Raw genomic sequence first — 44,732 nt, forward strand, 5'->3', positions numbered from 1 at the left:
AGAAGAGGACTCGAACCTCCACGATGTTACTCGCTAGTACCTGAAACTAGTGCGTCTACCAATTCCGCCATCTGGGCCCACAGAACTGCCGAAGCAGTTATGTTTTGAATTTCAGGAAAGAAGGAGATCATATCAAAAATAATGTCACTTCCAGCGGCTTGCTGGATGAATTCGAAGGAACCGTTCAAGGGCATCGTGACGGGCATGGCTTCGTTCAGCGCGATGACGGCGAGGCAGACATCTACCTGCCCCCGAACGAGATGCGCGCGGTGCTGCACAAGGACCGCGTCAAGGCGCGCGTTGTGCGCCAGGACCGCCGCGGCCGTCCCGAGGGGCGCGTGGTGGAGATCGTCGAGCGTCCCGAGCAGCCCATCATCGGCCGCCTGCTGCACGAAGGCGGCATCTGGCTTGTTGCGCCGGAAGACAAGCGCTACGGACAGGACGTCCTGATTCCCAAGGGCGCCACCGGTCCCGCAAAGGTGGGGCAGGTGGTGGTCGTGCAACTCACCGAGCCGCCGGCGTTGTTCGGCCAGCCGGTGGGCCGCGTGAAGGAAGTGCTGGGCGAGATCGACGACCCCGGCATGGAGATCGAGATCGCCGTGCGCAAGTACGGCGTGCCGCATGAATTTTCCGCAGAGTGCCTGGCCGAGGCCAAGGCGCTGCCAGAGAGGGTTCGTCCCGCCGACAAGAAGGGGCGCGTGGACCTCACCGACATTCCGCTCGTCACCATCGACGGTGAAGACGCGCGCGACTTCGACGACGCCGTGTACTGCGAGCCTGCGAAGGTGGGCCGTGGCAAGGGCTGGCGCTTGCTGGTTGCGATCGCCGACGTCAGCGCCTACGTGCAGACGGGTTCGGGCATCGACATCGACGCCTACGACCGCGCCACCAGCGTCTACTTCCCGCGCCGCGTCATTCCGATGCTGCCCGAGAAGTTGTCGAACGGCCTGTGCTCGCTGAACCCCGAGGTCGAGCGCCTGTGCATGGTGTGCGACATGCTCGTGGCCGCAGACGGCGAGATCTACGCTTACCAGTTCTATCCGGCCGTGATGTTCAGCCATGCGCGCTTCACGTACACCGAAGTGGCGGCCATCCTCGGCAACACACGCGGCCCCGAAGCTGCCAAGCGCAAGGACCGCGTCAAGGATCTGCTGAACCTCGCCGATGTCTACAAGGCGCTGCTCAAGCAACGCGGCAAGCGCGGCGCGGTCGACTTCGAAACCACCGAGACGCAGATCATCTGCGACGACGCCGGGCGCATCGAAAAGATCGTTCCGCGCACGCGCAACGAAGCGCACCGCCTGATCGAGGAAGCGATGCTCGCGGCCAACGTCTGCAGCGCCGACTTCATCGCCGAAGGCAAGCACCCGGGCCTGTACCGCGTGCACGAAGGCCCGACGCCCGAGAAGAAGGAAATCCTGCGTGGCTACCTGAAGGCGATGGGCGTGGGCCTGAGCATCACCGACGACCCCAGGCCGGGCGAGTTCCAGGCGATTGCCGAGGCCACGAAAGAGCGCCCCGATGCGCAGCAGATCCACACCATGCTGCTGCGCTCGATGCAGCAGGCGATCTATACGCCGATCAACAGCGGCCACTTCGGCCTGGCCTACGAGGCTTACACGCATTTCACGAGCCCGATCCGGCGCTATCCGGATTTGCTGGTGCATCGTGTGATCAAGGCGATCCTCGGCAAGACGCGCTACCAGCTGCCGATGCTACCCACGCCCGGCGAAGCGCACGCCAAACTGGCCAAGCGGCTTGCGTCGCGCGTGAAGGCGCCGACCAACAAGCCGCAGAAGGCCACTGTGGCGCCAAGCAAGGAAGTGCTCGCATGGGAGGCCGCGGGCCTGCATTGCAGCGCCAACGAGCGCCGAGCCGACGAAGCCAGCCGTGACGTCGAGGCGTGGCTCAAGTGCAAGTACATGCGCGAGCACCTCGGCGAGGAATACGGCGGTGTGGTCACGGCCGCCACGACTTTCGGCATCTTCGTCACGCTCGATGCGATGTACGTCGAGGGCCTGGTGCACATCACCGAGCTTGGCGGCGAGTACTTCAAGTTCGACGAGATGCGCCAGGAATTGCGCGGCGAGCGCACCGGTATCCGCTACGCCATCGGCACGCGGGTGCGGGTGCAGGTGAGCCGCGTCGACCTCGACGGCCGCAAGATCGACTTCCGCCTCGTGCGCGAAGGCGAAGAACTGGCGACCCGTGCCATGAAGGACAAGGGCGTGGCATCGGGCGTGCCGGTCAAGGCCTCGGCCAAGCGCAGCACGCGCCACAAGGCTGAAGCCGGCAACGCCGAGCCGCGCGCGGAGCGCGGTTCCTCGCCTGCGGCAGGACCGCAGTCGGCAATGCAGGCCTTCAAGTCGGCGGTCAAGAAGGCCGCCAACAAGATGAAGGGGCGCAAGCCGCGCCGATGAAGCCCAGGCCGCACGAACCATCGACCAACCCAAGAAGAGAAAGAGACACACAGCATGAGCGCTGAAGACAACAAGGGCCGCATCGCCATCGTCACGGGGGCGGGCTCCGGCATCGGCCGCGCAGCCGCACTGGCGCTGTTGGGCGACGGCTGGAGCGTGGCGCTGGCGGGGCGCCGCCTGGAGCCGCTGGAACAGGTGGCGCAAGAATCGGGTGCCGGCGCGCGCGCCTTCGCGGTGCCGACCGACGTGGCCAATGCGGACTCGGTGCAAGCCCTGTTCGCGGCCACGGTCGAGCGCTTCGGCCGTGTCGACCTGCTGTTCAACAACGCCGGCGTGGGCAACCCGCCGGGCCCGTTCGAGGACTGGACGCCCGCGCAGTGGCAGGGTGTTGTCGACATCAACCTGACGGGCATGTTCTTCTGCATCCAGCAGGCGTTCCGCACGATGAAGGCGCAAACGCCGCAGGGGGGCCGCATCATCAACAACGGCTCCATCTCGGCCACCGCGCCGCGGCCGAACTCGGCTGCCTATACGGCGACCAAGCATGCGGTCGAAGGGCTGACGAAAACTGCGTCGCTCGATGGCCGCAAGTACGACATCGCGGTGGGGCAGGTCGACGTCGGCAATGCCATGACCGAACTGGCCGCACGCATGGCCAAGGGCGTGCCGCAAGCCAACGGCGAACTTGCGATCGAGCCGCTGATTGACGTCAAGATCGTGGGCCAGTCGGTGCTCTACATGGCAAACCTGCCGCTGGAAGCCAACGTGCTGTTCCACACCATCATGGCGACGAAGATGCCCTTCGTCGGGCGCGGCTAAGCGCCGTCAGGCGGACGCACGGCGGGCCAGCGTGCCGGCCGTGAGCGGGGCGGCATCGGCCGGCCAGGTATCGGCGATGTGGCCGTGCTGCCAGACGGCTTCGTGCGCCGCCTCGAAGGCTGGCTGGCGCATGGCCAGTGCCGCGCCGATCATGCCGGCCAGCACGTCGCCGGTGCCGGCCGTCGCGAGGCGCGCATTGCCGGTCAGGTTGATGATGGGTGGTGCGCCGCGGGCATCGGCAACCACAGTGCCTGAACCCTTGAGCACTGTCACGACACCGAAGCGCGCGGCGAGTTGGCGGGCCGCGGCCAGCCTGTCGGCCTGGACCTCGCCGACCGGGCAGCTCAGCAGGCGCGCCGCCTCCAGCGGATGCGGCGTGATCACGGTGGGTGCTCCGCCTTTTCCTCGCAATACCAATTGGGCTTGCAGCGCGCCATCGGCCGCGATGGCATTGAGCGCGTCGGCATCGAGTACCAGTGCGGCCGCCGTCGAGAGCGCGCGCGGCAGCAGTTCGACCACGGCCTTTGCGCCGCCGCATCCGCACACTGCTGTCATGCCTGACAGGTCGAGCGTTCGGGCGTCGCGCAGCATCAGTTCGGGTTGCGCGATGTCGACGGGGGCCGCGCTCGGATCGAGCAGCCCGACGAATACGCGCCCCGCACCGCTGTGCAAAGCCGCCGACCCGGCCAGCAGCGCGGCTCCTGCCATGCCGAGCGCGCCACCGATCACCGCGACATCGCCAAAACTGCCCTTGTGCGACGCATGTGCGCGCCGCCGAGCTTCGGGCGCCCCGGCGATCCGGGCCGCGGGTTGATCCTTGAATGCGCCGCAACCCAGATCGTCGAACCACACGGCGCCTGCCGCATCGCGGCCCTGGGCGGTGAACAGGCCGGGCTTCAGCGTGAGGAAGGTGACGCAGCTGCGCGTCGATGTCTGGGTAGGTTCGATGCCGTGGGTTAGCGTGCCCGTGTCGGCATTCAGGCCCGATGGCACGTCGACGCTGAGCACCGGCCGGGCACTTGCATGCATATTCGCCAGCCATTCGGCCATCGTGCCTTCGGGTGGCCGAGTCGATCCAATGCCGAGCAGCGCGTCGATGACCAGTTCATAGGCCGAAGGCGGTGTCGATGCGAATGTCACGCCTGCGTCGCGGGCGCGCTGCAGCGATGCCTTGGCGTCCGGCGGCAAGCGGCTTTCATCCCCCAGGAAGGTGACGACCGGAAAGAAGCCCCTGTGCCGCAACTGCGCAGCGGCCTCGAAGCCATCGCCGCCGTTGTTGCCTGGCCCGCAGGCCACCCAGATCGTCCGTGCATGCGGCGCGATCGCCATTGCCAGCCGTGCGACTGCGAGGCCGGCACGCTGCATCAGCGCGTGCGCGGGCAGGGCGGCCGCCGCAGCCTGTTCGATGCGGCGCGTGGCGGCGATGTCGAACAGCTCGGCAATGGTGGCGGACGTGATGCGTTGCATCGGCGCATTGTGCCGTCGCGTCGTCTCCTTATCATCCGGGGATGAATCTCAAGAGCGTCGGCTGGGTGCTCGTCCTGCTTTGCGCGGCGCTCGTCTTCTTCGTGGCTGCGACGATGTCGTGGATTGCAGGGCTGGGATGGGTCCTGGGCCTGCTGTGCTGCGTGTGGGGCGTCTTTCTGCTGGCCGATTTGAAGCGATGGGTGGCTTTGCGGGACCTGGCATGGGCCGCCAATGTCGGCTTCGGCATCAGCGTGGTCCGCTGGTTTGACGTGCCGTCCGAAACCGTTTCCGGTCTGGCGCGCCTCGCGCTGCTGAGCGCTGATGCGCTGTGCCTGGGCTTCTTTGTGCTGGTCGGCCCCGGTTTGCTGGGATGGACTGCGCAGAAACTCCGGCCGCCGCCGGAGCCCGCGTTGCCCGTCGAGCAGCCGGCCAGCGCCGAGCGCCTGCGCCGGTGGGGTCCTAAAGACTGAGCCGTTCGACGCCCAGGCCTTCGAGGTCGACGCCAGGGTCTTGTCCGGCGATCAGGTCGCCCAGCACGCGCGCGCTGCCGCATGACAGCGCCCAGCCGCTCGAGCCGTGGCCGAGATTGAGCCACACGCCGGGGATGCCGCTTGCGCCCAGCACGGGCGGGCCGTCGGGCAGCATCGGCCGCGCGCCTTTCCATTGCTGTACGCCGGACTGCAGCGTGGCCGCGCCCGGGAACCAGTCGTGCAGCACCTTGTAGAGCGTCTGCACGGCAGCCGGATTCATCGTGTCGAGCGAGCCGCCGATCTCGGCTCCGCCAGCCACGCGCACGCGCTGGCCCAGACGGGAGATGGCAACCTTGTAGCGCTCGTCCATCACCGCGCTGCGCGGTGCATTGAGCGGTTCGCGGATCGGCGCACTGATCGAATGGCCGTAGACCGGCGCCATCGGGATGCGCAGCCCCAGCGGCCGCAGCAGCGACGCCGACGCCAGGCCGGCGCACATCACGACCGCGTCGTAGCGCACCGGGTCCGAGCCGCTCGCCAAAGACAGCGAAGTGGGCGCCGCGCGGCTCAGGGGGGCAATGTCGCAGTTGAAGTGAAACTGGGCGCCGAGCGACTCGGCCTCCCACTTGAGGAGCAGTGCGAACTGCCGGCAGTTGGCCACTTCATCGTCGGGCAGGTGGATGGCGCCCGCCAGCGGGGCCTCGGGGTTGAGGGCCGGCTCGATCAGCCGGGCCTCGTCTGCATCGATTTCCTTGAAAACGCTGCCGGCCGCGCGCAGTACGTCGAGCCCGGGCTGCACCAGCTTCTTTTCGCGCTTGGAACGCAGCAGCACCAGGTAGCCGTCGCTGCGTTCGTAGCTGAGCTCGCGCGCCTCGGTCACTTCGTGCAGGCGGTTGCGGCTGTAGAAGGCCAGGCGCTGCATGCGTGCGCGATTGGCGAGGTAGGTTTCGAGCTTGCAGGCCTTTTGCCAGCGCGACAGCCATCCTATGTCGCGCGAAGCCAGCGGCCATCGCAGCTTGACGGCGCCGTGCGAGGACAGCAGCGAACGCAGCACCTTGCCGCGCATGCCGGGGGCGGCCCATGGCGTGACGTACCCGGGAGCGACCACGCCGGCGTTGGCGAAGCTGGCTTCTTCTGCGGCGGCGCCCCTGCGCTCGAACACGGTCACTTCATGGCCGTCGGAAACCAGTTCCCAGGCGGTGGTGACGCCGACGATGCCGGCGCCCACGATCGCGATTTTCATTGAATTTTCTGGATAAGAGAGATGGTTGGCGCCCGTGAGTTGGGCAGCGTCGGTTGTTATTTTTGCAGCGAGCGCTCGGCCTGGAGCGCAACTGCGAGCACGGCGTCGTCGTGCAGCGCGGCGTGCCACAGCATCAGGCCGACCGGCAGTTCGCCGTCGACGTGGCAGGGCAGCGAGATGGCGCAGCCGTCGAGCATGTTGACGATCGATGGATTGCGCAGCAGCAGTGTATTGACGCGGAAGAATTCGTCGTCGCGCTCGGCGCCCGGCGCCACGCTGGAGATGGACGGCGCGGTGATCGGCACGGTCGGCGACAGGACGGCGTCGAACGGGGCGAGTGCGGTTTCGACGCGGGCGATCCAGTCGCGGCGGGCATGCATCAGGTCGATGTATTCGTGCGCCTTCATCGTGGCACCGCGCAGGATGCGCTGGACCACGCGCGGATCGTAGCCTGCGCCGCTGCGCTCCAGCAGCAGGCGGTGCCAGGCGTAAGACTCGGCTGCCGAGAAGCCGCCGGTGGCGTTGATGGTGGTCAACTCGGCCAGTTCGGGCAGTTCGATCTCGATGATGCGGGCGCCGGCGGCCCGCAACGTCTTCAGCGAGCGCTCGAAAGCGGCGGCCACGGCGGGTTCGATACTGTCGAAGAACACGTTCTTCACTACCGCCAGCCTGTAGGTGGCCAGCGGGGCGTTGCCGGCGGTCACGCGCCGCGCGGCGAGGATTTCGTGCACCGTGATGGCGTCGCGCACCGACCGCGTCATGGCGCAAACCGTGTCCAGGGTGGTCGAGAGCGGCAGTGCGCCTTCCGCAGGTGTCCGTCGGGCCGTGTTCTTGAAGCCGACGATGCCGTTCAGCGCCGCCGGGATGCGGATCGAGCCGCCGGTGTCGGAGCCCAGCCCGATGAACGCAGCGCCGCTGGCCACCGACACTGCCGCGCCGGACGACGAGCCGCCCGGGATGCGGGGCGTGGCGGCGTCGCACGCGTTGGCCGGCGTGCCGTGGTGCGGATTGACGCCGACGCCCGAGAAGGCGAACTCCGTCATGTTGGTGCGGCCGGTCAGCACGCCGCCTGCGGCGCGCAGCCGCGCCACGGCAAGGGCGTCGGCCTTGGCAGCGGGCGCATGGGCCAGCACTGCGGAGCCGGCGGGCGTTGGCTGGCCTTCGACATCGAACAGGTCCTTCGCGGTGAAGGCCAGTCCGGAAAGGCGGCTATCGGGGGTCGACGCGGCGGCAGTCTGGCGGGCCTCGTCGAACATGGTGCGGGTGAAGACGTGCGCGCAGGCCGGGGACAGGGCGATGCCGATGGCGCGCTCCATTTCGGTGCGGGCGTCGGAGCCACCTGCCAGAAGGGTAAAGCGAGTGGCGTGAAGGTCGTTCATGGAGGCTGCGGATGCCGTGAGGCGGCTCGGTTTCGAGGGAGAAGGGGCGGCGGCCGTGCTATACTCTTTGGGTTTCGCTGGCAAAGCGACGGCTTTCGTTGCATCCAGCCAGACACATCCGCAAACCGGCCCAATCAAGGTGTTGTGACTCCGTTCAAAAGAGCACAAAACGGGCTGGATTTTAGACCCAACCTTTGGAGTAATTTCAATGTCTACCACCATGCGCGAAATGCTGGAAGCAGGTGTCCATTTCGGTCACCAAACCCGCTTCTGGAACCCCAAGATGGCCCCGTTCATCTTCGGCCATCGCAACAAGATCCACATCATCAACCTGGAAAAGTCGCTCCCGATGTTCCAGGACGCGATGAAGTACGCCAAGCAGCTCACCGCCAACCGCGGCACGATCCTGATGGTCGGCACGAAGCGCCAGGCCCGTGAAATCGTGGCTGCCGAGGCTCGCCGCGCCGGCGTGCCTTTCGTCGACACCCGCTGGCTCGGCGGCATGCTGACCAACTTCAAGACGGTCAAGACCTCGATCAAGCGCCTGAAGGACATGAAGGCCCAGCAGGAAGCCGGTCTCGACTCGCTGAGCAAGAAGGAGCAACTGACCTTCTCGCGCGAAATCGAGAAGCTCGAAAAGGACATCGGCGGCATCCAGGACATGACCGCGCTGCCCGACGCCATCTTCGTGATCGATGTGGGCTTCCACAAGATCGCCGTGGCCGAAGCCAAGAAGCTCGGCATTCCGCTGATCGGCGTGGTGGACTCCAACCACTCGCCCGAAGGCATCGACTATGTGATCCCTGGCAACGACGACTCGTCGAAGGCTGTCACGCTGTACGCCCGCGGCATCGCCGACGCGATCATCGAAGGCCGCAACAGCGCCACCGGTGACGTGGTCAAGGCCATCGCCGAAGGCAGCGACGAATTCGTCGAAGTCGAAGAGGGCGCTTCGGCCTGATTGGCGCGCTCGCGAGCCTGAAGAAGGGGCTTTGGTGCCCCTTTTTTTTAACCTGATTTTTGGATTTACGGAGATACAACAATGGCTGCAATCACCGCAAGCATGGTCGGCGAACTGCGCGCAAAGACCGACGCGCCGATGATGGAATGCAAGAAGGCCCTGACCGAGGCCGACGGCAACATGGAAAAGGCCGAAGAGCTGCTGCGCATCAAGCTCGGCAACAAGGCTGGCAAGGCATCGGGCCGCATCACTGCCGAAGGCGTGGTCACGGCATTCGTCGATGGCGCTGCCGGCGGCATGATCGAAATCAACTGCGAAACCGACTTCGTCACCAAGAACGACAGCTTCCTGGCCATGGCCAACGCTGCCGCGATGCTGGTCGCCAAGAACAACCCGGCCGACATCGCTGCGCTGGGCGCGCTGCCTTACGAGCAGGACGGCTTCGGCCCGACGCTCGAGGATGTGCGCAAGGGCCTGATTGGCAAGATCGGCGAGAACATGAGCTTTCGCCGCTTCAAGCACTTTGCCGGCAACGGCAAGCTGGCTTCGTACCTGCACGGCACGCGCATCGGCGTGATGGTCGAGTTCGAGGGCGACGATACGTCGGCCAAGGACGTGGCGATGCACATTGCCGCCATGAAGCCGGTCGCCATCCAGGCGTCGGACGTGCCTGTCGAGCTGATCGAAAAAGAGCGCGCTGTGGCTGCCGGCAAGGCTGCCGAAGACCGCAAGGTGGCCGAGGCCGAAGGCAAGAAGCCGCAGCCCGACGACATCGTTGCCAAGCGCATCGAAGGCGGCGTGCAGAAGTACCTGAAGGAAGTCTCGCTGCACAACCAGCCGTTCGTGAAGAACGACAAGCAGACCGTCGAGCAGATGCTCAAGGCCGCCGACACCTCGATCAAGGGCTTTACCTTGTACGTGGTCGGCGAAGGCATTGAGAAGAAAGTTGACGACTTCGCTGCGGAAGTTGCCGCGCAGGTCGCAGCAGCCAAGGCCGCTGCCTAAGCCTTTCGGGCTCCAGCGACGGTGCGCCACGCGTGCCGTCGCTTTTTCATCGCCACGTTTTACACTCGTCCCCGCCAAATCAAAGGAAATTGCCCATGTCTGATGCCCGCCCAGCCCACAAGCGAATCTTGTTGAAGCTGTCGGGAGAGGCATTGATGGGCGATGACGCCTTCGGCATCAACCGCGCCACCATCGTGCGCATGGTGCAGGAAGTGGCCGAGGTCGTGAACATGGGCGTCCAGGTGGCGGTCGTGATCGGGGGCGGCAACATCTTCCGCGGCGTCGCGGGTGGCTCGGTCGGCATGGACCGCGCCACGGCCGACTACATGGGCATGCTGGCCACCGTGATGAACTCGCTGGCGCTGGCCGACGCAATGGACAAGCAGGGGCTCGTAGCCCGCGTGATGTCCGCCATTGCCATCGAGCAGGTGGTCGAGCCCTATGTGCGCCCCAAGGCCCTGCAGTACCTCGAAGAGGGCAAGGTCGTGGTGTTCGCGGCCGGCACGGGCAATCCGTTCTTCACCACCGATACGGCCGCCGCGCTGCGCGGCGCCGAGATCGGCGCCGAGCTCGTGCTCAAGGCGACCAAGGTCGACGGCGTCTATACCGCCGACCCCAAGACCAACCCCGATGCAACGCGCTACGCCACGCTGACTTTCGACGAGGCGATCGCAAAAAATCTCGGCATCATGGACGCCACGGCCTTCGCGCTGTGCCGCGACCAGAAGCTGCCGATCAAGGTGTTCTCGATCCTCAAGAACGGTGCGCTCAAGCGCGTCGTGATGGGCGAGGACGAGGGCACGCTGGTGCATGCCTAGGAGTATTTGAGATGACCATTGCAGACATCCGCAGTGCGACCGACGCGAAGATGAATCAGTCGCTCGCCGCATTCCAGAACAACCTCACCAAGATCCGAACGGGCCGCGCCAATTCGGCGCTGCTCGACTCGATCCACGTCGAGTACTACGGTTCGCAGGTGCCGCTGAGCCAGGTGGCCAACGTGTCGGTGCTCGACTCGCGCACCATCAGCGTCCAGCCCTGGGAAAAGGGCATGGGCGCCAAGATCGAGAAGGCCATCCGCGAAAGCGACCTGGGCCTGAATCCCGCCTCGATGGGCGACCTGATCCGCGTGCCGCTGCCCGCCATGAGCGAAGAGCGCCGCAAGGAAATGACCAAGCTGGTCCGCAACGAAGGCGAAACCGCCAAGATCGCCACGCGCAACCTGCGCCGTGACGCGAACGAGTCGGTCAAGAAGCTGGTCAAGGACAAGCTGGCCTCCGAAGACGACCAGAAGCGTGCCGAAGCCGAGATCCAGAAGGTTACCGACCGCCACATCGCGGAAATCGACCGCCTGGTCGCGGCCAAGGAAGCGGAGATCATGGCCGTTTGAGGCTCGCCATGGCCTCGTCAGCGCCGCGCATTCCCCACCACGTTGCCATCGTCATGGACGGCAACGGCCGTTGGGCGACGCGACGTTTCCTGCCTCGCGTCGCGGGGCACAAACAGGGCGTCGAAGCGCTGCGGCGCTGTGTCAAGGCCTGCGCCGATCGCGGCGTGGGCGTGCTCACGGTGTTTGCGTTCTCCTCCGAGAACTGGAATCGGCCCGTCGAGGAAGTCTCCGGGCTTATGGAGCTGATGGTCGGGGCGCTCGCCCGCGAGGTGCCCAAGCTCAGCAGCGACGGTGTGCGGCTGCATTTCGTCGGCGAGCGGGGCGGCCTGTCGCCGAAGATGGTGAAGGGCCTGGTCGACGCCGAGGTTGCCACGGCACACAACACGCGCATGGTGCTCAACGTCTGCTTCAACTACGGCGGCCGCTGGGACATCGCGCAGGCCGCCGCCAGATTGGTGGCGCAGGGCGAAGCGATCACCGAGATCAGCCTCGACCGCGCCATGGCCCTGGCCCACGTGCCCGACCCCGACCTGTTCATCCGAACGGGCGGCGAGCAGCGGTTGTCCAATTTCCTGCTCTGGCAGAGTGCCTACGCCGAGCTCTTCTTCAGCGACAAGCTGTGGCCCGAATTCGACGAGGCCGCGCTGGACGAGGCGATTGCCGCGTTCCAGGGCCGCGAGCGCCGCTTCGGCCAGACCTCGGCACAGGTTTCGACGGCTGCGGCCTGAAGACCCCACAACCTCACGCATGCTCAAACAACGCATCCTCACGGCGATCGTGCTGCTCGCGATCCTGCTGCCGGCGCTGTTCTACCGAAACTACATTCCTTTTGCCTGCGTCATGCTGGTCTTGATCGGCGCGGCCGCTTGGGAATGGGGGCGCCTGAACGGATACGGCCAGCGGCTGTCGGTATTCCTCGGCTTCGAGATGGTGGTGCTGTGTGCGTTGTCCTGGTGGCTGGGGTTGCTGGAGCGGCCGCTGGTGCTGGTGTGGACCCTGGCCAGCGCAGCCTGGGTGCTGGGCGGTGCGGCCCTGCTGCGCGTGGCGGTGCCGGGCTGGCCCCGCATTCCGCGTGGGCTGCGGCTGGTCGGCGGCCTGCTTGCGCTCTGGGTGGCGTGGCTTGCCGCGGTGCAGGCGCGCATGATCGGCATCAACTTCCTGCTGTCGATCCTGGTGCTGGTATGGGTGGCCGACGTGTTCGCCTATTTCGCCGGCCGTGCCTTCGGCCTCAGGTTCACGCGCAACAAGCTCGCGCCCGCGATCAGTCCCGGCAAGAGCTGGGAAGGTGTCTGGGGCGGCATGATCGGCGTGGTGGTACTGGCCTTTGCCTGGGCCTGGGCCGACAAGGCAACCGGCGCCGCCGTGGCCAGCCTCTACACCCGTCTCAACGAGCGTGGCTGGTGGCTCCTGCTGCTCGCCGCGTTGTTCCTCTCGGCCATGAGCGTCGTGGGCGACCTCGTCGAATCTCTCATCAAGCGCAGTGCCGGCGCCAAGGACAGCAGCCGGCTGTTGCCCGGCCACGGTGGTGTTCTCGACCGCGTGGATGCCCTCTTGCCGGCGCTTCCCATTGCCATGATGCTGGCTTTCCTGTGAACTCACTCAGAAGACAACGCGTCACGGTGCTCGGCTCGACCGGCTCGGTCGGCGTAAGCACGCTCGACGTCATTTCGCGCCACCCCGAGCGCTTTGAGGTGTTCGCGCTTTCGGCTGCCACCAAGGTCGACGAGTTGCTGGCGCAGTGCGCCCAGTTCTTGCCGCGGTTCGCGGTGATGGCCAGCGCGCCGCATGCCGCGATGCTGGCTGAAAAGCTGAAGCAGAACAGCCTGAAGACGGTTGTCCTGATGGGTGGCGATGCTCTCGAAACGATAGCGTCCCACGACGAAACGGATGCCGTCATGGCCGCCATCGTCGGTGCCGCGGGCCTGGGCCCGTGCCTGGCCGCCGCGCGCGCCGGCAAGCGCCTGCTGCTGGCCAACAAGGAGGCGCTGGTCGTCGGCGGCGAGCTCTTCATGCGTACCGTGCGCGAGGGCGGCGCCACGCTGCTGCCTATCGACAGCGAGCATTCGGCCATCTTCCAGTCGCTGCCCGAAGATCCATCCACCTGGGCACGGCGCATCGACAAGATCATCCTGACCGCCTCGGGCGGTCCGTTCCGTACGCGTGCTCCGGAAACCCTGGGCACGGTAACGCCCGAGCAGGCCTGTGCCCATCCGAACTGGGTCATGGGCCGCAAGATTTCGGTCGACTCGGCCACCATGATGAACAAGGCGCTCGAGGTGATCGAGGCGCGTCACCTGTTCGGCGTCTCGCCCGAGCAGATCGAGGTCGTCATCCATCCGCAGAGCGTGGTGCACTCGATGGTGCAGTTCACCGATGCATCGGTCATCGCACAGCTCGGTACACCCGACATGCGGGTGCCGATCGCGGTGGGTCTGGCCTGGCCCGAACGCATCGAGAGCGGCGCCGCGCGGCTCGACTTCCGCCAGATGGCCTCGCTGACCTTCGATGCACCCGATGCGGCGCTCTTTCCAGGGCTGGGCTTGGCATGGCACGCGCTGCGGGCCGCACCGGGCACGACGGCGGTGCTCAACGCTGCCAACGAGGTTGCGGTGGAAGCTTTCCTGAGCCGCCGCCTTCGGTTCGATTGCATTCATGCGGTCAACATGGAAACTTTGGAAGCAGTCTCTCCCTCCAAGCCGGCATCGCTGGCCGACCTGCTGGCGATCGATGCCAGCGCCCGTGCGGCGGCCAATGCCGCTGCGCTGCGCTTCGCAGCCTGACGTACCCCCTCAAGAGACCAAGGATCCCGATGCTGCTCACAGTCATAGCCTTCGTGGTCGCGCTCGGTGTCCTGATCGCGGTGCACGAATACGGGCACTACCGCGTGGCCGTTGCCTGTGGCGTCAAGGTCGAGCGCTTCTCCGTCGGATTCGGCAAGGCGCTGTTTCGCTGGCAACCGAAGCGCCAGCATCCGGGACAGCAGACCGAATTCGTCATCGGCGCCTTTCCATTGGGCGGCTACGTCAAGATGCTCGACGAGCGCGAAGGGCCGGTTGCGCCCGAAGAGCGTCATCGCGCCTTCAACACCCAGCCGCTGCGTTCGCGAGCGGCCATCGTTGCGGCGGGGCCTATTGCCAATCTGCTGCTGGCCGTCGTGCTTTACACCGCGGTCAACTGGATCGGCGTGCAGGAGCCGGTCGCCAGGCTTGCGCGGCCGGTGGCGGCTTCTCTGGCCGAGGCAGCGGGCCTGCGCGGTGGCGAACAGATCACCCGGGCGGGCTTCGATGGCGACCTTTCGCCGGTGCAGTCCTTCGAGGACCTGCGATGGCGCATGACGCGCGGCGCGCTGGACGGACACGACCTGACGCTCGAAGTGGCGGGCGAGGGCGGCCGGCCGGCGCGGCAACTGGTGCTGCCGCTGAGCCGCATGGAGGCCAAGGACGCTGATCCTCAAATGTTCCGCAAGATCGGCGTGCTGGCACCTCTGACCAGGCCCGAGATCGGTGAAGTCATGGCAGGTGGCGCGGCCGAGAGTGCCGGTCTTCGCAACGGCGACGTGGTGCGTGCCATCGGCGGCACGGCCATCGTCGACGGGCAGCAGCTGCGTGAAGCGATCCGGGCGTCGGTCGATGGCGGCGAGCCGCGCACGCAGGCCTGGCAGGTCGAGCGCGGTGGCAGGTCGCTCACGATCGACGTGAAACCCGAGGTGCGGGAAGAGGGCAGCAACAAGGTCGGTCGCATCGGCGCGTACGTCGGTGCACCGCCCGAAATGGTGACGGTGCGCCAGGGGCCGATCGACGGTGTCTGGCGCGGCGTGGTGCGCACCTGGGAGGTCTCCGCGCTGACCGTGCGCATGATGGGCAAGATGGTCATCGGCGAGGTTTCGCTCAAGAACCTGAGCGGTCCGCTCACGATCGCCGACTACGCGGGCAAGTCCGCAAGCCTCGGCTTCACTCAGTATCTGATCTTCCTGGCGCTCATCAGCGTGAGCCTCGGGGTCCTCAATCTCATGCCGCTGCCGGTCCTCGATGGTGGACACCTGATGTATTATCTTTGGGAGGGCCTGACCGGCAAGAGCGTCTCCGACGCCTGGATGGAACGGCTTCAGCGCGGGGGTGTGGCCCTGCTGCTGGTCATGATGTCGGTCGCACTCTTCAACGACGTCACGCGGCTCTTTGGTTAACTTTCAGCCGGCCCTTTCCGTGCCGGTTCAATTCACAGATGAACAAAAACTTCAGTCGCTTTCGCCTGCGTAGCGTTGCCGCGGTGGTCGCCAGTGCGCTCGCCGCCACGGCAGCTTGGGCCGTCGAGCCTTTCACGGTGCGCGACATTCGCGTCGAAGGCCTGCAACGCGTCGAAGCCGGCACGATCTTCGCATCGCTGCCGCTGCGCGTGGGCGATACCTACAGCGACGAGCGCGGCTCAGCCGCCATTCGCGCGCTGTTCGATCTGGGGTTGTTCAAGGATGTGCGCATCGACGTGAACGGCAACGTGCTGGTGGTGATCGTCGAAGAACGTCCGACCATTGCAGACGTCGATTTCGTTGGTGCGAAGGAGTTCGACAAGGCGGCTCTGCAGAAGGCGCTGCGCGAAGTCGGTCTGGCTGATGGCCGTCCCTACGACAAGGCGCTGGCTGACCGTGCCGAGCAGGAACTCAAGCGCCAGTACGTGAGCAAGAGCCTCTACAACGCGCAGGTCGTGACCACCGTCACGCCCATCGAGCGCAACCGCGTCAACCTGACCTTCACCGTGACCGAAGGCGATTCGGCCCGCATCCGCGAAGTGCACGTGGTGGGCAACAAGGCCTTCAGCGAATCGACGCTGCTGAGCCTGTTCGACCAGGACAGCGGCGGCTTCATGAGCTGGTACACCAAGTCGAACCAGTACTCGCGTGCCAAGCTCAATGCCGACCTCGAAACCCTGCGCTCGTACTACATCACGCGCGGCTATCTGGAGTTCCGCATCGACTCGACCCAGGTCGCCATCTCGCCGGACCGCAAGGACCTGACGGTGACCGTGAACATCACCGAAGGCGAGAAGTTCGTGGTGTCGAGCGTCAAGCTCGACGGCAACTATCTCGGCCGCGACGAGGAGTTCAAGTCGCTCATTACCATCAAGCCGGGCGAGCCCTACAACGGCGAGCAGGTCACCGAGACCACCAAGGCCTTCAACGACTATTTCGGCACCTTCGGCTACGCGTTCGCACGCGTGCAGGCGCGCCCCGAGATCGACCGTGTCAACAACCGGGTCGCGCTCACGCTGCAGGCCGAACCTTCGCGCCGTGTGTACGTGCGGCGCGTGTCGGTGGGCGGCAACAACAAGACCCGCGACGAAGTCATTCGCCGCGAGTTCCGCCAGTACGAGGCCTCCTGGTACGACGGCGACAAGATCAAGCTCTCGCGCGACCGCGTGGACCGCCTGGGGTTCTTCACCGAGGTGAATGTCGATACGCAGGAAGTGCCCGGCTCGCCTGATCAGGTGGACCTGACAGTCAACGTGGCCGAAAAGCCCACTGGCAGCCTGCAGCTCGGCGCCGGCTACTCAAGCGCCGAGAAGGTCGCACTGACCTTCGGTATTTCGCAGGAAAACGTGTTCGGCTCGGGCAACTTCCTGGGCGTGCAGGTCAACACCAGCAAGTACAACCGCACGTTGTCGCTGACGACGACCGACCCGTACTTCACGCCTGACGGCATCTCGCGCACGATCAGCGTGTATCACACGACGACACGGCCGTATTCGACGACCATCGACGGCGACTACAAGCTGGTCAACCAGGGCGCTTCCATCCGCTTTGGTGTTCCGTTCAGCGAGGTCGATACGGTCTTCTTCGGCATCGGCCTGGAGCGGTATGCGTTCGATCCGAACAAGACGACGGCACTCGCGGGCTTGACCACGCCGCGTTCCTACCTCGACTACTTCCAGTGCCATCTCAACACGAGCCCTGTGAGCAACGGTCCGCTGCTGCCGCCGACACCGGCCGGCTGGCTCGTTACGGGCTGCTCGCAGGACAGCGTCTGGGGCGTGCCGCTGAGCGTAGGCTGGGGCCGGGACAACCGCGACAGCGCGCTGATTCCGACCACCGGGCGGCTGCAGCGTGCCAACCTCGAACTGGGGGTGGCGGGCGACATGAAATACGTCAAGACGAACTACCAGTACCAGCAGTTCTTCGCGATCAACAAGCAGTACACCTTCTCGATCAACGGCGAAGTCGGCTATGCCAAGGCGCTGGGCGGCAAGGTCTATCCGATCTTCAAGAACTTCTACGCGGGTGGTCTCGGCTCCATTCGCGGCTTCGAGCAAAACTCGCTGGGTCCACGCGACGTGCCGCTGTTGGGCCAGAGCGAAGGTGCTGCTTTGGGCGGCACCAAGAAGGCCATCTTCAACGCGGAGCTGAGCACGCCGTTCCCGGGGGCCGGCAACGACCGCACGCTGCGCCTGTACGGCTTCTTCGACGTCGGCAATGTGTTCGGCTCGCGTGCCGCCGGACTGACCGACGAGCAATGGAAGGCCGAGAAGAAGCTGCGCGCTTCCGTCGGCCTGGGCATCAGCTGGATCTCGCCGCTGGGCCCGCTGCGCCTCGCCTACGCCTTCCCCATCAAGTCCCAGAAGGAAGTAGGGGTCCCGCTGACGCCCGGCTACATCCCGAAGGATAGAATTCAGCGCCTCCAATTCCAGATCGGAACGTCTTTCTAAATGAAGCATTTGATTCGCGCCGCGGCAGGCGTGTTGTTGATTCCCGCTCTCGCGTTCGCTGCGGTGCCCGCCCAGGCGCAGGAAACCTTTCGCATCGGTTTCGTGAACCCGGACCGCGTGCTGCGCGAGGCGCAGCCGGCCAAGACTGCCCAGGCAAAACTCGAAGCCGAATTCCTGAAGCGCGAGAAGGATCTGACTTCGCAGGGCGACGCCCTGAAAGCGGCCTCGGAGAAGTTCGAGCGCGAGGCACCCACCCTGTCGGAAAGCCAGCGGGCAGCGCGCCAGCGCGGGCTGGTTGACCAGGACCGCGACTTTCAGCGCAAGCGGCGCGAGTTCCAGGAAGACCTGAACTCGCGCAAGAATGAAGAGCTCCAGCAGGTCTACGAGCGCGCCAACCGCGTGGTGAAGCAGGTGGCCGAGGCCGAGAAGTACGACGCCATCCTGCAGGAGGCGATCTACATCAATCCGAAGCACGACATCACCGACAAGGTGATCAAGGCGCTGAACGCGTCGGTCAGCTCTTCTGCGCCTGCGGCCGGCAAGTAACGCCGGGAGCCGGCGTGTCACTGCAGCTCGGAGCCATCGTTGACGCCCTTGGGGGCGAACTTCATGGCGATGCGGCGCTGTCCATCGAGCGGTTGGCGCCGCTGCAGAATGCGCAGCCCGATGCGCTCAGTTTCCTGAGCCATCCCAAATACCAGCAGGAATTGGCGGCTTCGAAGGCCGCTTGCGTGATCGTGTCGCCGGCCATGCGCGAGGCGGCTGCGGCGCGTGGCGCTTTCATCCTCACGCCCGATCCGTACTTCTACTTTGCCCGCCTGACACAGCTCTGGAAGGCGCACCACGCGCGTCCGGAAGCCGATCGCATCCATCCCAGCGCAGTGATCCATGCTGAGGCGCAAGTCGATGCCACTGCGCGCATCGGCGCGCTGTGCGTGGTGGAGCGGGGCGCGCGCATCGGTGCGGGCACTGTGCTGAAGTCCCGGGTGACGGTCAGCGAAGACTGCACCATCGGCGAGCGCTGCCTGCTGCACCCGGGCGTGGTCATCGGCGCCGACGGCTTCGGCCTGGCGCCGCACGAGGGGCGCTGGATCAAGATCGAACAGTTGGGTGCGGTGCGCATCGGCAACGACGTCGAGATCGGCGCCAACACCTGCATCGACCGCGGCGCGCTCGACGACACAGTGATCGACGACGGCGTGAAGCTCGACAACCTGATCCAGATCGGCCACAACGTGCGCGTCGGCAAGAATACCGCCATGGCGGGCTGTGTCGGCGTGGCTGGCAGCGCCACCATCGGTGCCAACTGCACCTTCGGCGGCGGCGCCATCGTGCTGGGCCATCTGACGGTGGCCGACGGCGTCCACGTGTCCGCCGCAACCGTGGTTACCCGTTCGATCCACAAGGCCGGCCAATACACCGGCATGTTTCCCATCGATGACAATGCGAGCTGGGAAAAGAATGCGGCAACGCTCAAGCAGTTGCACAGCCTGCGCGAACGACTGAAGGCGCTGGAGAAGGCTCCCTCGAAAAAATGACGACGATGCAGGAACAGAAAATCATGACAAAGCCAGCGATAGCGCTCGATATCCATCAAATCCTCAAGCTGCTGCCCCACCGCTACCCGTTCCTGCTGGTGGACCGCGTACTGGACATGGAAAAGGGCAAGCGCATCACGGCGCTGAAGAACGTGACAATGAACGAGCCGTTCTTCAACGGCCATTTCCCGCACCGTCCGGTGATGCCGGGCGTGCTGATGCTCGAAGCCATGGCCCAGGCCGCGGCCCTGCTGTCGTTCCACTCGCTCGACATCGTGCCGGACGACAACACCGTCTATTACTTTGCCGCCATCGACGGCGCACGCTTCAAGCGGCCCGTGGAGCCCGGTGACCAGTTGACGCTCGAAGTCGAGATCGAGCGCATGAAGGCCGGCATTTCCAAGTTCAAGGGCCGGGCCCTGGTGGGCAGCGAACTCGCCTGCGAGGCGACGCTGATGTGCGCCATGCGCCAGATCAACTGATCCGGCCGCAGTCGTTTCCACAAGGCATGACCCAGGTTCATTCGACCGCACTCGTCGACCCCCAGGCCGAACTCCACGCCTCGGTGTCGGTCGGTCCCTATACCGTGATCGGTCCGCACGTGCGGGTGGGCGCGGGCACTACCATCGGCGCGCATTGCGTGATCGAGGGGCGCACGACCATCGGGCGCGACAACAGGATCTTCCAGTTCTCGTCGCTCGGCGCCATTCCCCAGGACAAGAAGTACGCGGGCGAACCGACCGAGCTCGTTATCGGCGACCGCAACGTCATTCGCGAGTTCTGCACGTTCAATCTCGGCGTGCCGGGGGCGGGCGGCGTGACGCGCGTGGGCGACGACAACTGGATCATGGCGTACACGCACATCGCGCATGACTGCCAGGTCGACAACCACACCACGCTGGCCAACAACACCACGCTGGCCGGGCACGTTCACCTCGCAGACTGGGTGACGGTCGGCGGGCTCACCGGCATTCACCAGTTCGTCTCGGTGGGAGCGCATGCCATGCTCGGCTTCGCAAGCGCGGTGTCGCAGGACGTGCCGCCTTTCATGCTGGTCGACGGCAATCCACTGGCAGTGCGCGGCTTCAACATCGTCGGCCTGCGGCGGCGCGACTTCTCTGCCCAGCGGCTTGCAGCGGTGAAGCAGATGCATCGCCTGCTATACCGCCAGGGCAAGACGCTCGAAGAAGCGCGCATGGCCATTGCCGCGCTCGCGACGGAAATGCCGGAAGCCGCAGGTGACGTCGCGCTGATGGAGTCCTTCCTCGCCAACTCGACGCGCGGCATCGCGCGCTGACGTGACCGCGATGCAGAAGGACGGACAGCGACGCTTCGCGCTGGTCGCGGGCGAAGCCTCCGGCGATCTGCTCGCGGGTTTGCTGCTCGATGGCCTCCAGGCCCGTTGGCCGGATCTCCAGACCGTCGGCATCGGCGGCCCCCGCATGCTGGCCCACGGCTTCCAGAGCTGGTGGCCGCAAGAAAAGCTCGCGGTGCGCGGCTACGTCGAGGTGCTGCGGCACTATGCCGAGATCGCCGGCATCCGCCGCCGGCTGAAGACCCGTTTGCTGAGCGAACGGCCCGAGCTGTTCATCGGCGTCGATGCGCCCGATTTCAATCTCGATCTCGAAGCCGGGCTGCGCAGCCAGGGCATCAAGACCGTGCATTTCATCTGCCCTTCGATCTGGGCCTGGCGGCCGAAGCGCATCGAGAAGGTCCGGGCTGCGGCCGACCATGTGCTGTGCATCTTCCCGTTCGAGCCCGAACTGCTCGAAAAGCAGGGTGTTGCCGCGAGCTACGTGGGGCATCCGATTGCCAACGTGATCCCGATGACGCCCGACCGCGCCGCGGCCCGCACCGCGATCGGGTTGGCGTCCGACGCTCAGGTCGTCGCCTTGTTGCCGGGCAGCCGCCGCTCCGAGATACGCTACCTGGCGGACCGATTCTTCGCCGCCGCCGCGCTGATGCAGAAGGCCCGGCCGGCGCTCCAGTTCGTGGCGCCCATCCTTCCGGGGCTGCGCTCCGAGGTCGAGGCCTTGCTCCAGGCCACCGGCATGACGGGCCGGGTGAAGCTGCTCGACGGCCAGTCGCACGCCGCACTGGCCGCCTGCGACGCCACGCTGATCGCCAGCGGCACCGCCACGCTCGAGGCGGCGCTGTTCAAGCGGCCGATGGTCATCGCCTACAACATGAACGCGCTCTCGTGGCGCCTGATGCAGCGCAAGCAGTTGCAACCGTGGGTCGGCTTGCCCAACATCCTGTGCCGCGAGTTCGTGGTGCCCGAACTGCTGCAGGAAGCCGCCACGCCCGAGGCGCTGGCCCAGGCCACGCTCGCCTGGCTCGACGAGCCCGAAAAGACGCGGGCCCTGCAACAAAGATTTTCCGAGCTGCACGTGCAATTGCAGCGCGATACGCCGACACTTTGCGCCGATGCGATCCAGAAAGTTCTTGAAAGCTGAGCAAGCCCGTTTGGTGTGGGACGCGCCGGGCCTGCTCGCAGGCGTGGACGAGGCCGGTCGCGGGCCGCTAGCGGGCCCCGTGGTGGCCGCGGCGGTGATCCTCGACGACACCCGGCCGATCCGCGGACTGGCCGATTCCAAGACCCTCACACCTTTGCAGCGCGAGCGCCTGCACGACCAGATCCTGGCCAAGGCCCTTTGCTGCTCCATCGCCCAGGCGAGCGTCGAGGAAATCGATACGCACAACATCCTGCAGGCCACGATGCTTGCGATGCGGCGCGCGGTCGAGGGCTTGCGCCTGAAGCCGGCCAAGGTGCTGGTCGACGGCAACCGCCTGCCCACGCTGGACGTGCTGGCCGAAGCCGTGGTCAAGGGCGATGCGCTGGTCAAGGCGATTTCGGCTGCGTCCATCCTGGCCAAGGTCCATCGCGACCGTCTCTGCGAGCAATTGCACGTCGAATTTCCGAACTACGGCTTTGCCGGCCACAAGGGCTACGGCACGCCGGAGCACCTGGAAGCGCTGCAGCGCCACGGCGCCTGTGTGCATCACCGCAGGTCGTTCAGCCCGGTTGCCGCCGCGCTGGCTCGGACGGCAGCGGGTACCGCGCAGGTCGTCGAGACTGAGTCTGCCGCGCCCACGGTGTTCGCGGCAACGGTCGAGACCGTGCACCTCGACCTGCGCGCTGCGCCCTGACTCTCATGACCATCGATCCCGGCGCGAGCCTCATCAGTTCGCGCGACAACCCACTCCTCAAGGACCTGCGCAAACTGGCCCAGGACCCGGGCGCCTATCGCAAGCTGCGCCGCATCTGGCTCGAAGGTGACCATCTGTGCCGGGCGGCGCTGGCGCGCGGCGTGAAGCCGGCGATTGCGGTGTTTTCGGAGTCTTTCTGGCCTACAGCCCCTGCCGAATGGGTAAGTAGTGCTATTAAAACCGTAGTAGTCAGCGACGATCTACTGCGCGGCGCCAGCGGCCTGGAGTCGCCTGCGCCGATGGGCTTCGTGCTCGACCTGCCAGCGCGGCCGGAGCTGATCCCCGATGCGCCCAGCGTGGTGCTCGACCGTCTGCAGGACGCCGGCAACGCCGGCTCCATCCTTCGCAGCGCAGCCGCTTTCGGCTTCACCCAGGTGATCGCGCTCAAGGGTACGGCGGCCCTGTGGGCGCCGAAGGTGCTGCGTGCAGGCATGGGTGCGCATTTTGGCCTGCGGCTGATCGAAGGCGTGGATGCCGACGTGCTCGACGGCCTGAAAGTGCCGTTGGTGGCGACCAGCTCGCATCACGGCGAGTGGCTTCACAAGGCTGAGCTGCCGCATCCCTGCGCCTGGCTGATGGGCCATGAAGGGCAGGGCGTGTCGCCCGCGCTCGAGGCGCGCGCCACGCACCATATCCGCATCGCCCAGCCAGGCGGCGAGGAGTCGCTCAACGTCGCGGCAGCTGCCGCGATCTGCCTGCATGCTAGCGGAGCAGCCCTGCAGGCCAAATAACACACCCAGTCCGGGCTACAATCGGGGGCTTACTCGCAAATCAGCGTCGCCCGGCCGCCTTTAACGCCAAAATCCCCTGAAGCAGCAGTCCGCAGGCAACGCGCCTGGGGCTCCGGGCGACCGTAACCATCCGGAGAACCCAGTGCTTTTGTCTCTCAAGGGAAGTTTCCCGCCCGCCATCCTGGCGCTCGCAGACGGCACGGTCTTTCAAGGCAATTCGATCGGAGCCACCGGCTCCACGACCGGTGAAGTGGTGTTCAACACCGCCATGACCGGTTACCAGGAAATCCTCACCGACCCGAGCTACTGCCAGCAGATCGTGACCCTCACGTATCCGCACATTGGCAACTACGGCGTCAACGGTGAAGACATCGAAGCCGACAAGATCCATGCCGCGGGCCTGATCATCAAGGACCTGCCCCTCGTCGCCTCCAACTTCCGCAAGACCGCCACGCTGACCGAGTACCTCGTGTCCGGCAACACGGTGGCCATTGCGAACATCGACACCCGCAAGCTCACGCGACACCTGCGCACCCACGGCGCGCAGAACGGCTGCATCCTGGGCCTGGCCGCGGGCGAGACCGTGACGCAGGCGCTGATCGACAAGGCCATCGCCGCAGCCAAGGCCGCGCCGAGCATGTCGGGCCTCGACCTCGCCAAGGTGGTGTCGGTCACGCAGACCTACGAATGGACTGAAACCGAGTGGAAGCTCGGCGCGGGCTACGGCGTGCAGATCACGCCGAAGTTCCACGTCGTCGCCTTCGACTACGGCGTCAAGAAGAACATCCTGCGCATGATCGCGCAGCGCGGCGCGCGCATCACCGTGGTGCCGGCACAGACGCCCGCGGCCGACGTGCTCAAGCTCAAGCCCGATGGCATCTTCCTGGCCAACGGCCCCGGTGACCCGGAGCCTTGCGACTACGCCATCAGCGCCGTCAAGGAACTGATCGAGACCGGCATCCCGACCTTCGGCATCTGCCTGGGCCACCAGATCATGGCGCTGGCCTCGGGCGCCAAGACCTTCAAGATGAAGTTCGGCCACCACGGCGCGAACCATCCGGTGAAGGACCTGGACAACGGCCGCGTGAGCATCACCAGCCAGAACCACGGCTTCGCGGTCGACGAGAAGTCGCTGCCGGCCACCCTGCGTCCCACCCACATCAGCCTGTTCGACAACACGCTGCAGGGCCTGGCGCGCACCGACAAGCCTGCGTTCTGCTTCCAGGGCCACCCTGAAGCCTCGCCCGGCCCGCACGATATCGGCTACCTGTTCGATCGCTTCACGGCACTCATGGAAAAGCACAAGACGGAGAGCAAGAATGCCTAAGCGCACAGACCTCAAATCGATCCTCATCATCGGCGCCGGCCCGATCATCATCGGCCAGGCCTGCGAGTTCGACTACTCCGGCGTGCAAGCCTGCAAGGCGCTGCGCGAAGAGGGCTACAAGGTCATCCTGATCAACAGCAACCCCGCGACGATCATGACCGACCCGGCCACGGCCGACGTCACCTACATCGAGCCCATCACCTGGCAGACGGTCGAGAAAATCATCGCCAAGGAACGCCCCGACGCGATCCTGCCGACCATGGGCGGCCAGACCGCGCTGAACTGCGCGCTCGACCTCTGGCGCAACGGCGTGCTCGACAAGTACACGGGCGCGGCCACCAACAAGCCAGTCGAACTCATCGGCGCCACGCCCGAAGCCATCGACAAGGCCGAGGACCGTCTGAAGTTCAAGGACGCGATGACCAAGATCGGTCTCGGTTCGGCGCGCTCGGGCATCGCCCACACGATGGACGAAGCCTGGGCCGTGCAGAAGACGCTCGGCTTCCCGACCGTGATCCGCCCCAGCTTCACGCTCGGCGGCACGGGCGGCGGCATCGCCTACAACCCCGACGAATTCGAGACCATCTGCAAGCGCGGCATCGAAGCCTCGCCGACCAACGAGCTGCTGATCGAAGAATCGCTGCTCGGCTGGAAAGAGTACGAGATGGAAGTCGTGCGCGACAAGGCCGACAACTGCATCATCGTCTGCTCGATCGAAAACCTCGACCCGATGGGCGTGCACACCGGCGACTCGATCACCGTGGCACCGGCGCAGACGCTGTCCGACAAGGAATACCAGATCCTGCGCAACGCCTCGCTGGCCGTGCTGCGCGAGATCGGCGTCGACACCGGCGGTTCGAACGTGCAGTTCTCCATCAACCCGAAGGACGGCCGCATGGTCGTCATCGAGATGAACCCGCGCGTCTCGCGCTCCTCGGCGCTGGCCTCCAAGGCCACGGGCTTCCCGATCGCCAAGGTCGCGGCCAAGCTGGCCGTGGGCTACACGCTCGACGAGCTGCGCAACGAAATTACCGGCGGCGCCACGCCCGCGTCGTTCGAACCGTCGATCGACTACGTGGTCACCAAGATCCCGCGTTTCGCCTTCGAGAAATTCCCGCAGGCCGACTCGCGCCTGACGACGCAGATGAAGTCGGTGGGCGAGGTGATGGCCATGGGCCGCACCTTCCAGGAGTCGTTCCAGAAGGCGCTGCGCGGCCTCGAAGTGGGCGTCGACGGCCTGAACGAGAAGACGCAGGACCGCGAAGTGCTCGAAAAGGAACTGGGCGAGCCCGGTCCCGAGCGCATCTGGTACGTGGGCGATGCCTTCGCCATGGGCCTGAGCGTGGACGAAGTGTTCGCGCTGACCAAGATCGACCCGTGGTTCCTGGTGCAGATCGAGGAGATCGTGAAGATCGAACTCGAACTGGAAACCAAGTCGCTCGACGACATCGACAAGGACACGCTGCTCGCGCTGAAGAAGAAGGGCTTCTCCGACCGCCGCCTCGCCAAGCAGTTGAAGACCACCGACACGGCCATCCGCGAGAAGCGCCGCGCCCTGGGCGTGCGCCCGGTCTACAAGCGCGTGGACACCTGCGCCGCCGAGTTCGCGACCAACACCGCCTACATGTACTCGACCTACGAGGACGAGTGCGAAGCCGATCCGACCGACAAGAAGAAAATCATGGTGCTCGGCGGCGGTCCCAACCGCATCGGCCAGGGCATCGAGTTCGATTACTGCTGCGTGCACGCTGCGCTCGCCATGCGCGAGGACGGCTACGAGACCATCATGGTCAACTGCAACCCGGAGACCGTGTCGACCGACTACGACACGTCCGACCGCCTGTACTTCGAGCCGCTGACGCTCGAAGACGTGCTCGAGATCGTCGACCGCGAAAAGCCGCTCGGCGTGATCGTGCAGTACGGCGGCCAGACGCCGCTGAAGCTCGCGCTCGACCTCGAAGCCAATGGCGTGCCGATCATCGGCACCTCGCCCGACATGATCGACGCGGCCGAAGACCGCGAGCGCTTCCAGAAGCTGCTGCACGAGCTGGGCCTGCGCCAGCCGCCGAACGCCACCGCGCGCACCGAACCCGAGGCGCTCGAGAAGGCCGCGGCCCTCGGCTATCCGCTGGTGGTGCGTCCGAGCTACGTGCTCGGCGGCCGCGCGATGGAAATCGTGCACGAGCAGCGCGACCTCGAGCGCTACATGCGCGAAGCGGTCAAGGTCAGCAACGACTCGCCGGTGCTGCTCGACCGCTTCCTGAACGACGCTGTCGAGTGCGATGTCGACTGCATCCGCGACGCCGAAGGCGCCACGCTGATCGGTGGCGTGATGGAGCACATCGAACAGGCCGGTGTGCATTCGGGCGACTCTGCCTGTTCGCTGCCGCCCTATAGCCTGAGTGCAGAAACCATCGCTGAACTGAAGCGCCAGAGCGCCGCGATGGCCAAGGCTCTGAACGTGGTCGGCCTGATGAACGTGCAGTTTGCGATCCAGCAGAAGGATGGCAAAGACGTCATCTACGTACTGGAAGTGAACCCGCGCGCTTCTCGCACCGTGCCCTACGTGAGCAAGGCCACCGGCATCCAGCTCGCCAAGGTGGCGGCACGCTGCATGGCTGGCCAGTCGCTCAAGTCGCAGGGTGTGACGAAGGAAGTCACGCCGCCGTACTTCAGCGTGAAGGAAGCCGTGTTCCCCTTCGTCAAGTTCCCGGGCGTGGACACCATCCTCGGCCCAGAGATGAAGTCGACCGGCGAAGTGATGGGCGTGGGCAAGACCTTCGGCGAAGCCTTCGTGAAGTCTCAGCTCGGCGCGGGCACACACCTGCCGAAGTCGGGCAAGGTCTTCATCTCGGTGAAGAACAACGACAAGGCTCGTGCCGTGGAAGTGGCGCGCGGACTCGTCAAGCTGGGCTTCGAGATCATCGCCACCAAGGGCACGGCTGCCGCCATCGGCGCCGCCGGCATCGAATGTGCGACGGTGAACAAGGTGACCGAAGGCCGCCCGCACATCGTGGACATGATCAAGAACAACGAGATTGCGCTGGTCATCAACACGGTGGAAGAGCGCCGCAATGCGATCACCGATTCGCGGCAAATCCGCACTTCGGCGCTGCTGGCGCGCGTGACCACGTTCACCACGATCTTCGGCGCCGAAGCCGCGGTGGAAGGCATGGGCTTCATGGACGAGCTGGGCGTGATCTCGGTGCAGGAGATGCACGCGCAGCTGGCTGCCGCCTGAGCGCCGTCATGGAAACGCAGCTCGTCGAACTGGGCCTGAGCGACTGGAACGCGGCCACGCCGAACGAGGCGTGGATCGCGGAGCTGGAAGCGGGCAAGGTGCTGTATTTCCCGCGCCTGGGCTTCGAGCTGCTGCCCGAAGAGCGCAGCCTGCTCACGCCGAGCCTGCTGTCGCCAGATGTGCGCAACATCAGCCTCGGTGCCGATGGCAAGCTCAAGGGCGCTGTCGGCGACGAGGCGGTGCAGCGCAAGGCCGCGGCGATGGTGGGGCGCTTCCGGGCGCAGGCCACGCAGCTCATTCATGGGCTGCTGCCGCATTACACGCCAGCCTTGCGGCTGGCGCCCACGAGCTACCGGCCGGCGCAGGTCGAGACGCGCGTGCAGTCGTGGCGCGCGGACGATCGGCGTTTGCACGTCGATGCGTTCCCGTCGCGTCCCAACTACGGCGAGCGCATCCTGCGTGTGTTCACCAATGTCAATCCTGAAGGCGCACCGCGCGTGTGGCGGGTGGGCGAGCCTTTCGAGAACATCGCGAAGCGCTTCCTGCCGCGCGCCAAGCCGTATGTGCACTGGCAAGCCAGGCTGCTGCAGGCGCTGCACGTGACCAAGTCGTTCCGCAGCGAGTACGACCACCTGATGCTGCAGCTGCACGACGGCATGAAATCGGACATGGCGTACCAGGAAAACTCGCCGCAGGAAAAGGCCGAGTTCCCGCCGGGCTCGGTGTGGGTGTGCTTCTCCGACCAGACCTCGCACGCCGTGATGGCGGGCCAGTACATGCTCGAGCAGACCCTTCATCTGGCCGCTTCGAAGCAATACAATCCCGACTCGAGCCCGCTCGCCATCCTGAGCCGGCTGACCGGACGCAATCTCGTCTGACCTGTCCCCCCAATCGACCGCCGAACGGCATCGTTCGGCGGTTTCGCTTTATGGAGAACCAAACATGGCCACCATTCCAATTACCAAGCGCGGTGCCGAAAAGCTGCGCGCCGAACTTCACCAGCTCAAGACGGTGGACCGTCCCTGGGTCATCAACGCCATCTCCGAAGCGCGTGCCCAGGGCGACCTGAGCGAGAACGCCGAATACGAAGTCGCCAAGGACCGCCAGGGCTTCATCGAAGGCCGCATCCAGGAGGTCGAAGGCAAGCTGTCGGCCGCGCAGATCATCGATCCCAGCGAGCTCGATGCCGGTGGCAAGGTGGTGTTCGGCTCCACCGTGGAGCTCGAAGAGGAAGAGACCGGCGACGCGGTGAAGTACCAGATCGTTGGTGAAGACGAAGCCGACCTGAAGCTCGGCTTGATCAACATTTCCAGCCCGATCGCGCGTGCGCTGATCGGCAAGGAAGAAGGCGACACCGCCGAAGTGCAGGCGCCCGGCGGACTCAAGCGCTACGAGATCGTGGCCGTTCGCTACCTCTGATTCTTCGACCCGTGAAAGACCGCATTGCGCTGATGCTGGCCGCCTTCTGGTGGGGCAGCCTCACCACGATCGGCTTCCTGGTGGTGCCGATGCTGTTCGCGAAGCTGGGCAATCCATCGGTGGCGGGCAACTTCGCCGGCCAGTTGTTCGAGGCGCAGAGCTGGGTCGCAATTGCCTGCGGACTGATCCTGCTGATCCATTTCAGGTCCAAGGCCGACGAGCGCATGGACGGGCCGGCGATGACGGCGATCTTCTTCATCCTGGGGGCGCTGTTGCTGGCGCTGCTTCAGCAGTACGCCGTGGCGCCGCGCATCCTGGCGCGCGAGAACCTCAAGTTGTGGCACGCCGTGGGCACCGGCATGTACTTCGTGCAGTGGCTGTGTACCGGCGTGCTGCTATGGCGCATGGGCGCCCGCAAGCCGGGCTGAAGTGCAGAGGCGGCAATTGCCGCCTCGTGCCTCTCACTCTTTCCAATACTTGGCGACCCAGCCCGCAGGCCGGATGTACCGGAAGGCCCGGTTGCGGCGGCCTGCCAGCGCATCCGGCGGGTTGCACTCGCCATGGAACACCATGATGCGCGCGCCCTCGGGCACGAAGGGCTCTTCCCAGTAGTTGGTTGGCCAGGTCGGGATGCCGTGGTACTTGAAGCTCGGGCACCAGGCGTCAGGCCAGTAGGCCAGCTTGCCCTGCTTGTGGAGCACGTCGGAGAGGTAGGCCTGCTCGTTGCGGTACTCGGCCTGGACCTTGTCCATGTTGGCGCGGAAATACGCCAGCACGTCGGCATGGGCGCCCAACTCGAAACGGTAGACCGACGAATTGCCGGTGACTCGCTCGCGTCGCCAGGGGCGGGCGTAGTCGTGAATGATCAGGAATTCGCCAGGCTGTTCGAAGAAGGCGTCCAGGCTGCCGACGACCACCACGTCGAGGTCGAGGAAGAGAGCGGTGCCGCGCAGGCCGTGCAGGTCCTGCTCGAAGGTCGTGAGCTTCTTCCAGGCGCCATCGCGCTGGCCCGGGGCCAGGTGCAGATTGAGGGGCGGGATCGGCAGGCACGTCACCTCGGGGTGGATGCCGTTGCCGTCGTCGGTCAGGCACACGAACTTGAAGTCGCCGCGGAGGTTGCGGCGCACCATCGCGTAGAGCCGGTTGACGTATTCGGGGCCGTATTTCGTGCCCCATTTCATGCAGAGGATGTGGCGCTGGGCGCCTTGCGCTGCCACCAAGCTCAGTCCGCCTGGTTGCGCTTCTTGGCCGACAGCGGCCGCTTTGCCTTGGCGCGCTTGATGGTGCCGCCGGGGGTGAGGCGCTGATTGCCGAGCACGCGCAGGGTCTTGATTTCGGGGCGCTGGCCGCCGCGCTTGCTGTACTTGACGATCTTGACGTCGCGCGGGCCGGGCATGCGGTCTTCATCGACCACGCGTTCCTTTTCGGGCTTCGGGCGCCACAGCACCAGCAGCTTGCCGATGTGCTGGATCGGGGCCGCGCCGAGTTCGTCGGACAGCTCTCGCAGCATGGCGTCGCGGGCGAGGCGGTCGTCGGAAAAGACCCGGACCTTGATCAGGCCATGGGCCTTGAGCGCCGCATCGGCCTCTTTTTTTACGGCAGGGGTGAGCCCGTCTCCACCGACCATGACGATCGGATCCAGGTGGTGAGCTTCGGCGCGGTGCACCTTGCGCTCGGCAGGGGTAAGTTGAATGGCGGGCATCCCCGTATTATCGACGCGTACACGAAGACCTTCATGAGCACCAAAGCCAAAAGCAAAAAAGTCAACAAGGCGTGGCTGCACGACCATATCAACGACCCCTACGTGAAACTCGCCACCAAGGAGGGTTATCGCGCACGCGCCGCCTACAAGCTCAAGGAGATCGACGAGTCGCTCGGGCTCGTCAAGCCGGGGCAGCTGGTGGTGGACCTCGGTTCTACCCCGGGCGCCTGGAGCCAGTACCTGCGCCGGCGCATGTCGCCCGGCGGGGCGGCGGCCGGCGAGCTCAACGGCACCATCGTTTCGCTCGACATCCTGCCGATGGAGCCCATCGAGGGCGTGACCTTCCTGCAGGGGGATTTCCGCGAAGACGCGCTGCTGCAACAGTTGCTGGGCGTGCTGGCGGGCCGAAAGGCCGACCTGGTGGTGTCGGACATGGCGCCCAACCTGTCAGGCATCCATTCGGCCGACGCCGCCCGCGTGGCTCACCTGATCGAGCTTGCGATCGACTTCGCCCAGCACCATCTGAAGCCTGAAGGAGCGCTGGTGGCCAAGCTGTTCCACGGCAGCGGCTACGACGACCTGGTGAAGCTTTTCAAGGCGAATTTCCGCATCGTCAAGCCGTTCAAGCCCAAGGCATCGCGGGACAAATCGGCTGAAACCTTCCTGGTCGGCGTGGGCCTCAAGGCCTCGGATACGCCTTGATACCTTGCTGCGCAGGGGCGCGTCCGGGGCACAAACCCATGCCAGCCTATCGCCGCATTAGGGAAATGCCCGCTTTTCGCAGCTTGAAAAGCCTAAAATGGGTCGCAATTGCGTACCCACAGCGCGTTTTTCATCTGTCTGTCACGCGCTTTAGCCTGGAGCTTCGTTTGAACAATCAGTGGTTTTCCAAAGTTGCCGTATGGCTCGTCATTGCCATGGTGTTGTTCACTGTGTTCAAGCAGTTCGACACCCGCGGCGGCGTCGGTTCGGGGACAGTCAGCTATTCCGAGTTCCTGGACCAGGTCCGGAACAACCAGGTCAAGAGCGCCATCATTCCTGAAGGCGCCGCCGGCGGTGAAATCGTCGCCGTCACCAACGACGATCGCAAGATCCGCACGACCGCCACGGTGCTCGACCGCGGGCTCGTGGGCGATCTGATCGACCACAACGTCAAGTTCGACGTCAAGCCGCGCGAAGAGGGCTCGCTCCTCATGACGCTGCTGGTCAGCTGGGGGCCGATGCTGCTGCTGATCGGCGTCTGGATCTACTTCATGCGACAGATGCAGGGCGGCGGCAAGGGCGGGGCGTTCAGCTTCGGCAAGAGCAAGGCCCGCATGATGGACGAGAACAACAACACGGTCACTTTTGCCGACGTCGCGGGCTGCGACGAGGCCAAGGAAGAGGTCCGTGAAGTGGTCGACTTCCTGAAAGACCCGCAGCGCTTCCAGAAGCTCGGCGGCCGCATTCCGCGTGGTCTGCTGCTGGTCGGTCCCCCAGGCACCGGCAAGACGCTGCTGGCCAAGTCGATCGCCGGTGAAGCCAAGGTGCCTTTCTTCTCGATCTCGGGTTCCGACTTCGTTGAAATGTTCGTCGGCGTCGGCGCCGCCCGTGTCCGCGACATGTTCGAGAACGCCAAGAAGAACGCGCCCTGCATCATCTTCATCGACGAAATCGATGCGGTGGGCCGTCAGCGCGGCGCCGGTCTCGGCGGCGGCAACGACGAGCGGGAGCAAACCCTCAACCAGATGCTGGTCGAGATGGACGGTTTCGAAACCAACCTCGGCGTGATCGTGGTGGCTGCCACCAACCGCCCCGACATCCTGGACGCCGCTTTGCTGCGTCCCGGCCGCTTCGACCGCCAGGTCTACGTCACGCTGCCCGACATCCGCGGCCGCGAGCAGATCCTCGGCGTGCACATGCGCAAGGTCCCGCTGGGCCAGGACGTGAACCCGAGCGTGATCGCCCGCGGCACGCCCGGCATGTCGGGTGCCGACCTGGCCAACCTCTGCAACGAAGCCGCCCTGATGGCCGCACGCCGCAATGCGCGCGTGGTCGAGATGCAGGACTTCGAGAAGGCCAAGGACAAGATCTTCATGGGCCCCGAGCGCAAGAGCATGGTCATGCCCGAGGAAGAGCGCCGCAACACGGCCTACCACGAGTCCGGCCACGCCCTCATCGGCAAGCTGCTGCCCAAGTGCGACCCGGTCCACAAGGTCACGATCATTCCGCGCGGCCGTGCCCTCGGCGTGACCATGAGCCTGCCTTCGCAGGACCGCTACAGCTACGATCGCGAATACATGCTCAACCAGATCAGCATGCTGTTCGGCGGCCGCATCGCCGAGGAAGTGTTCATGCACCAGATGACCACGGGCGCCAGCAACGACTTCGAGCGCGCGACCTCCATTGCCCGCGACATGGTCACGCGCTACGGCATGACCGATGCGCTGGGCCCGATGGTCTACGCCGAGAACGAAGGCGAAGTGTTTCTGGGCCGCTCGGTCACGAAGACCACGAACATGAGCGAACAGACCATGGAAAAGGTCGACAGCGAGGTGCGCCGCATCATCGACGAGCAGTACGCACTGGCGCGTCGCCTGATCGAAGAGAACAGCGACAAGATGCACGCCATGGCCAAGGCGCTGCTCGAATGGGAAACCATCGACAGCGAACAGCTCGACGACATCATGGCCGGCCGTGCGCCGCGCCCGCCCAAGGATTGGACGCCGCGCATCCCGCCTTCGGGCAGTGGCGGCAGCGGCGGCACGCCGGCGGTCAATCCCGACCCGGCGCCCACTGCGGCTTGAAGTGGACTTGGCAGCAAGCAACAACGGGGCCTCTGGCCCCGTTTTCCATGGAGAGGTCTGGCAGACCTCACGCTTTCGCATCGACCTCGCGCAGCCGCGCGTGATGGGCATCGTCAACGTCACGCCCGACTCCTTCTCCGATGGCGGTGCCCACGCTTCCACCGGCAGCGCGCTGAAGCACTGCGAGCAGCTGCTGAAGGAGGGCGCCGACATCCTCGACATCGGCGGTGAATCGACCCGCCCAGGGAGCCCTGCGGTGCCGCTCGAGGCCGAGCTGGCACGCGTGCTGCCCGTGGTGCGCGAGGCAGTGAAGCTGAACGCGCCGATCTCCATCGACACCTACAAGCCCGAGGTCATGCGTGCCGTGCTCGATCTGGGCGCTGACATCGTCAACGACATCTGGGCGCTGCGCCAGCCGGGCGCGCGCGAAGCCGTCTCGGCGCACCCTTCGTGCGGCATCTGCCTGATGCACATGCATCGGGACCCGCAGACCATGCAGGCCGTGCCCATGGCGGGCGACGTGATCCCGGCAGTGCTGTCTTTCCTCGGGGAGCAGGCGCAACTTCTTCGTGCGGCGGGAGTCGATTCTTCGCGCATCATGCTCGACCCCGGCGTTGGGTTCGGCAAGACCGTGATGCAGAATTTCGCCTTGCTGGCGCGCCAGCGCGAGTTGCTCGCCGGCGGTTACCCGCTGCTGCTGGGCTGGTCGCGCAAGTCGTCCATCGGCGCCGTCACGGGCATCGAGGCGGCGGGCGAGCGCATGGTACCCAGCGTCGCCGCGGCGGTGCTGGCCGTGGACCGCGGCGCGGCCGTGGTGCGCGTGCATGACGTGCGCGACACAGTGGCCGCCCTCGCCGTGTGGCGAGCAATGAAGGCGGCACAAGAACCACAACAAAGAAAAGAGGAAACCACATGACCCGCAAATATTTCGGCACCGACGGCATCCGCGGCACTGTCGGCCAGGCGCCCATCACGCCCGATTTCGTGCTGCGCCTCGCACATGCCGTGGGCCGCGTGCTCAAGAGAACCCAGGCGCGTCCCACGGTGCTGATCGGCAAGGACACGCGCATCTCGGGCTACATGCTTGAGTCGGCGCTCGAGTCGGGTTTCAATTCGGCGGGCGTCGATGTGGTGCTGCTCGGCCCGTTGCCGACGCCCGGCGTGGCGTACCTCACGCGCGCCCAGCGCGCGAGCCTGGGCGTGGTGATCAGCGCGAGCCACAACGCCTACCCCGATAACGGCATCAAGTTCTTCAGCGCGCAGGGCACCAAGCTCGACGACGCCTGGGAACTGGCTGTCGAGGCGGCATTGGAGGAAGCGCCGGTATGGGCAGCCTCCGCCGACCTGGGCAAGGCTCGCCGCCTCAACGACGCGCCGGGGCGCTACATCGAGTTCTGCAAGAGCACCTTCGCCAACGACCTGACCCTGCGCGACATGAAGCTGGTCGTCGACGCGGCGCACGGCGCGGCGTATCAGGTCGCGCCCAACGTGTTCCACGAACTGGGTGCGGAGGTCAGCAGCATCGGCGTTTCGCCCGACGGGCTCAACATCAACAAGGGCTTCGGCGCCACGCATCCACAGGCCTTGGTGACCGCGGTGACGACGCAGCAGGCCGACTATGGCATCGCCCTCGACGGCGACGCCGACCGCCTGCAGCTGGTGGATGCCAGCGGGCGCCTGTTCAATGGCGACGAGCTGCTCTACCTCATGGTGGCCGAGCGCATCGCGCGCGGCGAGAAGCCGGCGGGCGTGGTCGGCACGCTCATGACCAACAAGGCCGTCGAAGTGGCGCTGCGCGGGCAGGGCATCGAGTTCGTGCGTGCCAAGGTCGGCGACCGCTACGTGCTCGAAGAGCTGGACAAGCGCGGCTGGCTGCTGGGCGGCGAAGGTTCCGGCCATCTGCTGGCGCTCGATCGCCACACCACGGGCGATGGCATCGTGAGCGCACTGCAGGTGCTGCAGGCCTGCGTGCGCAGCGGCAAGACAGTGGCGCAGCTGCTCGAAGGCGTCACGCTGTTCCCGCAGACGCTGATCAACGTGCGCCTGTCTCCGGACCAGGACTGGAAGTCCAACAAGGCGCTCGCGAGCGAAACCCAGCGCATCGAGGCGGAACTTGGCGATAGCGGCCGCGTGCTGATCCGTGCGAGCGGCACCGAGCCGCTGGTGCGGGTGATGGTCGAGGCGCGCGATGCGGCACAAGCCGACTCGTACGCCCAGCGCCTGGCGGCCACGCTGGGCTGACCGGCGCGCATCGCATGTCGACGCCTGGCCACGCCGCGATCGCGACCCTGATCGCCGACTATCGCAATCCCGCGCACGCCGAGGCTGTCGTGTCCCTGCTGGACAGCTATGCCCGCGATCCGGCTGGTGGCGGCACGCCGCTCGACGCGGCCGTGCGCGAAGCCTTGCCTGCGGCGCTGGCAGCGCGCCCGCAGGCCTTCAGCGTGCTGGCCTACGACGGTGAGCGGGCCGTGGGCCTCATCAACTGCATCGAAGGCTTCTCGACCTTTGCCTGCAAGCCGCTGGTGAACGTGCACGATGTGGTCGTGCTGGCCGGCCATCGCGGGCAGCGCGTGGCGCAGAAGATGTTCGCTCAGGTGGAGCAGGAAGCGCGCAGGCGCGGCGCCTGCAAGCTCACGCTCGAAGTGCTGTCGGGCAACGCGCCCGCGCTGCGCGCCTATGAACGCGACGGGTTCGTGAGCTATCAGCTCGATCCGGCGTTCGGCAGGGCCGTCTTCCTGCAGAAGAAGCTCTGAAAAGAAAAAGGGCCGAGGCGTACCTGTCGCCGTCGGCCCTTATCCCAACCCTCTCCCCCCGGGGAAGAGGGGGCAAGTCAGATCAGAAACGTGTTACCGGCATTTCGGCATCGCCCGCCTTGGTCGGGGCGTACTTGCCCAGCTCCCACTTGGCGATTGCATTGCGGTGCACTTCGTCCGGGCCGTCCGCAAAGCGCAGCGTGCGCGCACCGGCATAGGCGGCCGCAAGCGGGAAGTCGTCGCACATGCCGCCGCCGCCGTGGACCTGCATGGCCCAGTCGATCACCTGGCAGGCCATCGACGGCGCGACCACCTTGATCATGGCGATCTCGTTCTTGGCGACCTTGTTGCCGGCCACGTCCATCAGCCAGGCGGCCTTCAGCGTGAGCAAGCGAGCCATGTCGATCTTGCAACGGGCTTCGGCGATGCGTTCCTGCGTCACGGTCTGCGAGGCTACGGTCTTGCCGAAGGCCACGCGCGACGAGGCGCGCTTGCACATCAGTTCGAGCGCGCGCTCGGCCAGGCCGATCAGGCGCATGCAGTGGTGGATGCGTCCAGGGCCGAGGCGGCCCTGGGCGATTTCGAAGCCACGGCCTTCGCCGAGCAGAATGTTGTTGACGGGCACGCGCACGTTCTCGAAGTACATCTCGACGTGGCCGTGCGGCGCATCGTCGTAGCCCATCACGTTCAGCGGGCGCACGATGCGGATGCCCTTGGCATCGGCCGGCACGATGACCATGCTCTGCTGCGAGTGGCGCGGCGCATCGGGGTCGCTCTTGCCCATGGTGATGAAGACGGCGCAGCGCGGGTCGGCCGCACCCGAAATCCACCATTTGTGACCGTTGATCACGTATTCGTCGCCCTGGCGTTCGATGCGCGTGGCGATGTTGGTGGCATCGCTCGATGCCACTTCGGGCTCGGTCATCGCGAAGGCCGAGCGAATCTGACCTTCGAGCAGCGGCTTGAGCCAGCGGGCCTTGATTTCTTCCGAGCCGTAGCGCGCGATGGTCTCCATGTTGCCGGTGTCGGGCGCCGAGCAGTTGAAGGCTTCGCTCGCCCATGGCACCGCGCCCATGATCTCGGCCAGCGGGGCGTATTCCTGGTTGGTCAGCCCCGCGCCCTCATAGCCCGAGGCGGCGGCGCTGTCGACCGGCAGGAACAGGTTCCACAGGCCCTGGGCCTTTGCCTTTTCCTTGAGCTTCTCGACGGTCTTGAGAGCCGACCAGCGCTTGCCGGCGACCGTGTTGGCGGCCAGTTCGGCGTGGTACTCGGCTTCGGCCGGATAGATGTGGTCGTCCATGAATGCCTGGACGCGTTTCTGCAGGTCTTTGGTCTTGGCCGAGTATTCGAAATCCATCTTCGTCTCCTGGTGGGTGTGGGGCGGCTTATGCCTTTTGGGCAAACTGCCAGGCCATTTCGGCCATGGGGCGGGCGCCGCGGGCCGAAGCCACGGCTTGCTCGCTCGACGCGGTGCCGGCCTCGACCCGCTTGGCAATGCCTTGCAGGATCGCGGCCATGCGGAACAGGTTGTAGGCCTGGTAGAAATTCCAGTCGGGCGCCAGCGCCTCGGGTGTGCTGATGCGGGTGCGTTCGCAATAACGGCGGATGTATTCGCTCTCGGTGGGAATCCCCAGCGCGGCGACGTCCACACCGCCGATGCCGCGGCCCGTGGCGGGCGGCATGTGCCAGGACATGCAGTGGTAGCTGAAGTCCGCCAGCGGGTGGCCCAGCGTGGAGAGTTCCCAGTCGAGCACCGCGATGATCCGCGGCTCGGTGGCGTGGAACATCACGTTGTCGAGGCGATAGTCGCCATGGACGATCGACACCTTGCTCTCGTCGCGCGCGCTCGCCGGCATGTGGGCGGGCAGCCAGTCGATCAGGCGCTCCATGGCCTCGATGGGCTGGGAGAGTTCGCCTGCGCTGTCGGCCGAGGCCTTGTACTGCTTGCTCCAGCGGCCGATCTGGCGCTCGAAGTAGTTGCCGGGCTTGCCGTAGTCGGCCAGGCCGCGGGCGGTGAAGTCGACCGTGTGCAGCGCCGCGATGACGCGGTTCATCTCGTCGTAGTGGGCCGCGCGTTCGGCATTGCTGAAGCCGGGCAGCGACTGGTCCCACAGCACGCGGCCCTGCATGAACTCCATGACGTAGAAGGCGCGGCCGATGATGGCCTCGTCTTCGCACAGGCAGTACATGCGTGGCACGGGTACATCGGTGCCGGCCAGGCCGCTCATCACCTTGAACTCGCGCTCCACCGCGTGGGCCGAGGGCAGCAGCTTGGCGACCGGACCCGGCTTGGCGCGCATCACATAGCTTTGCGACGGCGTGACGAGCTTGTAGGTCGGGTTCGACTGGCCGCCCTTGAACATCTCGACCGCGAGCGGACCCTTGAACCCCTCGAGGTTCTTCTCGAGCCAGGCCGCGAGCGCGTCGACGTCGAAAGCGTGCTGTTGCGAGACGGCACGGGTGCCGATGAAGTTGGAGAAGTCCTGGCTCATGTCTGCGTCTGGCTTTTCAGTTCTCGGCTTCGGAAATGCGCCTCAAGGCTGCGCGGTCCAGCACGACCAGGCCGCCCTGTTCGATGCGGATGCTGCCCTCGCGCTCCATGGTCTTGAGTTCCTGGTTGACCCGCTGGCGCGATGCGCCCAGCAGCTGCGCCAGCTCTTCCTGCGCCAGCTGCAGGCCGATGCGCATCTGGTTGCCGTCTTCCAGGTTCGGCACGCCGTAGCTGCGCACGAGGTGAATGAGCTGCTTGGCCAGCCGTGCCCGCAGGGGCAGGGTGTTGAGGTCTTCCACCAGCCCGAACAGCGTGCGGATGCGGCGTGCCTGCAGCCGCATCAGCGCCTCGTACAACTCCACGTGCGAGGCCAGGATCTTCTGGAAGTCGGCGCGCGCCACGCACAGGATCGTGGTGTCGCCGTGCGAGTAGGAATCGTGCGTGCGCCGGTCCCCGTCGAACATCGCCACGTCGCCGAACCAGATGCCCGGCTCCACGTAGGTCAGCGTCACCTGCTTGCCGGAGACGGCCGTCGAACTCACGCGCACCGCGCCCTTGGCACAGGCGATCCAGTGTTCGGGAGGATCGCCGCGGGCAGCGATCAGGTCGCCGTCCTTGTAGCGTTTGACGAAGGCGCATCGGAGGATGTCGTGCCGTAGCGATGGAGATAGGGAAGAAAACCAGCGACCACTATTGATCGCTTCACGTTCTTCGATGGTAAGAATGGGGTCGTCCATTGGTCTGTCCTCTCGGCGACTGGAATGCTGGTGGGTGTCACGGGAGCGACGCCGTTTGGCGCTACTCGTACTGCGGCGGCTTCTTTTCGAGGAACGCGGCGATGCCGATGCCTGCGTTCGCATGGTGCAGGTTGCGCACGAAGTGGTCGCGCTCCTGCGAGAGCTGCGTGGCCAGCGTGGCGCCTCGCGCCTCGCTGAGCAGTTCCTTGATGCTGGCCAGCGAGTTCGGCGCGCGTGCATTGAGCTTCGCGGCCAGCGCCAGCGCACCTGCGAGCGCCTGGCCGTTTTCCGTGAGTTCGTTGACCAGGCCGAGCGCATGCAGACGCGGTGCGCCGATGCGCTCGCCGTTCATGAGCCATTCGCTCGCCAGCTGGCGCGGCAACTGCTGTCCCAGGTGCCAGCTCAGGCCGCCGTCGGGCGACAGCGCCACGTTGCTGTACGAGGCCGCGAAGACGGCGTCGCGCGCGGACACTACGAAGTCGCAGGCCAGCGCGAGCGAGAAGCCCGCGCCGGCAGCCGCGCCCTCGACGGCGGCGATGACCGGCTTGGGGAAGGTGCGGATCGAATCGATCCAGTTGTGCAGGCCCTCGATGCTCTCGGCCTGCACCGAGCGGTCGAGCTGCCGGTTGGCCAGCAGCCGCTGCAGCGAGCCGCCGGCGCAGAACCATGCACCTTCGCCCACGATGACGACACTGCGGATCTCGGCGCTGTTCTCGGCGCCGTTGAGCGCCTCGATGCCCGCGGCATAGATTTCCGGACCCAGTGCGTTGCGCTGGGTGGGGTTTGCGATCGTCAGCACCATGGTGCTGCCTTCGCTTGTGCTCTTGAGTTCGGCGGTCATGTCTGTCTATTCTTCTTCGTGCAGCAGGCTCAGGCCCAACGCGCCGCGGCGGCGCAGCCACGGGCTCGGGCGATAGCGCGGATCGCCGTACACCGTCTGCAGGTTGAACAGCACTTCGAGCATGTTGGTCGGACCGTAGAGATTGCCCATGGCGAGCGGGCCGCGCGGATAGCCGAGTCCCAGCTGCACCGCGGTCTCGAGGTCGGCCGGCGTGCACACGCGCTGCTGGCACATGTCGGTGGCGATGTTGACGATGGTGCCGATCACGCGTTGCGTGACGAAGCCGCCGCTGTCGCGGATCACGCTCACGGCCTTGCCATCGCGCGCGAAGAGGGCGTGCGCGGCATCGCGGACGTCGCGGCGCGTCGCAGGGTTGGTGGCGAGTACGCGGCGCTTGGTAGCGTCGTCGTCGATGAGCATGTCGATGCCGACAGTGCGCGTGGCGTCCAGGCGCTCGACCGCTGCGACCGTGGTCACGTCGAAGCCCAGCGGCGCCACCAGGATCAGCGAATGCGGCGCGGCCGCGGCGCCGCTGTCGATCTGCGCGCCCAGCGTGTTCACGAGGCGCAGCAGCTCGGCGCGGCGTGCTGCGCGCGGAGACACCCAGACCGAAGGCGTGCCCTCGACCACCGGCGCAGGGGCCTCGGGCGCCTGCTGCATCACGCCGTCGGTGTAGCGGTAGAAGCCTTCGTTGGTCTTGCGGCCCAGGGCACCCGCAGCCAGCCGCTGCGCGGTGATCACGCTCGGTCGAAAGCGCGGCTCCTCGAAATACTGGTGGTAGATCGACTCCATCACTGGATGCGACACGTCGAGAGCCGTCAGGTCCAGCAGCTCGAACGGGCCCAGGCGAAAGCCCGCCTGGTCCTTGAGGATGCGGTCGATGGTCGCAAAGTCGGTCACTCCTTCGCCGACGATGCGCAGCGCCTCGGTGCCATAGCCGCGGCCCGCGTGGTTGACGATGAAGCCCGGCGTGTCCTGTGCCTGCACGGCGCTGTGGCCCATCTGCACCGCGTAGCCGGCCAGTTGCTTGCAGACTTCGGGCGCGGTCTTGAAGCCCGCGACCACCTCGACCACCTTCATCAACGGCACGGGGTTGAAGAAGTGGAAGCCCGCGAAGCGCTCCGGGTACTTGAGGCCGGCGGCGATGGCCGTCACCGAGAGCGACGAGGTGTTGGTGACCAGCGTGGCGGCCTCGCTCACCGAGCCTTCGAGCTCGCGGAACAGCTTGCGTTTGACTTCGAGGTCTTCGATGACCGCTTCGATCACCAGGTCGCAGCCGGCCAGAGCCTGGATGCCGTCGATCGCCTTGACGCGGGCGATCTGGGCATCGCGCGTGGCGGCGTCGATCTTGTTCTTCTCGTGCAGCTTGTTCCATTGCGCAACGAGGGCCTCGCGGCCGCGCTCGGCGGCGCCTGCGAAACTGTCGAGCAGCAGCACTTCGCTGCCTGCCTGGGCGGCGATCTGTGCGATGCCGCGACCCATGGCGCCTGCGCCGATGACGCCGATTCGGGTGTAGTTCACTGTCATTTGCTGGAGATTGATGCTGTCGAAGACTCTGATTTTGCAGCCCCGTGCGGGTGGGGCGTGACGGGTTTAACGCGGGGGCGCGCTTTCAGGCCGCGCGGCGGCTGCGATCGATGGTCACGCTGAGCGATATGGCGACCAGCAGCAGGCCAAAACCGACCCAGCTCATCCATGCCCCGGCATCGTTGGCAAGCAGCCAGCCGCCGACCGCGGCGCCCACGGCCTGCCCGGTATAGATGCCGGAGCTGTTGAGCGCCACGGAGCCTGGTGCGAGGGCCGGCGCCAGACCCACCAGACGGGCCTGCTGGGCCGAGTTGGCGGAGAAGCAGCCCAACCCCCACGGAACGAGCACGACAGCCAGCCAGGCGAGGGTGGAGGCCAGCGGCCACAGCAGCAGGCTCGAGGCGATCAGCACGGTGGTAATCAGCACCATGCGGCCGGCGCCCACACGGTCGATGAAGCGGCTGACCACCATGTTGCCGACCAGCCCGCAGGCGCCGAACAGCGCCCACATCACGCTCAGCGTGGTGGCGTCCGCGCCGAAGCCCTGCTTGAGGACCGGGCCGAAATAACTGAACAGCACGAACTGGCCGGCCCCCTGCAGCGCCGTGACCGAAACGATGCCCATCAGCACCGGGCTGCGCAGCACGCGCGACCATGCTTCGGCGGTCAGAGCGGCGGGGCGGACGCCGTTCGGCAAGGTGAGCCAGACCGCTGTCGCGCTTGCGACACTGAGCGCCGCAATGGCCAGGAAGGCCATGCGCCAGCCCAGGTGGCCGCCGATCAGCGCGCCGATGGGCAGGCCCAGCACCGAGGCCATGGACCAGCCCAGGAAGACGAAAGTGACGGCGCGTCCGCGCTGCTCCGGCGGCACCAGCATGCCGGCGCAGGCCGCGGCCTGGGGCGTGAAGATGGCTGGAGCGACCACCGTGAGCATGCGCACCGGCAGCAGGGCGCCGAAGCTCGGCATCAGCGCGCAGAGGATGTGGCCCGCGGCGTACCAGAGCAGGCTGAGCGCCAGCAATTGGCGGCGGTCCCAGCCCGCGACCGCCGCAGCCAGCAGCGGTGCGCCGACGCACATCACTGCCGCTGCGGCCGTGATCAGCTGGCCCGCGGTGGCGGCCGTGACCGAAAGGGAGGTGCTGATTTCATTGAGCGTGCCGGGCACCACCATCACGCCCGTGCCGATCACGAAATTGCCGGCGAGCAGCGCCCAGAGCGCACCCTGGGGCGCCGGCCGGTTCACCGGCGAACCTGCAGCGCGCCGGGATTCACGATGTTCGTCGGGTTGCCGTTGATGTAGCTCACCACGTTGTCGAACGCCTGACCGAAGTAGCTCTCGTAGCTCTCCTGCTCGACGTAGCCGATGTGCGGCGTACAGATGCAGTTCTCGAGCCGCAGCAGCGCATGGCCTTGCAGCGGCGGCTCGCTCTCGAACACGTCGATGGCGGCCAGCCCGGGGCGGCCGCGGTTGAGTGCGGCGAGCAGGGCGTCGGCTTCGACCAGTTCGGCGCGCGAAGTGTTGACGAACAGCGCCGTCGGCTTCATGCGCGAGAGATCTTCCAGCGTGATGAGGCCGTTGGTCTCTTCGTTGAGCCGCAGATGCACCGACAGCACGTCGGCCGCGGCAAAGAACTCGTGGCGGTTCTGTGCGACCTGGAAGCCGTCGGAGCGGGCCTTGGCGCAACTGGCTTCACGGCCCCAGATCACGACCTGCATCCCGAAAGCCTGTCCATAGCGCGCCACCAGTTGGCCTATGCGGCCATAACCCCAGATGCACAGCGTCTTGCCCTTGAGCACCGAGCCGATCCCGAAGTTGGGCGGCATCGAGGCCGACTTGAGCCCCGACTGCTGCCACGCGCCGTGCTTGAGGTTGCTGATGTACTGCGGCAGCCGGCGCATGGCGGCCATGATGAGCGCCCAGGTGAGCTCGGCGGGCGCCTGCGGCGAGCCCGAGCCCTCCGCAACCGCGACGCCACGTTCCGTGCAGGCAGTAACGTCGATGTGCCCGGCGACACGCCCCGTCTGCGAGATGAGCTTGAGCTTCGGCAGCTTTTCGATCAGCTGGCGCGAGATCTGGGTGCGCTCGCGGATCAGCACGATCACGTCGGCATCCTTGAGGCGAACCGAAAGCTGCCCGATACCCTTCACCGTATTGGTATAGACCTTGGCCGCGTACGCGTCCAGCTTGGCGGCGCAGCGCAGTTTGCGCACGGCGTCCTGGTAATCGTCGAGGATCACAATGTTCATGGCGTGCCATTGTGCCTCGCAGCATTGGAATGTCGTGCCAGTGAACGTTTGGATACCCACCCCACAGCCGCTCGCAGGGGTGTTCTGGCTCAGTGAAGGCGGGTCGAACGAGGGGCCGCGGCCGCGGTCTCGGCGGTTTCGAGTGCGGCCAGCCGGTCGAGTTCGGCGCAGACATCGGCCATGCGGCCCGAGATCACGACGCGGTTGCTGCGCTGCTGGCCCATGCCGTCGACCACGCGAACCACGCGCAACGGACGCGCCGGCGGCGGTGCAACACCCGCAGCAGCCCCCCCCCCGCCGGCGCGGGGGGGGGCGGGCGGGGGGCCCCCCCC

General features: G+C 66.0%; 41 protein-coding genes and 1 pseudogene. 29 read left to right on the forward strand and 13 right to left on the reverse strand.

Annotated elements, in window-relative coordinates; genetic code table 11:
* The first annotated feature begins 158 nt into the window (after positions 1-158).
* Together rnr and ACCD11_RS24315 are read left to right on the forward strand one after the other, a co-directional pair.
* Complete coding sequence (gene rnr / locus ACCD11_RS24310) at positions 159-2,420, forward strand: ribonuclease R (protein WP_413315772.1); 2,262 nt, start codon at positions 159-161, stop codon at positions 2,418-2,420.
* Positions 2,421-2,474: 54 nt separating this feature from the next.
* Entirely contained in the window at positions 2,475-3,239 is a 765-nt protein-coding gene (locus tag ACCD11_RS24315) for an SDR family oxidoreductase (protein ID WP_007837002.1), read from the forward strand.
* Between the two features lie 6 nt (positions 3,240-3,245).
* Here the strand turns inward: ACCD11_RS24315 and ACCD11_RS24320 are convergent, their stop codons facing one another.
* The gene (locus ACCD11_RS24320; protein ID WP_413315773.1) at positions 3,246-4,706 is read right to left on the reverse strand and encodes an NAD(P)H-hydrate dehydratase; all 1,461 of its coding nucleotides are present in this window, start codon (positions 4,704-4,706) and stop codon (positions 3,246-3,248) included.
* A 41-nt stretch (positions 4,707-4,747) separates the two neighbouring features.
* On the opposite strand from ACCD11_RS24320, the gene ACCD11_RS24325 reads away from it, so the two are divergent.
* Positions 4,748-5,176, forward strand: a complete 429-nt coding sequence (locus tag ACCD11_RS24325) for a hypothetical protein (RefSeq protein WP_413315774.1) — start codon at positions 4,748-4,750, stop codon at positions 5,174-5,176.
* Here the strand turns inward: ACCD11_RS24325 and ACCD11_RS24330 are convergent.
* Entirely contained in the window at positions 5,166-6,419 is a 1,254-nt protein-coding gene (locus tag ACCD11_RS24330; protein ID WP_413315775.1) for a D-amino acid dehydrogenase, read from the reverse strand. The two genes, ACCD11_RS24325 and ACCD11_RS24330, sit on opposite strands and share 11 nt — an antisense overlap.
* Positions 6,420-6,475: 56 nt before the next feature.
* The gene (locus tag ACCD11_RS24335) at positions 6,476-7,798 is read right to left on the reverse strand and encodes an amidase (protein ID WP_413315776.1); all 1,323 of its coding nucleotides are present in this window, start codon (positions 7,796-7,798) and stop codon (positions 6,476-6,478) included.
* Between the two features lie 208 nt (positions 7,799-8,006).
* Between ACCD11_RS24335 and rpsB the strand changes: the two genes are divergently transcribed.
* The 21 genes from rpsB to ACCD11_RS24440 all read left to right on the forward strand — a co-directional run bounded on the left by rpsB (position 8,007) and on the right by ACCD11_RS24440 (position 29,741).
* Entirely contained in the window at positions 8,007-8,759 is a 753-nt protein-coding gene (gene rpsB, locus ACCD11_RS24340) for a 30S ribosomal protein S2 (RefSeq protein WP_007836997.1), read from the forward strand.
* An 81-nt stretch (positions 8,760-8,840) separates the two neighbouring features.
* Positions 8,841-9,764, forward strand: a complete 924-nt coding sequence (gene tsf, locus ACCD11_RS24345; protein WP_007836995.1) for a translation elongation factor Ts — start codon at positions 8,841-8,843, stop codon at positions 9,762-9,764.
* A gap of 95 nt (positions 9,765-9,859) precedes the next feature.
* Positions 9,860-10,582: a UMP kinase gene (gene pyrH, locus ACCD11_RS24350; protein WP_007836993.1), complete on the forward strand. Its 723-nt coding sequence runs from the start codon at positions 9,860-9,862 to the stop codon at positions 10,580-10,582.
* Positions 10,583-10,593: 11 nt separating this feature from the next.
* A complete protein-coding gene (gene frr / locus ACCD11_RS24355; protein WP_007836991.1) occupies positions 10,594-11,154 on the forward strand; it encodes a ribosome recycling factor in 561 nt (186 codons plus the stop codon).
* Between the two features lie 8 nt (positions 11,155-11,162).
* The gene (uppS, locus tag ACCD11_RS24360; protein WP_007836990.1) at positions 11,163-11,882 is read left to right on the forward strand and encodes a polyprenyl diphosphate synthase; all 720 of its coding nucleotides are present in this window, start codon (positions 11,163-11,165) and stop codon (positions 11,880-11,882) included.
* Between the two features lie 19 nt (positions 11,883-11,901).
* On the forward strand, positions 11,902-12,747 hold the full coding sequence (locus tag ACCD11_RS24365) for a phosphatidate cytidylyltransferase (protein WP_413315777.1): 846 nt from the start codon (positions 11,902-11,904) through the stop codon (positions 12,745-12,747).
* On the forward strand, positions 12,744-13,934 hold the full coding sequence (gene ispC, locus ACCD11_RS24370; RefSeq protein ID WP_413315778.1) for a 1-deoxy-D-xylulose-5-phosphate reductoisomerase: 1,191 nt from the start codon (positions 12,744-12,746) through the stop codon (positions 13,932-13,934). Before ACCD11_RS24365 ends, ispC begins: the two co-directional genes overlap by 4 nt.
* A 29-nt stretch (positions 13,935-13,963) precedes the next feature.
* Positions 13,964-15,337 carry an RIP metalloprotease RseP gene (gene rseP, locus ACCD11_RS24375; RefSeq protein WP_413315779.1) on the forward strand — a complete coding sequence of 458 codons (1,374 nt, stop codon included), beginning with the start codon at positions 13,964-13,966 and terminating at the stop codon, positions 15,335-15,337.
* A gap of 38 nt (positions 15,338-15,375) precedes the next feature.
* Positions 15,376-17,847 carry an outer membrane protein assembly factor BamA gene (bamA, locus tag ACCD11_RS24380; protein ID WP_007836984.1) on the forward strand — a complete coding sequence of 824 codons (2,472 nt, stop codon included), beginning with the start codon at positions 15,376-15,378 and terminating at the stop codon, positions 17,845-17,847.
* Entirely contained in the window at positions 17,848-18,393 is a 546-nt protein-coding gene (locus ACCD11_RS24385; protein WP_007836983.1) for an OmpH family outer membrane protein, read from the forward strand.
* A gap of 14 nt (positions 18,394-18,407) precedes the next feature.
* Entirely contained in the window at positions 18,408-19,385 is a 978-nt protein-coding gene (gene lpxD, locus ACCD11_RS24390) for a UDP-3-O-(3-hydroxymyristoyl)glucosamine N-acyltransferase (protein ID WP_007836982.1), read from the forward strand.
* A 23-nt stretch (positions 19,386-19,408) separates the two neighbouring features.
* Positions 19,409-19,867: a 3-hydroxyacyl-ACP dehydratase FabZ gene (gene fabZ, locus ACCD11_RS24395; RefSeq protein ID WP_007836981.1), complete on the forward strand. Its 459-nt coding sequence runs from the start codon at positions 19,409-19,411 to the stop codon at positions 19,865-19,867.
* Positions 19,868-19,893: 26 nt separating this feature from the next.
* On the forward strand, positions 19,894-20,682 hold the full coding sequence (gene lpxA / locus ACCD11_RS24400; protein WP_413315780.1) for an acyl-ACP--UDP-N-acetylglucosamine O-acyltransferase: 789 nt from the start codon (positions 19,894-19,896) through the stop codon (positions 20,680-20,682).
* Positions 20,683-20,692: 10 nt separating this feature from the next.
* Positions 20,693-21,841 carry a lipid-A-disaccharide synthase gene (gene lpxB / locus ACCD11_RS24405; RefSeq protein WP_413315781.1) on the forward strand — a complete coding sequence of 383 codons (1,149 nt, stop codon included), beginning with the start codon at positions 20,693-20,695 and terminating at the stop codon, positions 21,839-21,841.
* Positions 21,813-22,535 (forward strand): ribonuclease HII, encoded by a 723-nt coding sequence (gene rnhB / locus ACCD11_RS24410; RefSeq protein WP_413315782.1) that lies wholly within the window; start codon positions 21,813-21,815, stop codon positions 22,533-22,535. The genes lpxB and rnhB overlap by 29 nt, the downstream gene beginning before the upstream one ends.
* Before the next feature lie 5 nt (positions 22,536-22,540).
* Complete coding sequence (locus tag ACCD11_RS24415; protein WP_413315783.1) at positions 22,541-23,326, forward strand: TrmH family RNA methyltransferase; 786 nt, start codon at positions 22,541-22,543, stop codon at positions 23,324-23,326.
* Positions 23,327-23,468: 142 nt separating this feature from the next.
* The gene (carA, locus tag ACCD11_RS24420; RefSeq protein ID WP_413315784.1) at positions 23,469-24,653 is read left to right on the forward strand and encodes a glutamine-hydrolyzing carbamoyl-phosphate synthase small subunit; all 1,185 of its coding nucleotides are present in this window, start codon (positions 23,469-23,471) and stop codon (positions 24,651-24,653) included.
* Positions 24,646-27,894 (forward strand): carbamoyl-phosphate synthase large subunit, encoded by a 3,249-nt coding sequence (gene carB, locus ACCD11_RS24425; protein ID WP_413315785.1) that lies wholly within the window; start codon positions 24,646-24,648, stop codon positions 27,892-27,894. Before carA ends, carB begins: the two co-directional genes overlap by 8 nt.
* A gap of 8 nt (positions 27,895-27,902) precedes the next feature.
* Positions 27,903-28,772 (forward strand): Kdo hydroxylase family protein, encoded by an 870-nt coding sequence (locus tag ACCD11_RS24430; RefSeq protein WP_413315786.1) that lies wholly within the window; start codon positions 27,903-27,905, stop codon positions 28,770-28,772.
* A gap of 64 nt (positions 28,773-28,836) precedes the next feature.
* Positions 28,837-29,313, forward strand: a complete 477-nt coding sequence (greA, locus tag ACCD11_RS24435; RefSeq protein ID WP_007836973.1) for a transcription elongation factor GreA — start codon at positions 28,837-28,839, stop codon at positions 29,311-29,313.
* Between the two features lie 11 nt (positions 29,314-29,324).
* A complete protein-coding gene (locus tag ACCD11_RS24440; protein WP_413315787.1) occupies positions 29,325-29,741 on the forward strand; it encodes a DUF4149 domain-containing protein in 417 nt (138 codons plus the stop codon).
* Positions 29,742-29,774: 33 nt separating this feature from the next.
* On the opposite strand, the gene ACCD11_RS24445 is transcribed toward ACCD11_RS24440, so the two are convergent.
* Together ACCD11_RS24445 and ACCD11_RS24450 are read right to left on the reverse strand one after the other, a co-directional pair.
* Positions 29,775-30,533: a hypothetical protein gene (locus ACCD11_RS24445; protein WP_007836971.1), complete on the reverse strand. Its 759-nt coding sequence runs from the start codon at positions 30,531-30,533 to the stop codon at positions 29,775-29,777.
* A gap of 2 nt (positions 30,534-30,535) precedes the next feature.
* Positions 30,536-31,015, reverse strand: a complete 480-nt coding sequence (locus tag ACCD11_RS24450; RefSeq protein ID WP_042674024.1) for a YhbY family RNA-binding protein — start codon at positions 31,013-31,015, stop codon at positions 30,536-30,538.
* A gap of 33 nt (positions 31,016-31,048) precedes the next feature.
* Between ACCD11_RS24450 and ACCD11_RS24455 the strand changes: the two genes are divergently transcribed.
* The 5 genes from ACCD11_RS24455 to ACCD11_RS24475 all read left to right on the forward strand — a co-directional run bounded on the left by ACCD11_RS24455 (position 31,049) and on the right by ACCD11_RS24475 (position 36,557).
* Entirely contained in the window at positions 31,049-31,717 is a 669-nt protein-coding gene (locus tag ACCD11_RS24455) for an RlmE family RNA methyltransferase (protein ID WP_042674023.1), read from the forward strand.
* Between the two features lie 167 nt (positions 31,718-31,884).
* Complete coding sequence (gene ftsH / locus ACCD11_RS24460) at positions 31,885-33,801, forward strand: ATP-dependent zinc metalloprotease FtsH (protein ID WP_056592692.1); 1,917 nt, start codon at positions 31,885-31,887, stop codon at positions 33,799-33,801.
* Between the two features lie 103 nt (positions 33,802-33,904).
* Entirely contained in the window at positions 33,905-34,717 is an 813-nt protein-coding gene (gene folP, locus ACCD11_RS24465; RefSeq protein ID WP_413315793.1) for a dihydropteroate synthase, read from the forward strand.
* The gene (gene glmM / locus ACCD11_RS24470; RefSeq protein WP_007836960.1) at positions 34,714-36,042 is read left to right on the forward strand and encodes a phosphoglucosamine mutase; all 1,329 of its coding nucleotides are present in this window, start codon (positions 34,714-34,716) and stop codon (positions 36,040-36,042) included. The genes folP and glmM overlap by 4 nt, the downstream gene beginning before the upstream one ends.
* 14 nt (positions 36,043-36,056) lie before the next feature.
* The gene (locus ACCD11_RS24475) at positions 36,057-36,557 is read left to right on the forward strand and encodes a GNAT family N-acetyltransferase (RefSeq protein ID WP_413315788.1); all 501 of its coding nucleotides are present in this window, start codon (positions 36,057-36,059) and stop codon (positions 36,555-36,557) included.
* Between the two features lie 82 nt (positions 36,558-36,639).
* Here ACCD11_RS24475 and ACCD11_RS24480 read toward each other — a convergent pair whose 3' ends face one another.
* The 8 genes and pseudogenes from ACCD11_RS24480 to ACCD11_RS24515 form a co-directional block, all read right to left on the reverse strand.
* Complete coding sequence (locus ACCD11_RS24480; protein ID WP_056592700.1) at positions 36,640-37,914, reverse strand: acyl-CoA dehydrogenase family protein; 1,275 nt, start codon at positions 37,912-37,914, stop codon at positions 36,640-36,642.
* A gap of 28 nt (positions 37,915-37,942) precedes the next feature.
* Positions 37,943-39,049: a phosphotransferase gene (locus tag ACCD11_RS24485; RefSeq protein WP_413315789.1), complete on the reverse strand. Its 1,107-nt coding sequence runs from the start codon at positions 39,047-39,049 to the stop codon at positions 37,943-37,945.
* 16 nt (positions 39,050-39,065) lie between these two features.
* Entirely contained in the window at positions 39,066-39,785 is a 720-nt protein-coding gene (locus ACCD11_RS24490; RefSeq protein ID WP_007836955.1) for a Crp/Fnr family transcriptional regulator, read from the reverse strand.
* A 61-nt stretch (positions 39,786-39,846) separates the two neighbouring features.
* Positions 39,847-40,626 (reverse strand): oxepin-CoA hydrolase, alternative type, encoded by a 780-nt coding sequence (locus ACCD11_RS24495; RefSeq protein ID WP_413315790.1) that lies wholly within the window; start codon positions 40,624-40,626, stop codon positions 39,847-39,849.
* 6 nt (positions 40,627-40,632) lie between these two features.
* Positions 40,633-42,153: a 3-hydroxyacyl-CoA dehydrogenase gene (locus ACCD11_RS24500; protein ID WP_413315791.1), complete on the reverse strand. Its 1,521-nt coding sequence runs from the start codon at positions 42,151-42,153 to the stop codon at positions 40,633-40,635.
* 85 nt (positions 42,154-42,238) lie between these two features.
* Positions 42,239-43,396: an MFS transporter gene (locus tag ACCD11_RS24505; RefSeq protein WP_413315792.1), complete on the reverse strand. Its 1,158-nt coding sequence runs from the start codon at positions 43,394-43,396 to the stop codon at positions 42,239-42,241.
* A complete protein-coding gene (locus tag ACCD11_RS24510; protein WP_007836951.1) occupies positions 43,393-44,400 on the reverse strand; it encodes a D-2-hydroxyacid dehydrogenase family protein in 1,008 nt (335 codons plus the stop codon). The genes ACCD11_RS24505 and ACCD11_RS24510 overlap by 4 nt, the downstream gene beginning before the upstream one ends.
* A gap of 89 nt (positions 44,401-44,489) precedes the next feature.
* Positions 44,490-44,732 (reverse strand): annotated as a pseudogene (locus tag ACCD11_RS24515) (hypothetical protein); the annotation flags it as partial.

It is taken from the genome of Variovorax sp. Varisp36, from assembly GCF_047304235.1.
Classification (GTDB): Bacteria; Pseudomonadota; Gammaproteobacteria; order Burkholderiales; family Burkholderiaceae_C; genus Variovorax.

Coding starts and splice junctions, on each gene's coding strand:
- lpxA (WP_413315780.1), top strand. CDS start 19,894: ATGACCCAGGTTCATTCGACCGCACTCGTCGACCCCCAGGCCGAACTC.
- ACCD11_RS24455 (WP_042674023.1), top strand. CDS start 31,049: ATGAGCACCAAAGCCAAAAGCAAAAAAGTCAACAAGGCGTGGCTGCAC.
- lpxB (WP_413315781.1), top strand. CDS start 20,693: ATGCAGAAGGACGGACAGCGACGCTTCGCGCTGGTCGCGGGCGAAGCC.
- folP (WP_413315793.1), top strand. CDS start 33,905: ATGGGCATCGTCAACGTCACGCCCGACTCCTTCTCCGATGGCGGTGCC.
- pyrH (WP_007836993.1), top strand. CDS start 9,860: ATGTCTGATGCCCGCCCAGCCCACAAGCGAATCTTGTTGAAGCTGTCG.
- tsf (WP_007836995.1), top strand. CDS start 8,841: ATGGCTGCAATCACCGCAAGCATGGTCGGCGAACTGCGCGCAAAGACC.
- ACCD11_RS24450 (WP_042674024.1), bottom strand. CDS start 31,015: ATGCCCGCCATTCAACTTACCCCTGCCGAGCGCAAGGTGCACCGCGCC.
- rnhB (WP_413315782.1), top strand. CDS start 21,813: ATGCGATCCAGAAAGTTCTTGAAAGCTGAGCAAGCCCGTTTGGTGTGG.
- ACCD11_RS24490 (WP_007836955.1), bottom strand. CDS start 39,785: ATGGACGACCCCATTCTTACCATCGAAGAACGTGAAGCGATCAATAGT.
- ACCD11_RS24480 (WP_056592700.1), bottom strand. CDS start 37,914: ATGGATTTCGAATACTCGGCCAAGACCAAAGACCTGCAGAAACGCGTC.
- uppS (WP_007836990.1), top strand. CDS start 11,163: ATGGCCTCGTCAGCGCCGCGCATTCCCCACCACGTTGCCATCGTCATG.
- rseP (WP_413315779.1), top strand. CDS start 13,964: ATGCTGCTCACAGTCATAGCCTTCGTGGTCGCGCTCGGTGTCCTGATC.
- ACCD11_RS24325 (WP_413315774.1), top strand. CDS start 4,748: ATGAATCTCAAGAGCGTCGGCTGGGTGCTCGTCCTGCTTTGCGCGGCG.
- ACCD11_RS24430 (WP_413315786.1), top strand. CDS start 27,903: ATGGAAACGCAGCTCGTCGAACTGGGCCTGAGCGACTGGAACGCGGCC.
- carB (WP_413315785.1), top strand. CDS start 24,646: ATGCCTAAGCGCACAGACCTCAAATCGATCCTCATCATCGGCGCCGGC.
- greA (WP_007836973.1), top strand. CDS start 28,837: ATGGCCACCATTCCAATTACCAAGCGCGGTGCCGAAAAGCTGCGCGCC.
- ACCD11_RS24415 (WP_413315783.1), top strand. CDS start 22,541: ATGACCATCGATCCCGGCGCGAGCCTCATCAGTTCGCGCGACAACCCA.
- ACCD11_RS24330 (WP_413315775.1), bottom strand. CDS start 6,419: ATGAAAATCGCGATCGTGGGCGCCGGCATCGTCGGCGTCACCACCGCC.
- ACCD11_RS24335 (WP_413315776.1), bottom strand. CDS start 7,798: ATGAACGACCTTCACGCCACTCGCTTTACCCTTCTGGCAGGTGGCTCC.
- rpsB (WP_007836997.1), top strand. CDS start 8,007: ATGTCTACCACCATGCGCGAAATGCTGGAAGCAGGTGTCCATTTCGGT.
- ACCD11_RS24315 (WP_007837002.1), top strand. CDS start 2,475: ATGAGCGCTGAAGACAACAAGGGCCGCATCGCCATCGTCACGGGGGCG.
- ACCD11_RS24385 (WP_007836983.1), top strand. CDS start 17,848: ATGAAGCATTTGATTCGCGCCGCGGCAGGCGTGTTGTTGATTCCCGCT.
- ACCD11_RS24365 (WP_413315777.1), top strand. CDS start 11,902: ATGCTCAAACAACGCATCCTCACGGCGATCGTGCTGCTCGCGATCCTG.
- frr (WP_007836991.1), top strand. CDS start 10,594: ATGACCATTGCAGACATCCGCAGTGCGACCGACGCGAAGATGAATCAG.
- ACCD11_RS24500 (WP_413315791.1), bottom strand. CDS start 42,153: ATGACAGTGAACTACACCCGAATCGGCGTCATCGGCGCAGGCGCCATG.
- glmM (WP_007836960.1), top strand. CDS start 34,714: ATGACCCGCAAATATTTCGGCACCGACGGCATCCGCGGCACTGTCGGC.
- ACCD11_RS24495 (WP_413315790.1), bottom strand. CDS start 40,626: ATGACCGCCGAACTCAAGAGCACAAGCGAAGGCAGCACCATGGTGCTG.
- bamA (WP_007836984.1), top strand. CDS start 15,376: ATGAACAAAAACTTCAGTCGCTTTCGCCTGCGTAGCGTTGCCGCGGTG.
- ACCD11_RS24475 (WP_413315788.1), top strand. CDS start 36,057: ATGTCGACGCCTGGCCACGCCGCGATCGCGACCCTGATCGCCGACTAT.
- ACCD11_RS24485 (WP_413315789.1), bottom strand. CDS start 39,049: ATGAGCCAGGACTTCTCCAACTTCATCGGCACCCGTGCCGTCTCGCAA.
- fabZ (WP_007836981.1), top strand. CDS start 19,409: ATGACAAAGCCAGCGATAGCGCTCGATATCCATCAAATCCTCAAGCTG.
- ACCD11_RS24320 (WP_413315773.1), bottom strand. CDS start 4,706: ATGCAACGCATCACGTCCGCCACCATTGCCGAGCTGTTCGACATCGCC.
- ACCD11_RS24510 (WP_007836951.1), bottom strand. CDS start 44,400: ATGAACATTGTGATCCTCGACGATTACCAGGACGCCGTGCGCAAACTG.